The following is a 54478-nucleotide window of genomic DNA, read 5'->3' on the forward strand; positions in this document are numbered from 1 at the left end:
ATAATACAAGCAAGGGCAGAACCTCAAAAAAACAGCTCTGCCCAAGAGTAACTAATGACATATCTTATATCAGTTTTTTGAATTTACACAAAACTTGAAACGGTCTCAAGCAATGTTTAAATGGTAATGAGTAACTCATTGCATGTTCTTTTTTACACCATTCTTTTTTAGAAGTTGGAAAGGGCATTTGCTTTCCTCTTGTCTACCATAAACAGAAAATGAAAAGCCCTGTCAAGAGCCTGCCACCGTAGGTGGTGTTTACACTCTTGATCCGGGCTTTTCATCTTTCTGTATCTTCTTGTAAGAGGAGAGAAGCGGTTTATTTTCTGTGGTTTAGTTCCTTCAAATATTCGTTGTAATCGTAGCTGTCAAAATCATCTCTCGGTGACACTTCTGGAATGTTCCGCTTATTATTCTCATCCGCAAGGTCAGCTAATGTTGCATCATCATAAGGCTCAACATGTGGATAGCCTTTCAAGGGTTCGCCGTAACGCTCTTTACTATGCAAAACGTCGTAGCATTTCATCAGTCGTTCTATTTTCTGTCGCTGGACTAATTTCTTTATCTCACTGAGCTCCTCAACAGAAGTCTTAGTGTCATTCATATAGTTCTGAATATATTCAGACAGTTTTGCTTTCATGTAGAACTGCCATTCTTCTTGGCTCTGGAAATATTCATGGTCGGGTAAACTGTCGAGAGAAACATTGAAATCTTCTTCCCGTTTCACAACTTCCATAATGAATTGTTCCACATGGGAAGTTTGTTCCCATTCACCTGTCAGAAGCTCATTCGGGGTTACACCCAACACATTCATAATCTTTTCCAGCGTTTCAAAGGTGGGATAGTTTACACCACGTTCAATCTTGGAAAGACTCTGCAAGTTGATACCAATAGCGTCCGCGAGCTCCTGTTGTTTCATTTTTCTATGTTTTCGGATAATCTGTATATTCTCGCCCAAAAGCTGATAATTCATGGAATATCTTCTCCCTTCATTTGATTTATAAGCCTATCATACTTATTTATTTGTGGAAAGTCAAGAGAAAGTTCTTGACAAGTAATTCTGATAGCGTTACTATATCGTCAGATATAGTGATTAAGCACCACAGGGCCAATCACACGCTTGAGTAAGCATTGATAAGAGATATTTTCACTTCATAAGCGTTAATACACGGTCTTATGGACTGAAAATCGGAGTTCCCAGATATGCCAGAACGGACGGGGCACGTCACCCCAGACGTGACACGGACGGGCTAGTATATCTGGATGGGAACGCCGTCAGGCGTTCTGCAAAGGGCGAATATGTAACACCGCCCTGCGCATACAAGTCATAGTAGCTAAAAACGTGCATGGATAAAGGGAAAATGGCTGTTCCGACTATGCACAAAATGCAACGGAAAGAAAGGAGTAATGCAACATAGCAACACATGAACATCTGACAGTAAAGATTGATTACATCAGCATTGTATTTGACAGTGCAACAGTGGAAGAAGTGATAAGGCACATCTTGGATATGCCGGAAGATATCTTTATCACTTATCCGGCAAAGGTGGCTTTTAAGACTTACCAGACACGCTGGCAGTTAGGGGACATTTACATATCGGGCAATGCAAAGCCCACAGAGGACAACCCGCAGGGGCTTGGCTGTTACCTCGTTATAACAGGGAGAGGCTGTGACGATATTTTCAATATCCTCGACAGCCATAACCGCACATTCGGTCATATGTTTCATCAATGCGTCCGCTGGTTCGGAACAGAGTTCCATTTTACAAGGCTGGATATTGCCATTGACGACAGGAATGAAGTACCGTTTTTCACGCCAGCACAGATACGGAAGAAATTTGAAAAAGAGGAATTTGTCTCCACCAGCGATTTCTACCATTTTGACGACAGCAAGTATGATACGGACGGCTTGGCAAGGACGGCTTATCTCGGTTCTGGGAAATCTGCTATATCCTACCGCTTCTACGATAAGGACAGAGAGGTGAGCGCAAAGTACAATAAATCACTTGATGAGATTGGAAGCTGGAAACGTACAGAGATACAGCTCCGTGATGAAAAAGCACACGCCTTTGCCATGCTCTTTGAGGAAAGACCTATGGAGCTAGGAGAGCTTGCGTTCGGCCTGCTATCGGAAAATCTGCGCTTTGTCGTTCCCAACAAGAATGAGAGCAACAAGAGCCGTTGGAAAACGTGCCGTTTCTGGAAACGCTTCTTAGGGAATGTAGAACCTTTAAAGCTCCATATCCCCAAAACACAGAACTCGCTTCTGGAAACCCAGCAATGGCTGACGGACGGGGGTGTTATCTCGGCGGTCAAAGGTTTCTATTTTCTCGAAGAGCACGATGCTTTAGGTGAGCTGAAATCAGTCGGGGAAATGCTGGACAAGGCAAGGTACAGCCCTCCACTCTCCGGCAAGCTGACGGGGCATTTACAGAGGATAGGCAGGGAAGAACTGATACCCCATATCCAGTACGATACCAAAAGCGGAAAAGGGGGTGCTGTATGAGTAATACAGATATTCCCGTATGGGAGAAATACACCTTGACCATTGAAGAAGCGTCAAAATATTTCCGTATCGGGGAGAAGAAACTCCGCAAGCTGGCAGAGGAAAATCAAGGAGCCTGCTGGCTTATGATGAACGGCAACCGTATCCAGATCAAGAGAAAACAGTTTGAGAAAGTCATTGATGAACTGGACGCTATCTGACGCTGTATTATAGCGTTTTATGGATTTGGATATGGTAGAGAAGTGCCGGATATGTTATACTTCAAAATGTCATATCGGGACTCTTCCAAAAGTGGAAAGGAGCGAAGATGAGCGAGAAAAGACGTGATAATAAAGGTCGTGTCTTGCGAAATGGAGAGAGTCAACGTAAAGACGGACGTTTCATGTATAAATACACAGATAATGCAGGAAATATAAAATATGTATATAGTTGGAAACTGGTCAAGACAGATACCGTTCCCAAAGGGGCGAAAGATGATTTGTCGCTGAGGGAAAAAGAAAAACTGATACATAGAGACTTGGAAGATGATATTGTTCCCTGCGGCGGTGAAATGACAGTGCTGGATTTGGTGAAGAAATATGTATCGCAGAAAACAGGGGTGAAGCATAATACAGAAGCCAATTACAAATTTGTCATTAACATTATCAAAAAAGAGGACTTTGGGAAAAAGCGGATTGATAAGGTGAAATTATCTGACGCAAAGGGCTGGCTGATTAAATTGCAGAGTGACGGCAGAGGGTACAGCACCATACATTCTGTGCGTGGCGTTGTAAGACCAGCGTTCCAGATGGCGGTTGATGATGATTTGATAAGGAAAAATCCCTTTGAGTTCCAGCTTGCCACAGTGGTTGTCAATGACAGTGTGACAAGAGAAGCCCTTACCAGAAAGCAGGAACGGGCATTTCTGAAATTCGTAAAAGAGGATAAACACTTTTCCAGATACTATGAAGGTATCTATATCCTTTTTAAGACAGGACTTCGGATTTCTGAATTTGTAGGGCTGACGATTGCGGATATTGACTTGAAAAACGGCGTTATCAACGTCAATCATCAGTTACAGAGGAAACGGAATATGGAATACGTCATAGAGGAGACGAAAACCGAGTGCGGTACAAGGCTTGTGCCTATGACAGACGAGGTGAAAAAGTGTTTTCGCAAAATCATTGAGAACCGCAAAAAGCCAAAGACAGAACCCATGATAGACGGGAAAGTGGGTTTTCTGTATCTGGACAAAAATGATATGCCAATGGTCGCTCTGCACTGGGAAAAATATTTCCAGCATATCTGTGAGAAATATAATAAAATTTACAAAGCTGAAATGCCAAAGGTGACGCCCCATGTCTGCCGTCATACATTTTGCTCCAATATGGCAAAATCGGGTATGAACCCTAAGACATTGCAGAAGATTATGGGGCACTCGGATATCGGCGTGACGCTGAACACTTATACGCATGTAGGCTTTGAAGACATTCAAAAAGAGATGAAAAAGATATGTAGTTAGGTGAGTTGTAAAGTTGTAAAATAGGGGGAGTTTTACAACCTATTTTACAACTTTTCAGAGGAAAAACCTGCTGACATATGCCAAAATACGCAAGTTCCTCTAAAATGAGGAAATGCGGGAAACCCTGTAAAATCAAGGAAAAACCAACATATAAGGAGAAATGCGAACATGATTAAAATACTATTCATCTGCCACGGCAATATCTGCCGCTCTCCCATGGCGGAGTTCGTCCTGCGCGACATGGTACAAAAGCAGGGTCTGGGAGACCAGTTCCATATCGCCTCGGCGGCCACCAGCTCCGAGGAGACCGGAAACCCGGTCCACCCGGGGACGACCCGCAAACTGCGGGAGCTGGGCATCAGCACCGCCGGCAAGTATGCCGTGCAGATGGCGAAGAAAGACTATAAGAACTATGATCACATCATCGCCATGGAGACCCGGAACATCCGGAATATCCACCGCATCATCGGCGCGGATCCGGAGCACAAGGTGCAGCGGCTCCTGGATTTCTCGGACAGCCCCCGGGATATCGCGGATCCCTGGTACACCGGGAATTTTGAGCGCACCTACGACGATGTCAGGGAGGGCTGCGAGGCGCTTCTTACGTACATTCTGGAGAGGGACGGCGGCCGGATGGGGAAAAGATAAAAATCAGTGAAAATCAGTGAAAAGCGTTCGCCCGCCCTTCCGTGGCGGGCGAAAGTATGCTAAAATAAAATGTCAACAAAGCGAAAGAAAAGCAAGAGAAAAGGAGAGAAGACGTGCTTACGATCAATCAGTATGTAAAAGCGTCCAGCCTGGAGGAAGCCTACGAGCTGAACCAGAAAAAGAGCAACGTGATCCTGGGAGGCATGCTCTGGCTGAAGATGCAGAAGAGAAATGTGGGGACGGCCATCGACCTGTCCGGCCTCGGCCTTGATGCGATCGAGGAGACGGAGGAGGCGTACCGCATCGGCGCCATGGTGACGCTGCGCCATCTGGAGCTTCACGGGGGACTGAACGCCCTGACCCAGGGCGCGGCCCGGGAGAGCGTGCGCCGCATCGTGGGCGTGCAGTTCCGCAATATGGCGACCGTGGGCGGCAGCGTGTTCGGCCGGTACGGCTTTTCCGATGTGCTGACCTTCCTGATGGCGGCCGGCGCGCAGGTGGAGCTCTACAAGGCGGGGCGGATGCCGGTGGAGACGTTTGCGTACCTGCCCTATGACAGGGACATCCTCACCCATGTGATCGTGCCGAAGCGGTCCATGAAGGCGGCCTACCTCTCCCAGCGGAATACGAAGACCGATTTCCCGGTGGCAGCCTGCTGTGTCGTGCAGGATATGGACGCGGGAGGAGAGATCCGCTGCGTCATCGGGGCCCGGCCCATGAAGGCGGTCTGTCTGCGGGACGAGCGGGGGATCCTGGCGGAAGGCATCACCGCAGGGAGCGCGCAGGCATTTGGAGACTATGTGACAGAGACCGTGGAGACGGGGACGAACCTGCGGGGCAGCGCGCAGTACCGGAAGATCGTGGCCGGCGTGCTGGCAAAACGGGCGCTTCTTCAGATCGCGGGACTGGAAGAGAGAGCGTAGAGGAGGGGAGACAGGATGCAGATACAGATGACCGTAAATGAAAAAAAGATACAGGCAGATATCGCCCCGGATATGCTCCTCATCGACTTCCTGCGGGCCCACGGCTGCTACAGCGTGAAGCGGGGCTGCGAGACGTCCAACTGCGGGCTGTGCACCGTGTTCATGGACGACAGGCCGGTGCTGTCCTGCAGCCTTCTGGCGGCCCGGGCGGACGGACATAAGGTGACGACGCTGGAGGGGCTTCAGGAGGAAGCGGAAGGCTTCGGCGCCTTCATCGCTGACCAGGGGGCGGAGCAGTGCGGCTTCTGCAATCCGGGTTTTATGATGAACGGGATCGCTATGTTCCGGGAGAATCCGGATCCGACGGACGAGGAGATCCTGGAGTACCTGGCGGGGAACCTGTGCCGCTGCTCCGGTTATGAGGGACAACTGCGGGGGATCCGTTCTTATATCGAATACAAAAAGCAGCAGGCAGATGAGAAGGGAGGGGATGCATAATGCCGGATCAGATACCAGGAAGCACATACCGCTATGTGAACCGACCCGTGAGAAAAAAGGACGCCATGGCCCTTGTGACGGGCAAACCGGTGTATATGGACGACCTGACGCCCCATGACTGCCTTGTGGTGAAGATCCTTCACAGCCCCCACGCCCATGCGCTGATCGAGGAGATCAACACGGACATTGCCATGAAGGTGCCGGGCATCGAGGCTGTCTTTACCTATAAGGATGTGCCGGACAAGCGCTTCACCATGGCAGGGCAGACCTACCCGGAGCCCAGCCCCTATGACCGGCTGATCCTGGACCGCAGGCTCCGCTTTGTGGGGGACGCCGTGGCCATCGTGGCGGGAGAGAGCGAGAAGGCGGTGGACCGGGCGCTGCGGCTTATCAAAGTAAAGTACCAGGTGCTGGAGCCTGTGCTGGATCTCCACACGGCAAAAGACAACCCCATCCTCGTGCATCCGGAGGAGAACTGGAAGGCGCTCTGCCCGGTGGGGGCGGACAATAAGAGGAACCTGTGCGCTTCCGCAAAGGACAGCAAAGGCGATGTGGACGCGGTCATGGCGGACTGCGATGTGGTGATGGAGAACACCTACCACACGAAGGCGGACAGCCAGGCCATGATGGAGACGTTCCGCACCTACACCTATATGGACACTTACGGACGGCTTCACGTGATCAGTTCCACCCAGATCATTTTCCATGTCCGCAGGATCGTGGCCAACGCCCTGGATATTCCCAAGTCAAAGGTGCGGGTGACCAAGTACCGCATCGGCGGCGGCTTTGGCGCCAAGCAGTCCTGCGTGACCGAGGTGTTCCCGGCCTTCGTCACCTGGAAGACAGGCAGGGCGGCCAAGCTGATCTACACGAGGCAGGAGAGCCAGATCGCGGGATCGCCCCGCCATGAGATGGAAGTGCGGGTGAAAGTGGGTGCCATGAAGGACGGCACTATCCGTGCGCTGGATGTGTACACTCTGTCCAACACGGGCGCCTACGGCGAGCACGGCCCCACGACCGTGGGCCTGAGCGGCCACAAGTCCATCCCCCTGTACAACGGGAATATGGAGGCCTACCGGTTTGACTACGACGTGGTCTACACGAATGTGCAAGCGGCAGGCGCGTACCGTGGCTATGGAGCCACCCAGGGCATCTTCGCGGTGGAGTCCATGATCAGTGAGCTGGCGGACCGTCTGAGCATGGATCCGGTGGCGATCCGGGAGAAGAACATGGTGCGCCAGGGCCAGACGGCGATGGCCTACTACAATGAGAAGATGACGGCCTGCGCCCTGGACCGCTGCATGGCGCGGGCGAAGGAGCTGTTCGGCTGGGACGGAAAGCCCCTTGCCCGGGATATGGGAAATGGAAAGATCCGGGCCAAGGGCGTGGCCATGGCCATGCAGGGATCCGGCATCTCCGGCGTGGACGTGGGATCAGCCACCCTGAAGCTGAACGATGAAGGGTTCTATATCCTCTCCATCGGCGCCGCGGATATGGGGACAGGCTGCGACACGACCCTTGCCCAGGTGGCGGCGGAGTGTCTGGAGTGCGATATAGACAACATCACCGTCTACGGGGCGGATACGGACTCCTCCCCCTATGACTCGGGATCCTACGCGTCCAGCACCATGTACGTGACAGGAAAGGCAGTGGAGAAGGCGGCCGCCCAGCTGAAGGAGCACATATGCGCCATTGCGGCCGGCATGCTCGGCTGCCAGGCGGATGAAGTGGAGTTCGCAGCAGACCGGGTGCGCCGGGCGGACGGGACGGGCGAAGTGCTCCTGAAGGACATCGCTACAAAGTCCATGAGCGGCAACCGGGAGCCGGTGCAGGTGACGGTGACCCACTCTTCCCCCACCTCCCCTCCGCCTGTGATGGTGGGCATGGTGGAACTGGAAGTGGACAGGGAGACAGGAGCAGTGGAACTTCTGGACTACGTGGCCGTGGTGGACTGCGGCACGCCCATGAACCCGAACCTGACGAGGATCCAGACCGAGGGCGGCATCGCCCAGGGCATTGGCATGGCCCTCTACGAGGATATCACCTACAGCAGCAGGGGACGGATCCTGCAGGATTCCCTCATGCAGTACAAGATCCCCAGCCGCCTGGACGTGGGCAGGCTGCGGGTGGAGTTCGAGAGCAGCTACGAAGAGAGCGGCCCCTTCGGGGCAAAGTCCATCGGCGAGGTCGTCATCAACACGCCGTCGCCGGCTATCGCCCACGCCATCTTCAACGCCACCGGCGTGTGGCACAGGGAACTGCCCATCACGCCGGAGAAGATCCTTATGGGTATGAGGAAGAAATAAAAAAGCAGAATAAGAAAGACAGCCCCTGGCGCTGGAAGCCCGGAGCTGTCTTTCCGTTTTAAAGGATTTGTTGTATGAAAAAAAGGTTTGGCCTGCGGCTGCTCCTGGCAGGCAGCCTGACCAGCATGCTACCAGGGATACGATTGTTAAAAAAATATCTATCCTTGGTATGCCTATATCATACCCCAGCGGGACAAAATAGTAAATGGGAATAACATACAAAGTTTTTGCCGGAGGGGGCTCCTGTTTTGTGAAAAATATAACGAATAGAAAAATCCGGGGGCAGCAGGCGGGGCGCGGAAGGCAACGGTTGACTTGCGCCGGGGCAGAAGGTAAAATAGAACAGAAATACGGAAAGATCACAAAAAGGATAAAGCATATGAGATTACGGAGAATTGCAGCCATCTGGGCGGCAAAGATCGCGCAGACGGCCAGCGTGCGCCTCTTCCACAGGCAGGGCGTCACCTGGGCCGGCAAGATCGCGATGCAGCTCTGCCCGGATATATTGAAGGAACTGGCTTCCCAGGTGCGGGAGGAGATCTACGTGGTGTGCGGGACCAACGGCAAGACGACCACCAACAACATGCTCTGCGCGGCCCTGGAAGCGGAAGGGAAAAAGGTCGTGTGCAATCACACGGGCTCCAACATGCTCAACGGTGTGGTGGCGGCCTTTGTGCTGGCGGCGGGATGGTCCGGCCGTCTAGACGCGGACTGCGCCTGCATTGAGATCGACGAGGCGTCCACCAGGCGGGTGTTTCCCTACTTTAAGCCGGATTACATGGTGCTGACCAACCTCTTCCGGGACCAGCTGGACCGGTACGGGGAGATCGATATCACCATGGACATCCTGAAGAAAGCCATGCGAAGCGCGCCGGACATGACGGTGATCGTGAACGGGGACGACGCCCTGAGCGCCTTCCTTGCCATGGATGCGGGAAACAGATACGTGACCTACGGGATCAATGAAAAAGTGACGGATGACGAGGGCAGCCACGAGATCCGGGAGGGCCGCTTCTGTAAGAGGTGCGGCGCGCCCCTTCACTATGACTTCTACCACTACAGCCAGCTTGGCGTGTACCGGTGCACGTCGTGCGACTTCCGGCGCCCGGATATCGATTTCAACGCCTCGGACATCGAGGTGGGGGACCATCTTGCCTTCACGGTGGAGGGCAGGCGGATCACAGCCAACTACCGCGGCTTTTACAATATCTACAATATACTGGCTGCCTACGCGGCGGCCCGGGCTGCGGGGGAAGAGCTGGCCCACTTCAATGGGATGCTGGCATCCTTCAACCCGGAGAACGGCAGGATGGAGCGCTTCTGTGTGAAGGGAACGCAGATCACACTCAACCTGGCGAAGAATCCGGCCGGTTTCAACCAGAATATCTCTGCGGTCATGCAGGACCAGGAGAAGAAGGATATCATCATCGTCATCAATGACAACGCCCAGGACGGGATCGATGTGTCCTGGCTTTGGGACGTGGATTTTGACCGGTTCAGGGAGACGGATGTGAACGGCATCACGGTCAGCGGCATCCGCTGCCAGGATATGCGGCTGCGGCTCAAGTACGTGGACATCCCCTCCATGCTGGAGGCGGATGTGGAGAAAGCCATCTGCGAGCGTGTGGAGAACGGCTGCGGCAATCTGTACGTCCTTGTGAACTACACGGCCCTTTTCAGTACGCGGAACGTGCTGAAGAGGCTGGAGGAACAGGCGGGAAGACAGGAGGGAGCACACCATGGAGCGAAATGAGACAAGGCAGATCACCATCGGACACCTCTATCCGGATCTCCTCAATCTGTACGGGGACCGGGGAAACATCGCCTGCCTGATGCAGCGGTGCCTCTGGCGGGGGATCGGTGCGCAGACCGTGGAGTTTGAACTGAACGATGAGATTGATTTTACAAAGCTGGACATCGTGCTTCTGGGAGGAGGATCTGACCGGGAGCAGATGATCGTATGTCAGAAACTGAAAAGTATACAAAGCAATTTTAAAGATTACGTAGAAGACGGGGGCGTTGTGATCGCGGTCTGCGGCGGCTATCAGCTTCTCGGAACCCATTACAAGACGCAGGAGGGGACCATCGAGGGGCTCAGCCTGGTGGACCTCTACACGGAGCAGGGAGAGGGGCGCCTGATCGGGAACATCGTCCTTCAGAGCAGCCTCTTTGAGATGCCGGTGGTGGGATTTGAGAACCACGGGGGCAGGACATATATCGGAAGCGGCACGCCTTTTGGAACGGTTCTGTCCGGATACGGCAATGACGGGGAGAGCGGCTGCGAGGGCGTGGTCTACAAAAACGTCATCGGCACGTATCTGCACGGCCCGCTGCTGCCGAAGAATCCGCAGGTCAGCGACTGGCTCATCGCCAGGGCGCTGGAGAGAAAGTATGGGGACGGAAGCCTCATCCCCCTGGACGACAGCCAGGAACTGGAGGCGAACCGGTATATTTTTGAACGTTTTGTGAAATAAATACAGGCGCGGGAAATTCGCTATGAATGTTCCTGCGCCTGCTTTTCTTCGCGGAGTTTTAAAAGCTCCATGTAATCCAGGGCCGCCTCCTTGGAAGCGATGGTGAGATGTGCGTAAAGCCGCAGCATCTTTTCGTCGAGGATCCGCTCGTGCTGCGAGAGGGAGAGGGATATGGGAGCCTCTGCCCCATCGATGAGATAATCCACAGAGACGCCGAATATATCCGCCATGGCCATCAGCTTTTCATGGGAAGGCTGCCGGTTCTTTGTCTCGTAGCCCGTGATGGTCGTGCGTGAGACATTGATGCGCTTTGCCAGCTCTTTCTGCGTCATGTTGTGTTCTGCGCGCAGCGTCCGCAATCTCTGCGAAAAGGACATATGCCCTACCTCCTTTGTCGTGATACCATATTTTACCAGTTTGCGGCCTGTTTCGGGCAAATAGTGGCAATACTCAACAAAAAGTCGCAAAAACTGTCAAAACCGTATGGCGTTGACACCCGAAGTAAAACCACCTATAATCAATAAAGAAGAAAGAAGAGTCCCCTGAGGGGTGACCAGAGAGGACAGTATCTATGCTGATTGCAAAAAATGACGAAGCTGAAAGAAGTAAACTGTGGAGGATCGTGATCACAGTGAGCTCGGTTGTCATCGTGCTCATTGCGGTCTTTTTCCTGTACCGCATGTTCACGTCCAACCCGCTGGAGGGGGCGTGGACCAGCGAGGACAGCGGACTTACGCTGGATATAAGGGATGGCGGGGAGATGACGGTCACCCTGCCGGAAGTGGCGGAAGAGCAGAACGTGCAGGTGGAGCTGCAGTACAGCCTGGACCGGAAGGATAAGACAGTCGGCATCGCAGAGATCGCCGGCGTGCTGGATGAGCAGGCGGATAAGTCAGGCGGACGGTACACGGAAGAAAACCTGCGCAGCGCGCTCACCAATCTCACGACGACCTTCTCCTACAGCGTGGATCAGGGACAGCTGACGCTGACAGAGAGAGAGTACGGAGAGCAGATGGTATTTGACAGACAGTAGAAGGTCCCTCTTTTAGGCACGGCGCAAGCCGGAGGCGTAAAGGAGGGCTTTTTTTATCAGACAAAGGAGGAGCGGAAGATGACGAGAAACGAGACAAAGAAGATCCGGATCGGCGATGTATGGATCGGCGGGGGCAGCCCGGTCGCCATCCAGTCCATGACAAACACGAAGACAGAGGATGTGGAGGCTACGGTGGGGCAGATCCACAGGCTGGAGAAAGCGGGGTGCGAGATCATCCGCTGCGCGGTGCCGACCATGGAGGCGGCGCACGCCCTCGGCGAGATCAAAAAGCAGATCCATATCCCGCTGGTGGCGGATATCCATTTTGACTACCGGCTGGCCATCGCGGCCATAGAGAACGGAGCCGACAAGATCCGCATCAATCCCGGCAACATCGGTTCCAGGGAGCGGGTGCAGGCGGTCGTGGATGCGGCGCGTGAGCGGGGGATCCCGATCCGCGTGGGCGTCAACAGCGGCTCCCTCGAGAAGGATCTGGTGGAGAAATACAGCGGCGTCACAGCGGAAGGCATTGTGGAGAGCGCGCTGGACAAGGTGCATATGATCGAGGAGATGGGTTACGACAATCTGGTGGTCAGCATCAAGTCCTCGGATGTGCTCATGTGTGTGAAGGCCCACGAGCTGATCGCGAAGGAATGCCCCTATCCCCTCCATGTGGGGATCACCGAGTCAGGCACGCTCATGTCCGGGAACATCAAGTCCTCCATCGGTCTGGCCCTGATCCTTCACCAGGGGATCGGCGACACCATCCGCGTCTCCCTGACCGGCGACCCTGTGGAGGAGGTAAAGAGCGCGAAGCTGATCCTGCGCACGCTGGGCCTGCGCAGGGGCGGGATCGAGGTTGTGTCCTGTCCCACCTGCGGGCGGACGAAGATCGATCTCATCGGCCTGGCCAACCAGGTGGAGCAGATGGCGGCGGATTTTCCCCTTGACATCAAGGTGGCGGTCATGGGCTGCGTAGTCAACGGCCCCGGGGAGGCGAAGGAGGCGGACATCGGCATCGCCGGCGGCATCGGCGAGGGCCTGCTCATCAAAAAGGGCGAGATCGTAAAGAAGGTAAAGGAAGAGGAACTGCTGGAAACACTGAGACAGGAGCTGGAACACTGGAATGAGTAAGCGCTTTTTTGAAGTTTTTCCCACGCTGAAAGTGAATAAAGAGATACAGATGCTCCTGGAGGAGGTGGAGGTCACGAAGGTGGCCTCCAACTCTGCGCGGGATCATATCCGGGTGCATATTTTCAGCCGCCACCTCATCAGGAAGCACCGCATCTATGAGCTGGAGCAGGCGATCCGGGACCAGCTGTTCGGGCGGACCCGGATCCAGGTGGAGGTGCGGGAGGACTACCGGCTCTCCGCCCAGTACACGCCGGAGAACCTGATGCGGGAGTACTTTGACAGTCTGCTTCTGGAGGCGGAGCAAAGCAGCGTGGTGGAGCGCAGCATGCTCCAGTCCTGCAGCTACTCCTTTGAGGACGGGAACATCCTGTGCCTGCGGCTGAAGGATACGGTGGTGGCGCACGGGAAAAAGGACTCGGTGGTGGCGCTCCTCACCTCGGTCTTCAACGACCGGTTTCATGTGCCGGTGGAAGTGCGCGTTGTGTATGAGAGGCCGAAGGAGAGCAGCCTGAAGTACAACGACCTGAAGCTCCGGCAGGAAGTGGACGCCATCGTGGAGAAGAACCAGTCCCTGCGAAAGGAGCGGCTCCTGCGGGAGAAGGCGCTCCGCGAGGAGAAGGAAAAAGAGCGCGCTGCCGGCGGCGCGGATGCGCCGGCGTCAGAGGACAAAAAAGAAAAGCAGGCCCCTGCCCGCGGAAAGGATGCGGCCGGCGGAGGGTTCCGGAGAGGGAACGGCGGCTTCCGGAAAAGGGAGTTCTCCTCCTATAAGAAATCGGACGATCCGAACGTCCTCTACGGCCGGGACTTTGACGACGAGCCCATCGAGCTTAAAGAAGTGGTGGGCGAGATGGGCGAGATCACCATCCGGGGCAAGGTCATCAGCTTTGACACGAGGGAGATCCGGAACGAGAAGACCATTATCATGTATGCGGTGACGGATTTCACGGACACCATCACAGTGAAGATGTTTGTCCGCAATGACCAGCTCCCGGACATGCTCCAGGACATCAAGATGGGGGCCTTCCTGAAGATCAAGGGGGTCACCACCATCGACAAGTTCGACGGCGAGCTGACCATCGGTTCCGTCACGGGCATCCGCAAGATCCCGGACTTTACAGTGGCCAGGAAAGACACGGCGCTCGAGAAGCGGGTGGAGCTTCACTGTCATACAAAGATGAGCGACATGGACGGCGTCTCGGAGGTGAAGGACATCGTCAGGCGGGCCCACGACTGGGGACACAAGGCGATCGCCATCACAGATCACGGCGTGGTGCAGGCTTTCACGGACGCCAACCACTACATAGAGACGCTGGACAAGGACGATCCCTTCAAGGTCATCTACGGGGTGGAAGCCTATCTGGTGGACGACCTCTCGGATGTGGCGGTGAACGAGAAGGGGCAGGATCTCCTGGGCACGTTTATTGTCTTTGACCTGGAGACGACCGGGTTCAGCCCCATCAAGGATAAGATCATCGAGATCGGGGCCGTGAAGGTGGAGGGAGGAAAGATCACGGAGCGGTTCAGCACCTTCGTGAACCCGCGGATCCCCATCCCCTTCCGGATCACCCAGCTCACCAGCATCACGGATGCCATGGTCCTGGACGCGCCGCCCATCGAGGAGGTGCTGCCGCAGTTTCTCGACTTTGTGGGAGACGGTGTGCTGGTGGCCCACAACGCGTCCTTTGACGTGAGTTTTATCGAGCAGAACTGCCGCTACCAGGATATCCGGCCTGATTTCACGTCCGTGGACACGGTGGCCATGGCGCGGGTGCTTTTGCCTACCCTGTCCCGGTTCAAGCTGAACATCGTTGCCAAGGCGCTGAATATCTCCCTGGAAAATCATCACCGGGCGGTGGACGACGCCGGGGCGACGGCGCAGATCTTTGAGAAATTCGTGGAGATGCTGGCGGAGAGGGACATCCATACCCTGCGGGAGCTGAACCGGTTCGGCGTGAAGAACAACGGGGACGCGGTCCGCAAGATGCCCTCCTACCACGCCATCATCCTGGCCCGCAACGACATCGGCAGGACGAACCTGTACACCCTGATCTCCAAGTCCCATCTGGACTATTTTGCCCGGCATCCAAGGATCCCCAAGAGCGAGTTTTCCAAATACCGGGAGGGGCTCATCCTGGGGAGCGCCTGCGAGGCGGGCGAGTTGTACCAGGCGATCCTGGACGACAAGTCCGAGGAGCGGATCGCCCGCATCGTGGATTACTATGATTATCTGGAGATCCAGCCCCTCGGGAACAACGCCTTCATGATCGGCAGCGACCGGGTCTCCAAAGTGAATTCGCCGGAGGATTTAAAGGAGATCAACCGCCAGATCATCCGGCTGGGTGAGAAGTTCAACAAGCCCGTGGTGGCCACCTGCGATGTGCATTTTCTGGATCCGGAGGACGAGGTGTACCGGCGGATCATCATGGCCGGAAAAGGGTTTGACGACGCTGACAACCAGGCGCCCCTGTACCTGCGGACCACGGATGAGATGCTGGCGGAGTTCGAGTACCTCGGGTCGGCCAAGGCGAAGGAGATCGTCATCGACAACCCCAACCGGATCGCGGACTGGGTGGAGAAGATCTCCCCTGTGCGGCCGGACAAATGCCCGCCCGTGATCCCCAACTCGGATCAGATGCTGCGGGATATCTGCTACAACAAAGCCCACGAGATGTACGGGGAGGACCTGCCGGATGTGGTGACGGAGCGGCTGGAGAGAGAGCTGAACTCCATCATCTCCAATGGCTTCGCCGTCATGTACATCATCGCCCAGAAGCTTGTGTGGAAGTCGGTGGAGGACGGATACCTGGTGGGATCCCGCGGCTCCGTCGGATCCTCCTTTGTGGCGACGATGGCGGGCATCACGGAGGTCAACCCCCTGAGCCCCCACTACTACTGTCCGCACTGTCATTACAGCGATTTCACTTCAGATGAAGTGCGCAAATACGCAGGCGGCTGCGGCATGGACATGCCGGATAAGACCTGCCCGGTGTGCGGGGAAGCACTTGTCAAGGACGGGTTCGACATCCCCTTTGAGACCTTCCTGGGCTTTAAGGGGAACAAGGAGCCGGATATCGACCTGAACTTCTCCGGCGACTACCAGAGCAACGCCCACAAGTACACGGAGGTCATTTTCGGGGACGGACAGACTTACCGGGCCGGCACCATCGGCACGCTGGCGGACAAGACGGCCTTCGGCTTTGTAAAGAATTATTTTGAGGAGCGGGGCCAGAGAAAGAGGACCTGTGAGATCAACCGCATCGTGCAGGGCTGCACCGGCATCCGCAGGAGCACGGGCCAGCACCCGGGCGGCATCATCGTGCTGCCCCTGGGGGAGGACATCAATTCCTTCACTCCGGTACAGCACCCGGCCAACGATATGAACACGGACATCGTGACCACCCACTTCGACTACCATTCCATTGACCACAACCTGCTGAAGCTGGATATACTGGGACACGATGACCCGACGATGATCAAGACGCTGGAGGAGTACATCAGCTCCCCGGCTATGGACAATGAATACAACGAGACGGACCACCGGTTCGACGCCACGAAGATCCCCCTGGATGACCCGGACGTGATGAGCCTCTTCCAGGGCACCGAAGTGCTGGGCATCAAGCCCTCTGACATCGGCGGCTGTCCGGTGGGGTGCCTGGGGATCCCGGAGTTCGGCACGGACTTCGTCATCCAGATGGTGGTGGACACAAAGCCCCAGACGCTGTCGGACCTGATCCGCATCTCCGGCCTGTCCCACGGCACGGACGTGTGGCTCAACAACGCCCAGGACCTGATCCTGAGCGGCCAGGCCACCATCTCCACGGCCATCTGCACCCGGGACGATATCATGACCTACCTCATCAACAAGGGGCTGGACAGCGAGGAGTCCTTCACCATCATGGAGCGCGTGCGCAAAGGCGCGGTGGCAAAGGGGAAATGCAAGGAGTGGCCGGATTTCAAGAAGGACATGCTGGAGCACGGCGTGCCGGAGTGGTACATCGGCTCCTGCGAGAAGATCAAGTACATGTTCCCCAAGGCGCATGCGGCGGCCTACGTCATGATGGCCTACCGCATCGCCTACTGCAAGATCAACTATCCGCTGGCCTACTATGCGGCCTATTTCGGTATCCGTGCGGACGCCTTCTCCTATGAGCTCATGTGCCAGGGAAAGGAACAACTGAATTTCTACATCAGGGATTACGAGAAGCGGAAGGATTCCCTGAGCAAGAAAGAGCAGGATACCCTGAAGGATATGCGCATCGTGCAGGAGATGTACGCCCGGGGCTTCACCTTTGTGCCGATCGATATCTACAGGGCGAAAGCGACCCGCTTCCAGATCGTGGACGGCAAGCTGATGCCGCCCCTCTCCAGCATCGAGGGCATGGGCGACAAGGCGGCCGAGGCGGTGGAGGCGGCTTCCGGACAGGGACCCTACCTGAGCCGGGACGACTTCCGCCAGCGGACCAAGGTCAGCAAGACGGTCATCGACCTGATGAACGACCTGGGCCTTTTCGGGGACCTGCCGGAGAGCAACCAGTTGTCGCTGTTTGACGCGATGTAAGCAGAATGAATAAAAAGACACAGGGCGTTGGAGCATATCCGGGGCCCTGTGTTTTTTCTTTAAAATGATTAATTTTAAGGAGCACCAGCAAGACTTCTTACTGTCTCCGGGTCCACCTCCAGCTCTTTGGCGATTGACTCTGCAGATTTACCCTTTTCCAGTTTTTTCTGGATCAGCTCACGGAGCAGATCTTGTTTTCCGTCGAGGTAACCGTCCTTTCTGCCATCCTGGTAGCCGTCCTCGTACCCCTCCTGATGCATGGCTTTCTCGTATTTTTCCTGGTCAAATGTCTCCAGAACCATCTGGATCACCTCTGCTTTCTGATCTATCAGAATATCCCGCAGCACATTGTTTCTGATGCACATATCCACCGCCTCTGTCACTGCTTCCCTGAGGGGAAGAGGTTTCTTCAGGTTCTCCCGGACTGTGTCTACGAAGATGGCGTACTCCTTCAGCCGGTGGCACTTCTCCATCAGAGCCCTGTTGTGCCCGTAGTTGATATTCAGCATCACGGTCTCGCACTCCAGGGCGGGCCGCCTGCCTTCCGGATCTGCCTCGAAGAGATCGCTGAGCCGGAGTACTATCCTGTCAGGTTCCTCCTTTGTCCCGTTGTAGAACACGATGTGCTGGGGAAAGGGAAGACTTTTGGCTGCACTGCTGTAGATGTTGATGCCATTTCTAACTATGTGTTTTTCGTACAGCCTTGCCAGATACAAAAGCCCCCGCAGAGGCATGTTCGGGTTGTAGGTACTCTGGTGCTCGTACAGGCTTAAGGTGCCGCTGACGAGGAAGGAAATGTCGTTCTTCATGGACAGATACAGGACATTTCCCAGCGTGTTGATCTCCAGGGCACCGGGATCTGTGTAGTCCGTACCATTGACGGCGTTGTACAGGTCCAGAAGATCGGCAGGCCGTTGGAAGATAAATCGGAAAAGCCGGTCCTTGTACTGTCTGTCGGCCTGGGGATATTCTTCTGTGTTGATCAAATTTGTTTTCAAATGTTACACCTCCATTATAGACATAAAAACAGAAAGCTGCAACCTTTTATGAGCTCATATAAAAGGGAATGTAGGGCGGAACCCGCCGTTTGAATAAAAGAACGTCATTTTGCAATGACACAGAGAAAAAGAATTTTCTTCTGAACAGTTTGTATTATACATGACATAAAGCGCGGCGGCAATATGCCAAAGCGAAAATTAAAGAAATCTTAAGACGGTCTCATTGTATGGCGGAGAGCTATGCTGTCAGGATATGGCGGTGCCTGCCGGATTGATTATTGCGCTTGCCACTTTATCATGGTAAAATACCAGTTAAGGCTAAAAGAAAAGAAGGAGGCATACGATCATGGGTATGACAATGACGCAGAAGATCCTGGCAGCCCACGCGGGCCTGGATCATGTGGAGGCAGGCCAGCTCATCATGGCGGACCTGGATGTGGTCATGGCCAACGACATCACTGGACCAATGGCGATCCCGGTGTTCCGTCAGATGGCTGACAAAGTATATGACAGGGAGAAGGTGGTCCTTGTTCCGGACCATTTCACACCGAATAAAGATATCAAATCAGCAGAGAATGCCAAATCCCTGCGGGAGTTTGCAAAGGAGCAGGAGCTGACCAATTACTTTGAGGTGGGCAGAATGGGCATCGAGCATGCCATCCTGCCGGAGAAGGGCATCGTCGTGGCCGGCGAGTGCATCATCGGCGCCGATTCCCACACCTGTACATACGGCGCTCTGGGGGCGTTCTCCACAGGGATGGGGACGACGGACATCGCCACCGGCATGGCCACCGGCCAGATCTGGTTCAAAGTGCCGGGCGCCATCCGGTTCGTGCTGACGGGCAAACCTTCCCGGTATGTGAGCGGCAAGGATATCATCATCCACATCATCGGCAAGATCGGCGTGGACGGGGCCCTCTACAAATCCATGGAGTTCACGGGGGACGGCATTGCGAACCTGTCCATGGACGACCGGTTCACCATGGCCAACATGGCCATTGAGGCGGGCGCGAAGAATGGCATCTTCCCGGTGGATGAACTGGCAGAGGCCTACATGAAGGAGCATTCTGCCAAGGAGTACAAGATCTACACGGCGGACGAGGATGCGGTGTACGAGGACGTGGTGGAGATCGACCTCTCGGAAGTGCGCCCCACGGTGGCTTTCCCGCACCTTCCGGGCAACGCGAAGACCATCGATGAGATCGAGGCCATGGAGCCCATCCGGATCGACCAGGTGGTCATCGGCTCCTGCACCAACGGCAGGATGGAGGATATGCGCCGTGCGGCGGCCATCCTGAAGGGACATACCGTGCATCCGGACGTGCGGGTGATGGTGATCCCCGGCACCCAGGCGATCTACAAGCAGTGCATCGCGGAGGGGCTGGCGGATATCTTCATCGACGCGGGCTGCGCGTTCAACACACCAAGCTGCGGCCCCTGCATGGGCGGACATATGGGCGTCCTTGCGGCCGGGGAGAAATGCGTGTCCACGACGAACCGCAACTTTGTGGGCAGAATGGGACATGTGGACTCCCTCATTTACCTGGCGTCCCCGGAGACGGCGGCGGCCAGCGCCATCGCGGGCTATATCGCGAATCCAGAGAAAGCAGGTGAGAACTAATGCAGGCAAAAGGAAGAGTGTTTAAATACGGAGACAATGTGGACACGGACGTGATCATCCCGGCCAGGTACCTGAATTCCTTTGATCCGCAGGAGCTGGCCAGCCATGCCATGGCGGACATCGATCCGGAGTTCGTGGAGAAGGTGCAGCCCGGCGATCTGATCGTGGCGAACAAGAACTTCGGCTGCGGCTCCTCGAGGGAGCACGCGCCCCTGTGCCTGAAGACGGCGGGCGTCAGCTGCGTCATCGCGGAGACCTTTGCCCGGATCTTCTACCGGAACGCCATCAACATCGGGCTTCCCATCATCGAGTGCCCGGAGGCCGCGCAGAATATCGAGGCAGGTGACGAGGTGGAAGTGGACTTTGACAGCGGCAGGATCTACAACCGCACGAAGGGACTTACGTTCCAGGGACAGGCGTTCCCGGAATTCATGCAGAAGATCATCGCGGCGGGCGGTCTTGTAAACTATACGAATAAGAACAGAGGGAAATAGGGAAAAGTATGGAAAACAAAGGAAGAGCGGCGGCCCTCCTGCCCATCGGGGTGTTCCTGGTGATCTTTCTCGGGTCGGGCGTCGTGACGGGGGACTTTTATTCCATGCCCACGATCGTGGCATTTCTGATCGCCCTTTGCGTGGCTTTCCTGCAGAACAGGAAAGTCAGCTTTGACGAGAAGATCCACATCATCGCGAAGGGCGTGGGGGACGACAATATTATCACTATGAGTCTGATCTTTCTGTGCGCCGGCGGCTTCTCCGGCGCCGTGACCGCGGCGGGCGGCGTGGAGAGTACAGTCAACCTGGGACTCTCCGTGCTGCCTCCCAGCGTGGCGGTGGCGGGACTTTTCGTCATCGGCTGCTTCATCTCGGTCTCCATGGGGACTTCCATGGGAACCATCGCAGCCCTGGCGCCTATCGCGGTGGGGATCAGCGAGAAGACAGGGTTTGCCATGGCCATCTGCATCGGCGCGGTAGTGTGCGGCGCCATGTTCGGCGACAACCTGTCCATGATCTCAGATACGACCATTGCGGCTGTGAAGACCCAGGGATGTGAGATGAAGGACAAGTTCCGGGAGAACTTTCTGATCGTCCTGCCGGCGGCTGTCATCACCGTGCTCATCTTCCTGTTCGTCACAAGGGACGGCGGTGCAGTGATGCTGGATGACCTGTCCTTCAATGTCTGGCGGGTCGTTCCCTATGTGCTTGTCCTTGTGGGGGCGCTCATAGGCATCAACGTGTTCGTCGTGCTGATCGGCGGCACGGTCCTCTCCATCATCGTGGGGATCGCGACGGGCAGTCTCGCCTGGAACCAGATCTTCCTGGCCATCGGCGGCAATACGGTCATCAATGAGCAGGAGATCAGCGGTGTGATGGGCATGTATGACATCACGGTCATCTCCATCATTGTGGCGTGTATTGTCTCACTTGTAAAAGAATACGGAGGCATCCATTTCATCCTGCAGTGGATCCACAGGATGATCAAGGGCGAGAAGGGCGCGGAGCTGGGCATTGCGGGCCTGGCCCTCCTGGTGGACGCCTGCACGGCCAACAACACGGTGGCCATTGTCATGGCAGGCCCCATCGCAAAGGAGATCAGCGAGGAGTACGGCGTCTCGCCGAAGCGGTCCGCCTCCCTGCTGGACATCTTCACCTCCGTGGGACAGGGACTCATTCCCTACGGCGCGCAGCTTTTGTCGGCGGCCACGCTGACGGCGCTGACACCCTTTGATATCCTGCCATACCTGTACTACCCGGTGCTGATGGCAGTGAGCGCAGTCCTGTTCATCCTCTTCAGGAGCAGGAAGGAAAACGACAGCCCGGCAGCTTAAAAAGGACCGGGACGGAAAGGCGGACGAGATGAATTTACAGTATACAAGCACAAGGAATCCGAATAGCAGTGTCACGGCCTCCCAGGCAGTCCTCAAGGGACTTGCGGACGACGGCGGCCTCTTCGTGCCGGAGCGCATCCCGGCCCTGCCGGTCTCCCTGGAGGAGCTCAAGGACATGACCTACCAGGAGACGGCCTGTACGGTGATGAAGGAATTCCTCACCGACTACACGAAAGAGGAGCTTAAGGCCTGCATTGCCAGGGCTTATGATGAGAAGTTTGACACGGAGGAGATCGCGCCACTTGCAAAGGTGGACGGCGTCTACTATCTGGAGCTTTTCCACGGGCCTACCATCGCCTTCAAGGACATGGCCCTGTCCATCCTGCCCCACCTCATGACGACGGCGGCCCGGAAGAACGGCGCGGACCGGGAGATCGTGATCCTCACCGCCACCTCCGGGGACACAGGCAAGGCCGCCATGGCGGGCTTTGCGGATGTGGAGGGGACGCGGATCATCGTGTTCTATCCGAAGGGAGGGGTCAGCCGCGTGCAGGAGCTGCAGATGGCGACCCAGAAGGGGAAAAATGTTGACGTGGTGGCGATCCACGGCAATTTTGACAACGCCCAGAGCGGCGTGAAGGAACTGTTTGGCGACCGGGAGCTGGCCGGAAGGCTGGAGGCGGCGGGCTATCAGTTCTCTTCCGCCAACTCCATCAATATCGGACGCCTTGTGCCGCAGATCGTGTACTATGTGTACGCCTACGGGAAACTCCTGGCAAACGGGGAGATCCAGGCGGGAGAGAAGATCAACATCACGGTTCCCACCGGGAATTTCGGAAACATCCTGGCAGCGTACTACGCAAAGCAGATGGGGCTGCCGGTGGCGAAGCTGATCTGCGCCTCCAATGAGAACAGGGTGCTCTTTGACTTCTTCCGGACCGGCACATACGACCGGAACCGGCCGTTTAAGCTGACCACGTCCCCGTCCATGGACATCCTCATATCCAGCAACCTGGAGCGGCTCATCTATCAGATCTGCGGCCGGGACGCCGGTGTGGACGCGGCGCTGATGGCCGGCCTGCAGGCGGAGGGGCGCTACACGGTCACGGAGGCCATGAAGGAACAGCTCTCTGACTTTGCCGCCGGCTACGCCACGGAGGAGGAGACGGCGGACACGATCCGCAGGGTCTATGAGCGGACCGGCTATGTGATGGACACCCACACGGCAGTGGCGGCCCGCGTGTACGGGAAATACCGGGAGGAGACGGGGGACGGGACAAAGACGGTCATTGCCTCCACGGCAAGCCCCTACAAGTTTGTGAAGAGCGTGCTCGCCGCCATCGACCCGGAAGCCTATGGCCGGCAGGAGGAACTTGCGCTCCTGCCCAAGCTGGAGCGCCTCTCCTGCGTGGAGATGCCCGGGGCCGTGCAGGAGATCCTCCGCGCGCAGGTGCGCCACACGAGAGAGTGCGATGCGGACCGGATGCGGGAGACGGTGGAGGAGATCCTGGGATTAAACTAGCGGGAAGGTGACAGAGATGGAAAGTATGGGAAGTTTTTTTGGCATTGTGGCGATCGGCGCAGGTATCTACTGCGTCTACGGGTATCTGCTGATGATCCGGAGGCGGGAGATCCCCAGGGGGATCATGCTGCCCAGGGATACGGATCCGAAGAAGTGCAGGGACGTGGACGCCTACATACGTATGACGTCCCTTCCGCTCATCTGCGTGGCTGTGCTCCTCCTTTTGTACGGCGCGCTGGAGATGGTCAACCAGTATGCGTTTCCGGTGGGACCGGCGCTCTTTGCGGCGCTGCTTCTCTGCGCGGCGGCGCTCATCTGGCTCGCCGTGCGGACGAAAAAGGCGAACGACACCTACTTTTAGAAAATATTCTGACAATTTATCGTCAGAAAAATGCAGGATTTTATTTTAAATCCTGCATTTTTTCTTTTTTCAAAGTAGAAAATAAATTTGCAGATCAGGAAAAATAAAAGATTTCGATATAAATAATTCAAAATCTTGTTATTATCTTAACATATTAGTGGTTGCTTTTTCCATCCGCATCTTGTATAATAAAACCAAATCGTGGTTTCCGGGAAACCGGCGGCTGCAGACTATAGAAAGAAAGAGGTTGAGCGTAACATGGCAAATATCGATTTAACAAAGTACGGTATCACCGGAACAACTGAGATTGTTCACAATCCTTCCTTTGAGATGCTTTTTGAGGAGGAGACCAACCCGAACCTGGAAGGCTATGACAAAGGCCAGGTCAGCGAGCTCGGCGCAGTCAATGTTATGACTGGTATCTACACAGGCCGTTCTCCTAAAGACAAATATATCGTGATGGACGAGAATTCCAAGGACACTGTATGGTGGACGACAGAGGAGTACCCGAACGACAACCATCCGGCTTCCCAGGAGGCATGGGACGCAGTCAAGAAGATCGCGCAGGAGGAGCTCTCCGGCAAGAGGCTTTTCGTTGTGGATGCTTTCTGCGGCACCAACAAGGATACGCGCATGGCGATCCGCTTCATCATGGAAGTGGCATGGCAGGCTCATTTCGTTAAGAACATGTTCATCCGCCCCACAGAGGAGGAGCTGGAGACTTTCGAGCCCGACTTTGTCGTATACAACGCCTCCAAGGCAAAGGTAGAGAACTACAAGGAGCTGGGACTGCGCTCTGAGACAGCCGCCATGTTCAACATCACAAGCCGCGAGCAGGTGATCGTGAACACATGGTACGGCGGAGAGATGAAGAAAGGTATGTTCTCCATGATGAACTACTACCTGCCTCTGAAGGGAATCGCTTCCATGCACTGCTCAGCCAACACAGATATGAACGGCGAGAATACGGCTATCTTCTTCGGCCTTTCCGGCACAGGAAAGACAACCCTCTCCACAGACCCGAAGAGACTTCTCATCGGCGACGACGAGCACGGCTGGGACGACAACGGCGTGTTCAACTTCGAGGGCGGCTGCTATGCGAAGGTGATCAACCTGGACAAGGAGTCCGAGCCGGACATCTACAACGCCATCAAGAGAAACGCGCTTCTTGAGAACGTGACGCTGGACGCAGAGGGCCACATCGATTTCGCAGACAAGAGCGTGACAGAGAACACACGTGTATCCTACCCGATCGATCACATCGAGAAGATCGTACGCCCGGTATCTGCAGCGCCTGCAGCGAAGAACGTGATCTTCCTGTCAGCGGACGCCTTCGGCGTACTTCCGCCGGTATCCGTCCTGACAGCGGAGCAGACAGAGTACTACTTCCTGTCCGGCTTCACGGCTAAGCTTGCCGGCACAGAGCGCGGCATCACAGAGCCGACACCGACCTTCTCCGCATGCTTCGGACAGGCGTTCCTGGAGCTGCACCCGACGAAATACGCCGAGGAGCTGGTGAAGAGGATGAAAGCCAGCGGAGCAAAGGCATACCTTGTAAACACAGGCTGGAACGGAACCGGCAAGCGTATCTCCATCAAGGATACACGCGGCATCATCGACGCCATCCTGAACGGCTCCATCCTGACAGCGCCCACGAAGCAGATCCCCTACTTCAACTTTGAAGTTCCCACAGAGCTGCCGGGCGTAGATCCTGCGATCCTGGATCCCCGCGACACATACGCAGACGCTTCCGAGTGGGATGCAAAGGCAAAAGACCTGGCTCAGAGATTCGTCAAGAACTTCAAGAAATACGAGAGCAACGAACTGGGCAAAGAGCTTGTTGCAGCAGGTCCGCAGATCTAACGGATTTCTGGTTGAAAAGCAGGGTACAATAGAGTATAATAACTTTAGGAAACCTGGGATGCACGACAATTCCTGTAATTTTGAACCTACAAAACTTTAAACGGGACTCTTATTATCTCTGTACTATGTCAGGCCTCCGAACTTGTAGTGGAAGACAGAAAAGCAGATGCGGACACCCACCTGGCTGCGGCTAGGAGTCAAAATACAGGAACCGGCATTTCGGGGGACGTACAAAAGATGAAGGGCAGCTGCGTATATGCAGCTGTCTTTTTTCATACATTTTAGAAAAAGAATGAAAAGGGACAGGTTTGAGGAAAAGAAGAAAGAAAGCGGCGGCCGCCATTTTGATCTGGCTGCTTTTCATAGCCGGGCTTGTGCACATGCTGTACGGGACGGAGGGTGGACCGGGGGGAACCGGGACTGACAGCCCCCTGGAACTGCCGGGAACGGAGCCTGCGCAGCCCACTTCCGACAGCACCATCCGCGTGCTCATCATGACCACGGGATATGAGGGGGAGCTGCACGGGGAGGTGCGGGTCTCCTCGGACGCCGGGCTGAAGGTGAGCTGCGGCGGGGAGAGCGTGCAGTGGAGCGGGAGACAGTCCTGCCGGATCCTGCCGGACGACGCCCGGTTTCAGAAGGGCAGTATCCGTGTGGAGCCGCTGGAGGAGGGAGGCGCGATCCGCCTGGAGAGCATCACGCGGGGATGCGGGACGCCCTCCTACGCCGGCGCCCTGGAGCTTCGGGCTGTCTCAGGCGCCATCGCGGTCATCAACGAGCTGCCGGTGGAGACGTACCTGTGCGGCGTGGTGCCCAGCGAGATGCCGGCGTCCTATGAGCTGGAGGCGCTCAAAGCCCAGGCAGTGTGTGCCAGGAGCTATGCCTTCCGCCAGATGACGTCCTTCGGTTATCCCGAATATGAGGCGCATGTGAACGACAGCACGGACTACCAGGTGTACGGCAACAGCCGGATGCAGGAGAGCAGCACCCGGGCGGTGGAGGAGACAAGGGGACAGGTGGTGAGGTATAAAGGCGGGATCGCCACCACATACTATTATTCCACCTCCTGCGGCAGGACCACCAGCCTGGCGGCGTGGGGCACACAGGAAGATGAGGAGAACGGGTACCTGCGAAGTGTGGAGGTGAAAGGGGAGGACGGGGATTACGAGAAGTCCCTTCCCTGGTACCGGTGGACGGCCCGGGTGCCGGCAGAGACCCTCTCCGCCCTGGTGAGCGCCAACACAGGCGCGGCGGTGGGCACCCTGCAAAGCGTGGAAGTGACGGCCCGGGGCCCGGGGGATGTGGCCCTGCAGATCACGGCGTCCGGGGACGCCGGGAGCGTCACTGTGGACACGGAGAACAAGATCCGCACGGCTCTTGGCGGGAGCGGGTACACCATCGAAAAGAACGACGGGACCGCGGTACAGAGCACAGCCCTGCTGCCAAGCGCCTTTTTCTCCATTGAGAAGAGAGGGGATGCGTTCGTCATCCGCGGCGGCGGTTTTGGCCACGGCATCGGCATGAGCCAGAACGGGGCCAACGAGATGGCGAAGGCGGGAAAGGATTACCAGGAGATCCTGAAGCTGTTCTACCAGGATGTGGAGATCGGATAACGGCTTGCATATTTTACAGGCAGATGGTATGATTTCTCTATGAAAAACGGCGGGAGAAAGTCTATGATAAAGAAGATCATTCAGAAAGGAATAGGCGTGTCCGAGGAAGTGGGCAGGGATCACGTGGGAGCTTACGCCGCCCAGTCGGCGTATTTTTTCATGCTCTGTATGATCCCGATCCTTCTTCTGCTGCTCACGCTCGTCCAGTTCACCCCCGTTACCAAGGCGGATGTGATGACGGCGGTGATGCAGGTCTTCCCCTCCTCCGTGGACTCCCTGATCGTCTCGATCGTAAACCAGGTTTATAACCAGTCCATGGGCATCATCCCCGTGACTGCGGTGGTGGCGCTCTGGTCTGCGGGGAAGGGCGTTCTTGCCATGTCGAACGGGCTGAACTGCATTTACAGTTGCGAGGAGACCCGGAACTATGTGTTCCTGCGGATCCGCGCCACGGTCTACACTGTGCTCTTCATTGTGGTGATCCTGCTCCTTCTGGTGATGTCCGTCTTCGGCAATACGCTGAACATCTTCATCACCACCCATGTCCGGTTCCTGAAGCCGGTGTCAGACTGGATGATCCAGAGGCGCGCCGTGATCGTGCCCGTCGTGCTGATGGGATTCTCCCTTCTGATCTACAAGTTCCTCCCGAACCGGAGGGATACGCTGCGCAGGCAGATCCCCGGGGCCGTGTTTGCGGCGCTGGCGTGGATGGCCATCTCCTGGGTGTTCTCTGTGTACGTGGATGTTTTCCAGGGATTTTCAGACATGTACGGGAGCCTGACGACCATCGTACTCATCATGCTGTGGCTGTATTTCTGCATGTACAGCATTCTGCTCGGCGGGGTGCTGAACAAGCTGGTGGCCCGGCATCTGTTTGACAGATAAAGGAAAGGAAGACAAAAGAAATGGAAATGAGACGGCAGGATTTCAGCTTTGACCTTCCCCAGGAACTCATTGCCCAGGATCCCCTGAAGGACCGGGCGGGTTCCAGGCTGCTTGTCCTTGACAAGGAGACCGGCGCGGTATCCCACCATGTGTTCCGGGAGATCAAAGAGTACCTGCATCCGGGCGACTGCCTTGTGCTCAACGACACGAAGGTCATTCCGGCCCGGCTGATCGGATCCAAGATCGGTACGGATGCAAAGATAGAAATATTACTGTTAAAAAGGAAAGAAGACAATATCTGGGAGACGCTTGTAAAGCCTGGAAAGAAGGCGAAGCCGGGCGCCAGGATCAGCTTCGGCGACGGACTTCTCGTGGGGGAAGTCGTGGATGTGGTGGAGGAGGGGAACCGCCTTGTGCGCTTCACCTATGACGGCATCTTCGAGGAGATACTGGACCGGCTCGGGCAGATGCCCCTGCCTCCCTATATCACCCACCAGCTGGAGGACAAAAACCGGTACCAGACGGTGTACGCGAAACACAGCGGCTCTGCGGCCGCGCCTACGGCAGGCCTCCATTTTACGCCGGAGCTTCTGGAGGAGATCAAAGCGAAGGGGGTGGAGATCGCCAGCGTCACCCTCCACGTGGGGCTCGGCACCTTCCGGCCTGTGAAGGCGGACAACATCCTGGAGCACCACATGCATTCGGAGTTCTACCAGATCGAAGCGAGCGAGGCGGAGAAGATCAACCGCGCGAAGGCAGCAGGCGGGCAGATCATCTGCGTGGGCACCACAAGCTGCCGGACCATCGAGTCGGCGGCGGACGGGGACGGATACCTGAGAGCGGGCAGCGGCTGGACGGATATCTTTATCTATCCGGGGTACCGCTTTAAGATACTGGACTGTCTGATCACCAACTTCCATCTGCCGGAGTCCACCCTGCTCATGCTCGTATCTGCACTGGCGGGGCGGGAGCATGTGCTGGCTGCTTACGAGGAGGCTGTGCGGGAGCGGTACCGCTTCTTCTCCTTCGGGGACGCCATGCTGATCCGGTAAAGATGCGGGGAAGAGAAAGGATGGACGGCGATGAGACAGGAGCGCTTTAAGATGGAGAGGGAAGGACTGGTCCGGGAGGGCCAGGAGGTGGAGATCAGCGAGAGAAGTCCCAGCACGGGGCGCTACACCTATCTGGTGGAGCCCTCCGTGGCCATGTCCGGCATCTACCGGACAAGCGAGCGCATCAAAGCGAGAAAAGGAAAAATTGCAAAGATCGAGCACACCCAGAAAGGATTTTATCTGGTTGTGGAGGTAGAAGAATAAGACAGGAGGAAAAAAATGGACAGAAAAGCACCTGTACTGGGAAGAGAGGAGCTGGAGGAATTCCGGCAGAAGACGAAGGAATTTTACGCGGGCAATATCACAAAGAATGACTACAAGGGGTACTCCGGCAGATACGGCAGCTATGCCCAGAAGGGCGGGCACAGCAGCATGCTCCGCCTGCGCATGGCCGGCGGCCGCCTCACGAAGGACAAGCTTCAGTTTATCACAGAGAGCATCGAGAAGCACGGCGTGAAGAAGGTGCATTTTACGACATGCCAGACGATCCAGCTCCACGACCTGGACGCGGACGCTGTCTGCGACATCATGGCAGGGGCCATGGAGCACGATATCGTCACCCTTGGCGGCGGCGGGGATTTCCCCAGGAACGTGATGGCGCCGCCTCTGTCCGGCACGCAGAAGGGCGAGTATTTTGACGTGCTCCCCTACGCGAAGAAGGCGGAAGAGTTCCTCCTCACCTTCCTGGACGCCCGGAAGATGCCGAGAAAGCTGAAGGTCTGCTTTTCCACAGGCCCGGCCAATGTGACGCACGCCACCTTCCGGGATCTGGGCTTTGTGGCCCGCCCAGACGGAACGTTCGACGTGTACAGCGCCGGCGGCCTGGGGAACAACCCGAAGATCGGACTTAAGATGGCGGAGGCGGTGGATCCGTCCCGCGTCCTCTACTATATCCTTGCCATGCGGGAGGTCTTCCTGGAGCACGGCAACTACGAGCAGAGGGGGAAGGCAAGAACGCGCTACATGCGGGACAAGCTGGGCGATGAGGGATACCGGCAGGCGTATCTTGCCAAGCTGGCCCAGGCGGAGACGGGCGAAGACCTGACGATCCGCGTGGAGCCGGAGGAGATCACGAAGTCGGGCGACGGCACGGAGGCATCCGGGGAGAGGATCCTCGCCCAGAAGCAGGAGGGCCTCTACACAGTGGCTTACCATCCCCTTGGAGGATGCCCGGATCCGTCCTTCTTCCGCAGGATCTTTGATACGGTCAGAGAGATAGAGGCGGTGGAGCTTCGGATCGCGCCGGATGAGACCGTCTACATCATCAACCTGACCGGGAAAGAGGCCCGGGAAGTGCTGGATGCCACCAGCGACAGCGCCCGGACGCCGTTCGAGACATCCGTGGCCTGCATCGGTGCTTCCATCTGCCAGGCAGGCGTGCGGGATTCCCAGAGCCTGCTGCAGGCTGCGGTAAAAGCGGTGCGGGAGGCAGGCATCGCGCCGGATGCACTCCCGAGAGTGCACATCTCCGGATGTCCCTCCTCCTGCGGCACGCATCAGATCGGCCAGATCGGATTCCGGGGCGGCGTGAAGATGGTGGACAAGAAGCCGCAATCCGCCTTTGAGGTCTACTTCTTCGGCTGCGACAGGCAGGGAGACGAGTATCTGGGAGATGATGCGGGAGCCATGCTGGAGGCGGATATCCCCGCCTTCCTGGTAGAGCTGGGACAGGAAGTGGAAAAGTCCGGCCTTTCCTACGCTGCGTGGGAGAAGGACAACCGGGACAGACTGCTTGAGATTGCTGCTGCCTACACGTCGTAGTGCAGCAGTCTCTTTTGTTGTGTGGAGGAGACAGGGATGGGGCTTTACTTTCCCATGTTTGTGGATATAGAAAACAAGAAGATCCTGGTCATCGGGGCGGGGCATGTGGCGGTGCGCCGGCTGCGCACCCTCCTCGCCTTTGGCGCGGATCTTGCCGTGGTGGCAAAGGAGGTTCCAGCCCCCCAGGAGGAGGAGATGAGACGCCTTCTGGGCAGCGGGCGGGTGCACCTGACCCTGCGCCCCGTGGAGGCGGCTGATATCACGGCGCAGTACGCGTTTGTCATCTGCGCCGCGGACGACCCGGCCGCTGACCGCCTGGCGCAGAAAAGGTGCCGGGAGATTGGGATCCCCGTGAACATCGCATCGGACCGGGACAAGAGCGACTTCTATTTCCCGGCGGTAGCGCTGGCGGACGGGCTGGCTGCCGGCCTTGCCGGGGACGGCAGCGACCACGGGAAGGTGGCCCGGGCGGCCAGGGCCGTGCGGAGCTGCCTGGCCGGGCTTGAGGCGGATGAGGGGAAGCAGGCAAAAGAAGACGAAGGAGACAGGGCATGAAGATCAAGGTAGGAAGCAGAGAGAGCCGTCTGGCGGTGCGGCAGGCGCAGATCGTCATGGAAAAGATCCGGCAGTTTCATCCGGCGGCGCAGCTTGAGATCGTGACAATGAAGACGACCGGGGACCGGATCCTGCATAAAACGCTGGACAAGGTGGGAGGCAAGGGCCTTTTTATCAAGGAGCTGGATCTGGCCCTGCGGGAGTGCCGGATCGATCTGGCGGTCCACAGCCTGAAGGACATGCCTATGGAGGAACCCCGTGATTTTCCCATTCTGGCCTGTACCAGGAGGGAGGACCCGCGGGATGTGCTGGTGCTTCGGAAGGGGCTGCCGGCGATGCCGGCGGACGGCGTCATCGGCTGTTCCAGCCTGCGCCGGAAACTGCAGCTTGGAGCTCTCTTCCCGTCGGCGCGGATCGAGAACATCCGCGGGAATGTGCTGACCCGGCTGGAGAAGCTGGACGCAGGGGAGTACGACGCCCTTGTGCTGGCGGCGGCAGGTCTTTTGCGGCTGGGCCTGGAAGAGAGGATCAGCCGGTATTTCTCCGTGGAGGAGATCCTGCCCGCGGCGGGACAGGGGATCATGGCCGTGCAGGGATCGCGGCGGATGAAGCCGTTTACGGACTGCGCAAGCGACCCGGACGCCGTGCTGGCCGCGGCGGCGGAGCGCGCCTTTGTGCGGGAGCTGGACGGGGGCTGCTCCTCCCCGGTGGCGGCGCACGCCGAAAGGCAGGGACAGGCCTGGCTGCTGCGGGGGCTCTACTACGAGGAGGAGACCGGCACATACCGCATCGGGACCCGCACGTATGAGATGGAAGGAACAGATCCGGCCCTGGCGGCGCGGATGGGAAGGGAGCTTGCAGATGAGCTTAGAGGATAACGCAAAGGGAACAGGGAAGGTCTGGCTTGTTGGAGCCGGCCCCTCGGACGCGGAGCTTCTGACTGTGAAGGGCAGAAGACTCCTTGCGGAGGCGGATGTGATCGTCTACGACCGGCTGGCTGGCGTGGGCGTCCTCGCCTGGGGGCGCCCCGACGCAGTGTACATAGACGTGGGCAAGCGCGCCGGCCATCACCCCATCCCCCAGGAGGAGATCAACCGGATCCTGGTGGAGCAGGCAGTGAAAGGGCGCAGGGTCGTCAGACTGAAGGGCGGAGATCCCCTTGTCTTCGGGCGGGGCGGCGAGGAGGCGTCGGCCCTGAAGCGCGCGGGGGTGCCTTTTGAGATCGTGCCGGGCATCACCTCGGCCATCGCAGTGCCGGCCTACCTGGGGATCCCGGTGACGCACCGGGATCTGGCCTCCTCCCTCCACATTGTGACCGCCCACAAAAAGGACGGCAGCCTCCCGGATATCCGGTACCAGGCTCTTGTGGAGGGCGGCGGGACGCTTGTGTTCCTCATGGGCGTGCACACGATCCGCAGCGTGACGGCGGGCCTCCTTGCGGAGGGGATGTCTCCGGATATGCCGGCCGCCGTGCTGGAGCGGGGGACCCGGGCTGTGCAGCGCAGGATCACAGGGACGGTGGCGGAGCTTGCGCAGAAGGCGGAGGCGGCCCATGTCCAGTCTCCGGCCATCATCCTGGTGGGGCAGGCGGCTGCCTTCCAGGACATGGACTGGTACGGGGAGCGGCCGCTGGCCGGCGTGAAGATCCTGGTCACAAGACCGCGGGAGCGCACCCTGCGGCTTAGCGCCATGCTCCGGGCCGAGGGGGCGGAAGTGCTGGAGGCGCCCGCCATCCGCCTTGTCCCTGTGGCGGACAAAAAAGACCTGGATCAGGCTCTTGCAGAGCTGGCGGATTACGCCTGGCTCGTCTTTACAAGTCCTTCCGGCGTGCATATCTTTCTGGAAGAACTCAGAAAGAGAAGGATGGATGTAAGGAGGATTGCCCACATGCGGATCGCTGTGATCGGCGAGGGGACGGCGGGGGAGCTTACGCAGGCAGGTCTGTACCCGGATCTGATGCCGGACGTCTACGACGGGGCCCACCTGGGCGCGGCGCTGGCCCGCGAAGTGAAGCCGGGGGAGCGGGTGCTCCTTCCCAGGGCGCGGATCGGGAACCGGGAGCTGACAGAGAAACTGAAGGATGCCGGCGCGGACGTGACGGATCTGCCCATTTACGATACGCAGTACGAGACGCTGCCCTGGCTCGACCTGGAGCGGGAGTTTGCAGACGGGCGCACATACGCCATGTTCACAAGCGCTTCCACGGTCCGGGGCTTTGTAAAGAGCGCCGGGGATCTCAGGCTGTCCGGGGTTCGGGCGCTGTGCATCGGCTCCATGACGGCCGCTGCTGCGGCCGGGGCAGGGATGGAGACATACACGGCGGCAAAACCAACCCTGGAAGCCCTGGTGGAACTGGCGAAGGAGGCCGCCGCAAAGGAGAGAGAGGATGGCAGGAGATAGAGACAGCCTTCAGATGGAAAGGACAGGCAGCGGCCTGCGCCGCGGCTGGACGACAGGCACATGCGCCCAGGCGGCGGCAAAGGCGGCGGCCCGGATCCTTCTGGCCGGACGGAAGGCTGCCGGGCAGATGCAGGAGGTTGCGGTCCGCCTGCCAGGCGGCCGCATACTGACGCTCCCGGTGGAGTCGGTGCAGGTGCTGGCTTTTGCTGCGTCGGGGGAACCCCTGACCGTGCGGTGCGGGGTGCGAAAAGAGAGCGGGGATGACCCGGATGTCACAGACGGCGTCACTGTCTATGCGGCAGTCTCCTTTCAGCAGACAGGAGGGATTACTGTGGACGGCGGCGAGGGCGTAGGCCGGGTGACGAAGGCGGGGCTTGACCAGCCGGTGGGGAGCGCAGCCATCAACCGGGTGCCCCGGGAGATGATCTGCCGGGAACTGGCGGAGCTGCTTGATGAGGCCGGATGCGGGAGAGGCCTTGCCGTCCTGGTGGAGATCCCGGGCGGGGAGGAGCTGGCGAAGCGGACCTTCAATCCGAGGATCGGCATCGAGGGGGGGCTTTCTGTGCTGGGGACGACCGGCATCGTGGAGCCCATGAGCGAGCAGGCCCTCATCGACACGATCGGGGTGGAGATCCGGGTCAGGCTTGCGCAGGGCCACCGGATCCTCCTTGCCGCGCCGGGGAATTACGGGCTGGATTTCCTGCGGGAGCAGTGGGGGATCCTGCCGGAGGAGACCATAACGTGCAGCAACTATATCGGGGAGACTATCGACATGGCAGCCCGGTACGGAGCGGAAGGGATCCTGTTTGCCGGACACATGGGCAAACTGGTCAAGCTGGCCGGCGGGATCATGAATACCCACTCCCGCCAGGCGGACTGCCGGATGGAACTTCTGGCAGCGGCGGCCCTGCGGGCCGGGCTCTCCCGGGAGACGGCGGCAGGACTCCTGGGGTGCAACACCACGGAGGATGCCCTGGATAAGCTGACGGATACGGAGCGAAAGGCAGTGACAGGACAGCTTCTCGCAAAGATAAAGGAACACCTGGATCTCCGGTGCGGGAGCGCCCCGGGCGGGAAGCTTCGGGCGGGGGCGGTTCTTTTTTCCAGCGTCCGCGGCATGCTCGGCATGACGAAGGGCGCTGAGGCGCTGCTTGGCGAAGCCAGGCGGGAAGCCGCCAGGGATCCGGACTAAGAAAAGAGCAGGAGAGAAGAGACAATGGCAGGAATGTTGTACGGCGTCGGGGTGGGCCCCGGCGACCCGGAACTGATGACAATACAGGCAGTCCGCGTGATCCGGGACTGTGACGTGATCCTGGCCCCGGGGAAGGATCCGCGCCGGACTGTGGCGTGGGAGATCGCCGCAGGCGCGGTGCCGGAGATAGAGGAGAAGGAGGCCGTGGGCATCCATATGCCCATGACGAAGGATCCGGACGTCCTTAAGGCCGCCCACGCGGAGGCGGTGCGGACGATCACGGCAGTCCTTGAGGAGGGAAAGACGGCGGCTTTCCTGACCCTCGGGGATCCCTGCATCTACTCCACCTACCTGTATGTACACCGGCAGGTGCGCGGGGCAGGGTATGAAGCACGGATCATAAACGGCATCCCCTCCTTCCTGGCCGTGGCGGCTGCCGCGGGGGAAGGACTGGTGGAGAACGCCCAGATGCTCCATGTCATCCCGGCCTCCTACCCGGCCGGGGAGAGCCTTGCGCTGCCGGGCACAAAGGTGCTGATGAAGGCGGGCCGGGCGGCGGTGCAGGTGCGGGATGAGCTGCTGGCGCTGGGCGCCCGGGGCTGGGCTGTGGAGCGGTGCGGCATGGAGGGGGAGAGAATCTTTGGCTCCCTCGAAGAGATCCCGGATGATCTGAGCTACTACTCGATCATTGTGGCAAAGGAGGCAGGTGAGAGATAGATGGTGCATTTTGTTGGTGCAGGGCCCGGAGATCCGGACCTGATCACAGTCAGGGGGCGGGAGCTCCTTGCAAAGGCGCGGGCGGTGATCTACGCGGGCTCCCTTGTAAACCCGGCGCTTCTGTCGGTCTGCCCGGCGGACTGTGAGATCCGTAACAGCGCCTACATGACGCTGGAGGAAGTGATCCGGGTGATGGAGGCGTGCCATGCCAGGGGGGAGGATGTGGTGCGCCTGCACACCGGCGATCCCAGCCTTTACGGGGCCATCCGGGAGCAGATGGACGAGCTGGACGCCCGGGGCATCCCCTATGAAGTGGTTCCCGGCGTCAGCGCTTTTTCCGGGGCGGCTGCCGCGCTCGGTCTGGAGTACACGCTGCCGGGCATCTCCCAGAGCGTGGTCATCACCCGCATGGAGGGGCGGACGCCGGTGCCGGAGCGGGAGAAGATCGAGCGCTTTGCAGCCCATCAGTCCACCATGGTCCTCTTCCTAAGCGCAGGGCTTCTCCCGGAGCTCTCCGCCGCTCTCATGGAGGGGGGCTATCCGGCAGATACGCCGGCTGCGATCGTCTACAAGGCCACCTGGCCGGATGAGAAGCGGGTGCTCTGCACAGTGGCGGAACTGCCGGAGGCGGCCAGGCGGGAACAGATCTGCAAGACAGCCCTCATCATTGTCGGGCGTGTGCTTGCCGGGCGGGACTACGACAGGTCCTGCCTCTACGATCCGGCGTTTACCACGGAATTTCGCAAAGGAAGCCAGGAGAGATAGAAATGGGAAAAAAGACGCTGCTTGTGTGTTATACGGACAGAGGCCTGCGGAAGATGGAGGAGGCGGCCCGGATCCTTGCGGGGACAGGGCGGGAGACGGTCTGCCTTGAAAGGCCGCGGGGCGGGGCGTTCCTGGGAGAGTACTGGGGACAGGTCCGGGAGATCGTCTTCATCGGCGCCGCCGGCATCGCTGTGCGACTTTGCGCGCCCTATGTGCGGGATAAATTTCAGGATCCTGCGGTGGTGGTGCTGGATGAAGGGGGGCAGTTTGCCGTTCCCATCCTCTCCGGGCACATGGGAGGAGCCAACGACCTGGCCCGCCTGCTCTCGGAAGAGACGGGCGCAGCCGCGGTGATCACCACGGCCACGGACGTGAACGGCCGCTTTGCAGTGGACGAGTTTGCCAGGAAAGCCGGCTTTGTCGTGACAGACCGGGAGGCGGCGAAGCGTGTATCCGCCTGCATCCTTCAGGGGGAGCCGGTCGGTTTTTACAGCGCCCTTCCGGTCCGGGGGCCGGTGCCGGAAGAACTGACAGCCGTGAGGGACATAGGGTCCCTGGCCGGGTTTCCTGCGGCGGTCCTTGTGGAAGAAAGGCCTGGGCGGGCCGGACAGATCCCGGCGCATATCCTGCGGCTTTTTCCCAGGAACCTGACAGCCGGCATGGGCTGCCGCAGAGGCGTGCCCGCCCGGGAGCTGGAGGCGTTCCTTCTGGGGGAACTGGAGGAACTGGGCTGTCATCCGGCGCAGGTGCGGCGCCTTGCCAGCATCGACCGGAAGCGGGAGGAGGAAGGGCTTCTTGCCCTGGCCCGGAAGCTGGCGGTCCCCTTTGAGACATGGACAGCCGCAGAGCTGGCGGCTGTGAGCCCCGTCACGGGGGATTCCCCCTTTGTGGAGGAGACGGTGGGCGTGGGCAATGTGTGCGAGCGGGCGGCTCTTCTGTATGGAGGGCGGCTTGTGCTCGCAAAGAAGGCCCGGGACGGCATGACGCTTGCCCTGGCCGCAGAAGATTGGAGTGTGGAGTTTGGCTAAGCTGTATGTGATCGGCCTTGGGCCGGGAAGTTATGAAGATATGACCATGCGGGCCGCGAAGGCTCTTGAGGACTGTGAGGTGATCGCCGGGTACACGGTCTACGTGGACCTGATCCGGGAGCACTTTCCGGGCAAGGAGTTCCTCACGACCCCCATGCGGCGGGAGGAGGAGCGGTGCCGCCTGGCGCTTGCGCGGGCCGGCGCAGGGCAGACGGTGGCCATGATCTGCAGCGGGGATGCGGGCGTCTACGGCATGGCAGGGCTCATCCTCTCCATGGCCGGCGCATATCCGGGTGTGGAGGTGGAGGTGATCCCCGGCGTGACGGCAGCCCTCTCCGGGGCAGCGCTTCTGGGGGCGCCCCTTGTCCATGATTTTGCGGTCATCAGCCTGAGCGACCTCCTCACCCCCTGGGAGAAGATTGAAAACAGGCTGCGGTGCGCGGCGGAGGCGGACTTTGTCATCTGCCTCTACAACCCGTCCAGCCGGAAGCGGGCGGACTACCTTGCGAGGGCCTGCCGGATCATCGGGGCGTACCGCGGGCCGGATACAGTCTGCGGCTATGCGGTCAATATCGGCCGTCAGGGGGAGACATGCAGGATCTGCACCCTGCGTGAACTGGCGCAGACGCAGACGGATATGTTTACGACAGTGTTTATCGGGAACTCACAGACAAGGGAGGCAGACGGACAAATGATCACGCCAAGAGGGTATGAGCATGGCTAGCATTCTGATTTTTGCAGGTACGACAGAGGGAAGAAAGATCGCGGAGTATCTCCGGGGGCATGCCCCGGAGGTGTATGTGTGTACGGCGACGGAATACGGGAAAGAACTGGTGGAGGAGGGACAGAATATCCATGTCCTGGCCGGCCGGCTTGACGTGGCCGGTATGCAGGAACTGGCCCGGGAGTGCCAGGCGCAGATGGTCATCGACGCCACCCATCCCTTCGCAGTGGAAGTGTCCGGAAATATCCGCACCATGTGCGGGAGGGAGGAGATCCGGTACGTGCGTGTGCTCCGGGAGGGGGACGCCGGCACAGACAGGGCTGTCTGGGTGGAGAGCATCCGGGAGGCGGCGCAGTATCTGGAGGATAAAAAGGGAAACATCCTCATCACAACCGGCAGCAAGGAGCTGGACCCCTACACCCGGATCCCGGACTACAAAAACCGGTGCTTCCTCCGGGTCCTCTCCACAAAGGAGGCGGTGGAGCAGGCGGTTTCCCACGGATTTGAGGGCCAGCATCTGCTCGCCATGCAGGGACCGTTCTCCAGGGAGATGAACGAGCAGACACTCCGCCATGTGCGGGCCAGGTATCTGGTGACAAAGGATTCCGGCAGGGCCGGCGGATTCCGGGAAAAGATGGAGGCGGCCGCGGCGGCGGGCGCGGTCCCGGTGGTCATCGGGCGGCCGCGGGAGAAAGGGATCTCCCTGCAGGAGACGATGGACATGCTGGCGAAAAAGTACGGCTTCCGCCAGCCAAGGAAGATCACCCTGGCAGGCATTGGCCCCGGCGGGGCGGACTGCCAGACCCTGGAGGCCCGGGAGGCCATGGAGCAGGCGGACCTGCTCATCGGATCCGCGCGGATGCTTGCGGCGGCGGAGGGGATCCCTGCGGAGCACTACGAGGAGTACCGGGCCGGGAAGATCCGGGAATTTATAGGAGCCAACTCCCGCTTCCACCGGATCGTCATCCTCCTGTCCGGCGACACATCCTTCTACAGCGGCGCGGCGCGCCTGAAAGAGGAGCTTAGAGGGTACGACGTGACCGTGCTGCCCGGGGTCTCTTCCGTCTCCTGCCTGGCCGCCCGCCTCGGCGCCGGATTGGAGGGCACGCCCTGCCTGAGCATCCATGGACGAAGCTGCAACTATCTGGATTACCTGCGGGAATACGGGCGGCTCTTTCTTCTTGTGAGCAGCCCGCAGGATGTGGATACTGTGCTGGCGCGCCTGTGCAGGTACGGCTGGAAAAAGGCCCGGGTGTCTGTGGGAAGCCGCCTCACCTACCCGGAGGAGCGGATCATCACAGGGCGGGCGCAGAAGCTGGCTGAAAAAGAGATCCCGTGGGATCCCTTAAGCGTCCTTTACATGGAGGCTCCAGGCGGCCGGATCCCTTCCGGCGCCAGGGATGAGGACTATCTGCGGGGCAGGGTGCCCATGACCAAGGGCGAAGTGCGCGCGGTGATCCTCTCCTGCCTGGAGCCGGAGCGGGGCGACGTGATGTGGGATGTGGGGGCCGGCACCGGCTCCGTCTCCCTCCAGATGGCCCGCCGTGCCCTGGACGGCATGGTGTACGCGGTGGAGAGGAACCAGGAGGCGGTCGGCCTGATCCAGAAGAACCGGCACCGGCTCCGGGTGTCCAATGTGCTGACGGTCCGGGGCGAAGCGCCGGGGATCCTGCGCGCCCTCCCGGCGCCTGACAAGGTGTTTGTAGGCGGCAGCAGCGGGAACCTGCCGGAGATCCTTAAGAAGGCGTGGGAGAAGAATCCGCAGGCCAGGATCGTCGTCTCCGCCATTACCCTGAACACGGCGGCGGCGTGCATGGACTGCATGCGGCTCTTCCCGGAACACCCGGCGCAGATCACACAGATCCAGGCTTCCCGCGCGAGGAAGGCGGGCAGCTTCCAGCTTATGGAGGGACTGAATCCTGTGTACATTGTCACATTTGAAGGCGTGAAGCAGGCGGAAGGAGAGAGAAAATGAGGAAGACGCAGGCGCCAAGGCTGGTCATCGCGGCGCCTGCCAGCGGAAGCGGCAAGACCCTCCTTGCCTGCGGCCTGCTGGCGGCCCTGCGGCAGAAGAAGATACAGGCGGCGGCTTTCAAATGCGGGCCTGACTATATTGACCCCATGTTCCATGAGGCGGTGCTGGGGATCCCCTCCAAGAACCTGGACACTTTTCTGGCCGGGCGGGGGCGGATGCGGCAGCTCTTCCTTGCAGACGCCGTCCGGGCGGATGTGTCCGTGATCGAGGGCGTGATGGGGCTCTACGACGGGCTGGGCGGCGTCACCAAAGACGCCAGCACCTGGGATGTGGCCGCAGCCCTGGAGGCGCCGGTGATCCTGGTGGTGGACGCAGGCAAGGCCAGCGTCTCTGTGCTTGCCCTGATCCGGGGCTTTCTTGCCTATGCGCAGCAGGAGGGGGGAAGCCGCATCCGGGGCGTTGTGTTCAACCGTCTCTCCCCCGGCCGCTACCCGGCCCTCAAGGCGCTTGCCGAGGAGAAGCTGGGCGTCCGGGTCTGCGGGTTCCTGCCCAGGCTGGATGACGTCCGCATGGAGAGCCGTCATCTTGGGCTTGTCATGCCCGGGGAGATCCCGGGGCTGCGGGGACAGATGGAGCGGCTGGGGCAGCAGTGCCTGGAGACGCTGGATATCCCCCTTCTTCTCTCCATTGCAGGGGAGGCGCCGGCGCTTCAGGAGGAGCCGCTTCCGGCTTTCCCCCGGGGACGCGGCGTAAGGCCGGTGATCGCGGTGGCCCGGGACGAAGCGTTCTCCTTCTATTACAAGGACAACCTGCGGCTGCTGGAGATGCTGGGCGCGCAGCTTCATCCCTTTTCCCCGCTCCGGGACAGGCAGGTGCCGGCAGAGGCGGACGCCCTCCTTCTGGGCGGTGGTTACCCGGAGCTCTACGGCAGGGAGCTGTCGGAAAACAGGCCCATGCGGGACTCGGTGCAGGGGGCTGTGGCGGGCGGTATGCCCTGCCTGGCGGAGTGCGGCGGCTTCCTCTATCTGCAGGAGGAGCTGGAGGACCGGGATGGGTGCGCGTATGAGATGTCCGGCGCCCTGAAGGGCAGGAGCCGGTATACGGGGAAACTGTCCCGGTTCGGCTATGTGACGCTGACGGCGCCGCAGGCCGGGGAGACGGCGCTCCTCATGCCGGGAGAGTCGCTGCGGGGACACGAGTTCCACTACATGGATACAGACGGGAATGGAACAGATCTTCTGGCAGTCAGGCCTGTCACAGGGAGGAGCTGGCCGTGCGGCCATATGACAGACCGGTTCTACGGCGGATTCCCCCATCTGTATCTCTGGTCCCATGTGGAGACGGCGGCAAGATTTGTACGAAAGGCGGAGGAATATGGACGGGAAAGGCATACTCGATGAGATCCTGTGCGGGATGCCGGGGGAGGGAGAGATCCTGCCCCCGGACGAGAGGGCCATGGAGGCCTGCCGGAGACGGTGGCTCTCCATCGCAAAGCCCCTCTTTGGCCTGGGCAGCCTGGAAGATGCCATCACGCAGATGGCGGGTATTACAAGAAATGAAAATGTTTCTATAGACAAAAAAGGATTGATCGTCATGTGCGCGGACAATGGCGTTGTGGAGGAGGGGGTCTCCCAGACGGACAGCAGTGTGACAGCGGTGGTGACGGACAATTTCACAAAAGGCCTGACAAGCGCCTGCCTGATGAGCCGTGTGGCCGGCGTGGACGTCTTTCCCGTGGACGTGGGTGTGAAGACAAAGACAAAGGCATACCAGGACAAGGCGGCCTGGGGCACGAAGAACATGGTCAGGGAGCCCGCCATGACAAGAAAGGAGGCCCTCTTTTCCATCCGCTCCGGCATCCGGGCCGCACGGCGGTTAAAGGAGGCCGGCTACGGGATCCTTCTCACCGGGGAGATGGGGATCGGCAACACGACGACCAGCGCGGCGGTGGCCTGCGCCCTTCTGGGGGAAGAGCCGGACAGGCTGTGCGGCAGGGGGGCAGGCCTCTCTGACAAGGGCCTGCTTCGCAAGCGGGAGGTGATCCGCCGGGCGCTTGCAAAGCACAGGCCGGATCCGCAGGATCCGGTGGATGTGCTCGCCAAAGTAGGCGGCCTGGACATCGGCGGGCTGACAGGCGTCTTCCTCGGGGGAGCCATGGAGAGTCTCCCGGTGGTGATGGACGGCTTCATCTCCGCGGCTGCAGCCCTTTTGGCCTGCCGGATCGCGCCGGCTGCCCGGGACTACATCCTCCCCTCCCACATGTCCGGCGAGCCCGGGATGGAGAGGATCCTGCGGGAGCTTGGGAAGGAGGCGTTCCTTGGCTGCCATATGAAGCTGGGCGAGGGGACGGGAGCCGTGGCGCTCATGCCCCTCCTGGATATGACGCTGGAAGTATACCGGAAGATGCCGGACTTTGCCGGCATTCAGATCGAGGCATATGAGCCCCTGGGCGGCGAGCTGTCCGCCCCGGGGGAGACGGAAGGAGAGTAGGAGTCATGCTGTACATGGTATTTGGGGGAAGCGGAAGCGGCAAGTCCGCCTGGGCAGAAGATCTGGCCGTGCGCCTGTGCCCGGGGGAGAAGCTGTATCTGGCCACTCTGACGGATATCGACGGGGAGATGGAGGCGCGCATCCGGGATCACCGAAAGATGCGCGAAGGGAAGCATTTCCACACCGTGGAGCGGGGGTACGCCCTGGAGGAGCTGGATGTATCCGGGGAGAAGCTGGTCCTTCTGGAGTGCATGACCAACCTGCTGGCCAACGAGATGTACAGCGACGGCGCGAAGAAACCGTCGGACATCCCCGCCTATATCATGGAGGGGATCCGGCATCTCTGCAGCCAGACGGAGGACCTCATTGTCATCGGGCAGGACGCGTTCTCCGAGGTGCCGATGGACCCCGAGATGCGAAAGTATGTCAGGGAGTCGGGCCGGGTGAGCCAGATGCTGGCAGGGGAGGCGGATGTGGTCGTGGAAGTCAAGTACGGCCTGCCGCTTGTTCTCAAGGGGGCGGACATCCTGAGCCGGATCCCGGGGAGCGGGGAGGCGGCAAGGTGAGGCGGGGCGGAAGCTGGCGGGACAGCTTTCTCATCGCCTTCGGCATGTACTCCCGCATCCCGGTGCCCCGGGCGGACTGGGACCGGGCGTCCATGGACTACGTGATGTGCTTCTTTCCCTTTGTGGGAGCCGTGCTGGGAGGACTCTCCTTCCTCCTTCAGTGGGGCTGCGCCCGGCTGGGCCTCTCCCCCTTTCTTGCGGCTGCCCTTCTTGTGGCCCTGCCCCTGTGGGCGACGGGCGGCATCCACATGGACGGCTACATGGATACGCGGGACGCCCTTGGCTCCTGCCAGGACCGGGAGACGAAGCTTACGATCTTAAAGGACAGCCATGCCGGCGCCTTTGCAGTCATGGGTTGTGCCCTGTATCTTCTTCTGTCCTTCGGCGCCTGGGGCGCGCTCGCAGAGCGCGGGGCGGCCGCTCTGGCGAAGGGAAGCTTTGGATGGGGAACGCCTGCCTGGCAGGCGGCTTTCTGCGTCTGCGCCGGCTATATGGTAAGCCGGACCCTGAGCGCGCTGTCTGTCATCCTTTTCCCGAAGGCAAAGAAGACGGGCTCCTATGTGGCCCTCTTTTCCGGCCGGGCCGCGCGGCGGCAGGGCCTGGTATTCCTGGGGGCGCTCCTGGCCGCGGAGGCGGCATGCCTGGGGGCGCTTGGGGGCTGGCGCGGCCTGCTGACGCTTCTGGCTGCGGCGGCTGTCTTTGGATGGTACTACCACATGAGCAAAAAACAATTCGGAGGGATCACCGGGGATCTGGCGGGATATTTTGTACAGCAGGCGGAGCTTGCCGTCCTTCTTGCCATGGCGGTGACAGGGTAGAAGGAAGATGCAGATCTTACTGGTCCGCCACGGACAGACGGAAGGAAACAAAATACACAGATTTGTGGGAGGCCGGACGGACGAACCGGTGTCAGAAGAGGGGCTGGCGGTCCTGGCAGGGCGCCGCTACCCCGCGCCGGAGTATGTGTTTACAAGCCCCATGCGCCGGTGCCTCCAGACGGCCCGGACCATCTTTCCCGGTCAGGATCCGGAAACAGTCGAGGGGTTCCGGGAGTGCGACTTTGGCATTCTGGAGGGGAAGACGCACGAAGAACTGCTGGGGGATCCGGCCTACGACGCCTTCATCGGTGCGGCGGGGGCGGACACGTTTCCCGGCGGGGAGAGCATCCCCGGCTTTAACGCCCGCTGCCTGGAGGCGCTGCGGCGGACCGTGGAGGAAAGCCGGCGCAGGGGATACGGCTTTATCGCCTGCTGCGTCCACGGGGGCGTGATCATGGCCGTGCTCTCCCAGGTCATTGCGGGCAGCAGCTACTACGGCTGGAATGTGGACAACGGGGAGGGCTACCTCCTTGTGATAGACGAGAACAGATGGAAGGAAGGACAACTGGATGGCACAGTCACTGGCGGCATTGCTCATCGGATCTATACTTGATTTCATACTGGGAGACCCGCGGGGGCTCTGGCACCCGGTGCAGGGCATGGGCCGGGTGATCGCATGTCTTGAGAAGATCCTGCGCCGGGTCTTCCCGGCGGGGAAGAGGGGCGAGCGGGCGGCGGGCTTTGTCCTTGCAGTCAGCACCCCTCTCATCTGCGTGGGCGCGGCGGGACTCCTCCTCTATGGAGCCGGCCGCATCCACCCGGCGCTCCGCTTTCTCTTATCCTGCGTCATCTGCTGGCAGATGCTGGCGGCCAGATCCCTCAGGACGGAGAGCATGAAGGTGCAGGAAGCACTGGAAACTGACGGCCTGGAGGCAGGCCGGCGCGCTGTCTCCATGATCGTGGGCCGGGATACGAAGAACCTGAGCGAGGAGGGCGTGGTGAAGGCGGCGGTGGAGACCGTGGCGGAGAACACCTCGGACGGCGTGACCGCCCCCCTCTTCTATATGATCCTGGCAGGCCCCCTTGGCGGCGTTGCCTACAAGGCGGTCAATACCATGGATTCCATGGTGGGGTACAGAAACGACAGGTATCAGTATTTCGGCACATGCGCGGCCCGGCTGGATGATCTGGCAAACTTCATCCCGGCCCGGCTGTCCGCCCTGTTCATGATCCTGGCCGCCTTTCCCGCCGGCTTTGACGGCCGCGGCGCCTGGCGCGTGTTCCGGCGGGACCGGCGGAAGCATAAAAGCCCCAATGCGGCCCATACGGAGGCGGTCATGGCGGGCGCTCTGGGTGTGCGGCTGGCCGGGGACGCCTGGTACTTCGGGACGCTGCACAGGAAGCCGTTTATCGGGGATGCCAGCCGCCGGATCGGGCGGGAGGATATCCGGCGGGCCTGCCGCCTGGAGTATGCCACGGCCGTCCTTCAGCTTCTTGTGCTCGGGGGGCTGAAGGCGGCGGTGATCCTTGCCTTCCGGGCAGGGATCCTGTAGCGGCCGTAAGACGGGGCGCAAAATGAGAGACAAGAGTGAGAGACAAGAAGGAGAGACGCATGGAGCGACACGGCGGCAACATTTACGACAAAGATATACGGATCGATTTCTCGGTCAATGTGAGTCCTTTCGGCATGACGGAGTCCGTGCGGCAGGCGGCCATCCTGGGCGTGGAGGAGTCTGTCCGCTATCCGGATCCCGCACAGGGACGGCTGCGGGCTGCGCTGGCGGCCCATCATGGCATGCCCGCAGAGAGGATCGTTGCCGGGAACGGGGCGGCGGAGCTGATCTACGCCGTCTGCGCGGCGTTCCGGCCGGGGAAGGCCCTCGTCTGCGGCCCCACCTTCGGGGAGTACGAGGCGGCAGTCTGCGCCTTTGGCGGACAGGCGGTCCGTTTCACCGCCTGCCGGGAGGAGGGCTACCGGATGACAGAGCGGCTGCTTGCCGAGGTGGAAAGGCAGGAGGGACTGGACATGGTTTTCCTGTGCAACCCCAACAATCCCACGGGCAGGCTGGCGGATCCGGCCCTCCTGCGGGACCTTGCATATCTGTGCCGCGGCAGGGGCATCCTCCTTATCGTGGACGAGTGTTTCCTGGAGATGACAGAGCCGGGGGAGGGGGCCTCCTGCCTGGATCTGCAGGCGCAGTGTCCGGGGATCCTCATCCTCCGGGCCTTTACCAAGCTTTATGCCATGCCGGGGCTGCGGCTCGGCTACCTGCTGACGGCGGACGTGCAGACGGCGGACCGGGTGCGGGGCGTGCTGCCCCCCTGGAACGTGTCCTGGCCGGCCCAGCGGGCGGGGCTGGCCGCCCTCGGGGAGCAGGAAAAGACCCGCCGGACGGTGGAGGCCCTCCTTGCCGAGAGGAAGTGGCTCGGGGAGGAACTTGCAGGGCTCGGGCTTTCGGTGTGGCCCTCGGATACGACGTTTCTCCTCTTTGAGGGGCCAAAGGATCTGCAGGAGCGCTGCCTGGCAGATGGCATTTACATCCGGGACGGAGCCAGTTTTCCTGGGCTTTCGGCCGGCACCTGGCGGATCGGCGTGCGCAGGCGGGAGGAGAACCTGGAACTGTTAAGGACGATAGAGACAGCAAAGGAGAGACACAGATGGCAAAAGTGATCATGATACAGGGCACCATGTCCGGGGCGGGGAAAAGCCTTCTTGCGGCCGGCCTTTGCCGGATCTTCCGGGAGGACGGCCTTAGGACAGCCCCCTTTAAATCCCAGAACATGGCCCTCAATTCCTACATTACAAAGGACGGGCTGGAGATGGGCCGGGCCCAGGCGGTGCAGGCGGAGGCGGCGGGGATCGAACCCTCCGTCTCCATGAACCCCATCCTTCTGAAACCGACCACGGACACCGGCTCCCAGGTCATCGTGAACGGGAAGGCGGTGGGCAGCATGAGCGCCCGGGATTACTATGCCCGCAAGCAGGAGCTGGTGCCGGTGATCCTGGAGGCCTACCGGAACCTGGAGGAGCGGTATGATGTGATCGTGGTGGAGGGCGCCGGCAGCCCGGCGGAGATCAACCTGAAGGAGAACGACATTGTCAACATGGGGCTGGCCCGCATGCTCCATGCGCCTGTCCTTCTCGCCGGGGATATCGACCGTGGCGGCGTCTTCGCCCAGCTCTACGGGACGGCGGCCCTGCTGGAGCCGGAGGAGAGGGACCGGATCCGCGGGTTTATCATCAACAAATTCCGGGGGGACAGGACGATCCTGGATCCGGGCATTGCCATGCTCAGGGAGCGGATCCCCATCCCTGTGGTGGGGGTGGTGCCCATGCTGGATGTGGACATTGAGGAGGAGGACAGCCTCTCCAGCCGGCTGGAAGGAAAAGGGAAAGGAGCATCCGCGCCGGCGCCGGAGGGGCGGATCGACGTCGCAGTCATCCGCCTGCCCCGGCTGTCCAACTACACGGACCTGGCGCCCCTGGAGGCAGAGGGGCACGCGGCGGTCCGCTATGTGTCCGGCGTGCGGGAGCTTGGAACTCCGGATCTCATCCTTCTTCCCGGCAGCAAGAATACGATGGAGGACCTGCGGTGGCTCCGGATGTCCGGCCTGGAGGCGGCCATCCTGAAGCTGGCCGCAAAAGGAACGCTCATCTTCGGCATCTGCGGCGGCTACCAGATGCTGGGGGAGGAGATCGAAGATCCCTACGGGATGGAGGCAGGGGGATCCATGCGCGGCATGGGTCTTCTCCCGGTGCGCACCGTCTTCGGGAGGTCCAAGGTGACCACCCGGAGCGCAGGGAACCTTTCCGCCCTCACAGGGGACTGGGAACCCCTCTCCGGCGCGGCCTACGAGGGGTACGAGATCCACATGGGGGAGACCTGTATCCTGGAAGAGGGGGCGGCGCAGGCGCAGATCTTCGCCGGCGGGCCGGAGCGCGTCCTGGGCCTGTGCAGGAAGAACGTGGCAGGGACCTATATCCACGGCCTCTTTGACAAAGGCGATGTGGCGGAGCGGTTCCTTTGCCTGCTGGCCGCCCGGAAGGGGATCTTGCTGGAAGAAGGCGGCGGCCTGGATTTCCAGGCCTACAAGGAGAGCCAGTACAGCCTCCTTGCCCGCAAGATGCGGCGCGCGCTGGATATGGAGAGGATCTACCGGATCCTGGAGGAATCAGAAAGGAGCAGAGTCTGATGGATGGAAAAGAGAGACTGGAGCAGGTGCTGCCCGGGGAGATAGAAAAGAGAAGCTTTGCGATCATTTCGCAGGAGCTGGGGGAGAGGACCTTCGATCCCCTGGAGGAGCCGGTCATCAAGCGGTGCATCCACACAAGCGCGGACTTTGACTATGCGGATAATCTGGTCTTTTCCCCCGGCGTGATGGAGCGGGCGCTGGCTGCCGTCCGCGCAGGCGCGCGCATTGTCACGGACACCAATATGGGGCTGGCCGGCATCAACAAGAAAGTGCTGGCTTCCTTCGGCGGGGAGGCCTGCTGCTTCATGGCGGATCCGGATGTGGCGGACCTGGCGAAAAAGGAGGGGACGACCCGGGCTGTGGCCAGCATGAAGAAGGCCGCCGCCCTGGCTGCCACAGAGGAGCGCCCGCTCATCCTGGCTGTGGGAAACGCGCCCACGGCCCTGGTAGAGATCTGCGGGCTTCTGGAGAAAGGGCAGATCGCCCCGGCCCTGGTGATCGGCGTCCCGGTCGGCTTTGTGAACGTGGTGGCAGCCAAGGAGATGCTCATGGAGACGGATGTACCCTACATCGTGGCAAGGGGAAGAAAAGGCGGCAGCAATATTGCCGCCGCCATCTGCAACGCGATCCTGTACATGGCAGATCAGACCGGTCCGGCCTCCCGCGCGTGCCGCACGTAGAGGTCGCAGATCCCGCTGTACTCGCCCAGCCCCTTCAGGATGCAGACCGTCTCGTACCCCCGGGCCGCAAACCGGCTGGCCCAGGAGTCCCCGTCCTCTCCTGCCAGATCGTTGCTGGCGTGGTCGCCGGCCACCAGCATGAAGGGGGTCAGGTATACCCGGCGCACCCCGGAGCCCTCCAGTTGGGCCAGGACGGCCTCCGCATCCGGGTAGGCTTCCACGGTGCCCATGTACACGCGGGGGTATCCGGCCTGCTTGAATGCATAGTCGAGGGCCGCGTAGAGGGTGTTGGCATGGTGGGCGCTGCCGTGCCCCATGAAGACAAGGGCGTCCCTGTCAGACAGAGGCGGCAGCTCCTCCATCAGCGACCGGATCACGTGGAACTGATCCTGCGTGCTGGAAAGAAGAGGCGCGCCGAAAGAGAGGCGGGCGAACCGGTCCTCAAAGGCCAGCACGTCCTCCTTCATCTGATCGTTCTCAATGCCGTTCAGGATGTGAGTGGGCTGCACAAGAAGGTCGGTGACCCCGTCTGCGGCCGCCCGGGCGGCCGCCTCGCGCACAGAGGGGATGAGAAGGCCGTCCCTCTCCCTTAATCTGCGGATGATCATGCCGCTTGTGTAGGCGCGGTAGAACTGCCGGTCCGGGAATGCCCGGGCCAGCAGTTTTTCTATATGTTCAATATTTTTCTTTCGTGTATCTTCGTAGGTGGTGCCGAAGCTGACCACCAGCAGTCCTTTTTTTTCCATTTGCTGTTCTCCTTTATGCTTCGCCGCCTGCGCGGCGGATGTATGCTTCCAACTGGTCGAAGCTGCCGGGCGCCGGCAGATCCGCACCCAGTATGCCGCAGGCCCGGAGGCTTTCAAAGATCCGGATCACAGACGGAAGGGCAAGTTCTGCTTTGGCAAGAAGCTGCCGGTCTGTGAGGATTTTCCGGGCCGGACCCTGGGCCAGCGCCCGCCCGTCTTTCATCAGGATCACCTCGTCTGCCCACTCCAGGGCAAAGTCCGTATCGTGGGTGGCAAGAAGGATCGCCGCAGGCACGCGGCCCGGTTCCTGATCCGGCTTTCCGATCATGTCCCGGATGATGCGGGCATGTCCCGGATCCAGGGCGGCGAAGGGCTCGTCCAGGATGAGGAGTTCCGGGTGCATGACAAGGATGTCCGCCAGGGCCACCTGTTTTTTCTGGCCGCCGCTTAAGGCGTGGGCCGGACGGTGCCGGAAGGGGCCGATGCCGAGCCGTCCGATGACGGCCTCCACCTCCCGGGAGGCTTCCTCCTCTGAGAGCCCCAGATTCAGAGGGCCAAAGGAGATCTCCTGGTACACGCTGGCAGAGAAGAGCTGGGTGTCCGGATCCTGGAAGACGATGCCCACCTTCTCCCGCAGGGCCAGCAGGTCCCGCTTCCGGTAGGAGAGGGGGACGCCGTCGTAGAGAAGCCGCCCTCCATCCGGCTTTAAAAGGCCGTTGCAGCACAGGAAGAAGGTGGACTTCCCCGAGCCGTTGGCGCCCATCACCGCTGTGCGGCTGCCCCGGCGGACGCGCAGGCTGAGACCGTCAAGGGAGGGCGCTCCGGTCTTGTCATAGGAAAATGTCAGATTGTCTGCTTCAAGAATATAGTCACTCATTCGTTTCTCCTGTTATTAATATGTTTCTTACAATCCACTTTTCCTTGTCAGGAAAGCAAGGACAAGGAGGAGGAAAAGAAAGCCGGCGATCCCTGCGATCTCCCGCAGCCGGGGGGGATCCGCCTCCGGGAGCACCCGGATGGAGCCGTCGTAGCAGCGGGCTTCCATGGCGTCATAAAGGGCGTTTCCCTGCTTCATGGCCCGGATAAAGAGCATGGACGCCAGCAGCCCCCAGGAGCGGAGGGAAGTGCGAAGATCCCTGTTGCCAAGCCTGGCGTCCTGGGAGCGGAGCATGGCGGCGGCCTGCTCCAGCAGAAGGAAGAGGAACCGGTACACGAGCAGCATCAGCTCCGCCAGGATCCGGGGGAGCCGGCAGGCCCTCAAAACACCCAGGATGTCCGTCACGGGCGTGGTCAGGGCGAGAAAGTAGAGGCCGGATACCGAGGCCATGGCTGTGAGGATGAGGCGGCCGCTGCCAAGAAGGCCCTCCCGGCTGCCGGTCAGCCACAGGGGGCCGAGGGGCAGGGCGAAGGCGTCAAGGGGCGTCCGGGAAAGGTTGACCAGGACGGCGGCGGTCCCCAGAAGCACGAAGGCAAGCGGGATGAGGAGAAGCCGCAGGTAGAGCCCTGCCGGCACGCCGCCTTTCTTTATGCACAGAAAGGCCATGGCGAGGAAAACGGCTGCTGCCGCCGCTGCGGAGCGAGTCCCGACGCACAGGACGATGGAGAAGAGGGACAGGGCGCATTTTTCCCCGGCATTCATGTGGCGAAGCCCGGATGTGTAGCAGAGGCGGTCAATCAGAAGCATGGTCTGCCTCCCGGTCCTGTCTGGCCTTGTCGGACCCGGCGTCCTCCATGCGCCGCATCCACTTGCGCCGCTCCACAAGCCGGCCCATCAGGAAGGCGATGACGCCCACGCCGATCCCGGTCTGCACGCAGAAGAGAAGGCTCTCCACCTCGCCCGGCAGTTCCCCGCCCAGGGCCTGCTCCAGCACCGGGGTGAACCAGGGTTTATAGTCCTTCCCCTGTATCTCCTCCACGACCTGGCTGCCGGCGTCGTCCGTGCCGCCAAAGGAGGCGCCTTTTTGCAGAAAGAGGGGGAGGGCGGCGATGAGAACTGCAAGGAGAAGAAGGAGCAGGACGGTTCTTGCATTTTTATGTTTCATTATACAGACCTCCCTGCTTTTTCTTTTTTATAATATCCGATCATGGCAAGCTCCGGCTGCGCGTAGCTCTCCAGGGCAATGAGGATGACGACCGTAAGGATCCCCTCTATGACTGCCAGGGGGAGCTGGGCGGGGGCGAACACAGCCAGGAACTTGAGGGTTGAGGCCGCCACGCCGCCCTGTTCGGACGGGTACGCGAGGGAAAGCTGCAGGCTGGTGACGCAGTAGGTGCACAGGTCCCCCAGGGCCGCGCCAAGGAAGACAGACACCCGGCGCTTTACCCCGAGCTTCCGGCACAGGGCATAGACGCCCCAGGCAAGGAAGGGACCTGCCACTGCCATGGAAAAGGTGTTGGCCCCCAGGGTGGTCAGGCCGCCGTGGGCCAGCAGGAGGGCCTGGAAGAGGAGGACGATCACGCCGAGAAGGCTTACGGACGCCGGGCCGAAGAGGATGGCGCCAAGCCCTGTCCCTGTCATGTGGGAGCAGCTCCCGAAGACGGAGGGGATCTTGAGGGAGGAGATCACAAAGATGAAGGCGCCGGACATGGCCAGCAGGATCAGGGTCTTCCGGTTCTCCTCAAGTGTCCGTTTCAGGGAGAAGTACCCGGCCAGGAAAAAAGGCAGGCACAGAACGCCCCAGGCGATGCAGAAGCCGCCCGGCAGGTAGCCCTCCATGATGTGCATGGCATGGGCCTCCCGGGCGGTCCCGAGGACGAGGGCGGGAACTGCCGCCGCGGCGATGAAAAGCCGCTCCTTTTGTCTTTTGGCTGTGTGTATCATGAGAAATCCTCCTTTTTTACGCTGTAAAAAGCCCCTGTCCGGATCCGGGCAGGGGTACAAAAAAGAGTGGAAGAGGCAGACTGCCTTGTCTTCCCTTCCTGACATTCTTGCGTACCTTGTGCCATGCTCCGTGACAACCGGCGTTTCCTACAGGCAGGCAGGTCTTCTGACTTGGAGATCGCGGCGGCTCCTCCCCTTCCCGTGCCGGATACCGGCGCAGTGGCACGTGAGAAGCCGTTCCCTCCTTACAGCGGCGGGACCGTACAGGATTTGCACCTGTTTCCCTATTCTCCCCGCGTTTCGCCCGGCCGGAAAAATCCTGCGGGCCTGAAAAGCAGGGCACCTGCGTGTATTGGGTTGCTGCGTTTTTGTTTCTCTTAGGATAGCATACCGGGAAAGGAGCGTCAACCCGGCGGCTGCCGGCCAGGAGAGAGGAGAGGATGGAATCCTGCCTGAAAAAAGAAAAATTTCGCAGACTACATAGTTCTGCGAAACCTTATTTATTATAACGCAACTGATACCCTTCTTCAAGGTGTTTTTGGAAATAACAGTGTTCGATATATTCTGTCAATTCAAAGGAATTTCTTTCCATTATCCCTGTTTCAGAAATTAGTTTCAAAGGTTCTTTCGCAGAACTATGTATTCTGCGAAAAAAACAAAGGAGCGGATGCTATGTGGTGTGTTCTGAACTGCCCCTGCGGGCGTGAGCAGGAGATCAGCCGGATCTGCCGCAGTCTGACCGACGGGCGGGTCATCCGGGACGTCTTTGTGTTTACGCGCGAGCAGATGAAGCGGTACGAGGGTAGCTGGCATGTGGAGGAGAAGCCTCTTTTTCCAGGCAGCATTTTCCTGGAGACAGAGGACGTTCCGGCACTTATGCGGATGCTGGGGCAGATGTTCCAGGAGAACGGAAGCGACGGCAAAGCGGATATTCCGCTGCGCCAGCTCCATGCGGCTGAGGAGAAGTTCCTCGCGGAGCTGGGCGGCAGGCAGCATCATCTTCCCATGTCCACCGGTTATATCCGGGACGGCGTCACCCATGTGACGGAAGGGCCGCTAAAAGTGATGGAGTACGAGTACGCTTTAGAAGAATTTGAAAAGAAATGTTAGTAAACTCGCAACACGAGCAGGGATTTGCTCAGAATTTTTGAAGCAGACATGTGCGATTTGTCTGAGAAGATGATCCGTAAGCATTTGGATAACGCTGGCTTTTATATTAACGACTATCTTCTTCTCCATGAGCCGTTGACGATGGAAAAAGGTCTGAGCAGGATTCCCAGCTTCCTGGGTGAGTATTATATGTAGAAATGCGCCGGCACAGAAGGTACATTACGGGAGACGCCGGTCAGCATGAAGGCGTTTTACCGCTGTATGAAAAACCACAGAAATATCTCAGAGGGGTATTTCCAGATCCTTTGCGATGACATCAGGTAAAGCCTTGCAGATCCTGATCTGCTGAAGGAAGGATAGCCCCCCTGGTGTATTTCTATATATTACTCAATTCTTAACTGAAAATCAAAATTCTTATGGAAACTGTCAGGAACATGTGCTATTATATACATAAAGCATGATGTTTCTGGCAGTTTTTTTCTTTGCGGCAGCCGCCGCGTCTGATATCTTCAAAAGATCTAAAAGAAATCTCAATGCTTTTGTTCCCATTTC

Annotated in this window: 49 protein-coding genes, 1 other RNA gene, 1 pseudogene and 1 riboswitch; of the genes and pseudogenes, 43 read left to right on the forward strand and 8 right to left on the reverse strand. The window is 59.4% G+C overall.

Annotated features, from left to right (window positions below; genetic code table 11):
• Positions 1-319: 319 nt before the first annotated feature.
• Positions 320-973: a helix-turn-helix domain-containing protein gene (locus H6A20_RS09895; RefSeq protein ID WP_204906965.1), complete on the reverse strand. Its 654-nt coding sequence runs from the start codon at positions 971-973 to the stop codon at positions 320-322.
• A 471-nt stretch (positions 974-1444) separates the two neighbouring features.
• Here H6A20_RS09895 and H6A20_RS09900 point away from each other — a divergent pair, with 471 nt between their 5' ends.
• From H6A20_RS09900 to H6A20_RS09940, 9 genes are all read left to right on the forward strand, one after another.
• Positions 1445-2506, forward strand: coding sequence for a replication initiation factor domain-containing protein (locus H6A20_RS09900; protein ID WP_338106674.1), 1062 nt, complete (start codon positions 1445-1447; stop codon positions 2504-2506).
• A complete protein-coding gene (locus H6A20_RS09905; protein ID WP_204906966.1) occupies positions 2503-2706 on the forward strand; it encodes an excisionase in 204 nt (67 codons plus the stop codon). Before H6A20_RS09900 ends, H6A20_RS09905 begins: the two co-directional genes overlap by 4 nt.
• Before the next feature lie 107 nt (positions 2707-2813).
• Positions 2814-4007 (forward strand): site-specific integrase, encoded by a 1194-nt coding sequence (locus H6A20_RS09910; protein ID WP_204906967.1) that lies wholly within the window; start codon positions 2814-2816, stop codon positions 4005-4007.
• A gap of 168 nt (positions 4008-4175) precedes the next feature.
• The gene (locus tag H6A20_RS09915; RefSeq protein ID WP_204906968.1) at positions 4176-4655 is read left to right on the forward strand and encodes a low molecular weight protein-tyrosine-phosphatase; all 480 of its coding nucleotides are present in this window, start codon (positions 4176-4178) and stop codon (positions 4653-4655) included.
• Between the two features lie 113 nt (positions 4656-4768).
• Positions 4769-5578 carry an FAD binding domain-containing protein gene (locus tag H6A20_RS09920; RefSeq protein ID WP_204906969.1) on the forward strand — a complete coding sequence of 270 codons (810 nt, stop codon included), beginning with the start codon at positions 4769-4771 and terminating at the stop codon, positions 5576-5578.
• Between the two features lie 15 nt (positions 5579-5593).
• Entirely contained in the window at positions 5594-6076 is a 483-nt protein-coding gene (locus tag H6A20_RS09925; RefSeq protein ID WP_204906970.1) for a (2Fe-2S)-binding protein, read from the forward strand.
• Entirely contained in the window at positions 6076-8382 is a 2307-nt protein-coding gene (locus H6A20_RS09930) for a xanthine dehydrogenase family protein molybdopterin-binding subunit (RefSeq protein ID WP_204906971.1), read from the forward strand. Before H6A20_RS09925 ends, H6A20_RS09930 begins: the two co-directional genes overlap by 1 nt.
• A 379-nt stretch (positions 8383-8761) precedes the next feature.
• The gene (locus tag H6A20_RS09935) at positions 8762-10135 is read left to right on the forward strand and encodes a MurT ligase domain-containing protein (RefSeq protein WP_204906972.1); all 1374 of its coding nucleotides are present in this window, start codon (positions 8762-8764) and stop codon (positions 10133-10135) included.
• On the forward strand, positions 10122-10856 hold the full coding sequence (locus H6A20_RS09940; RefSeq protein ID WP_204906973.1) for a type 1 glutamine amidotransferase: 735 nt from the start codon (positions 10122-10124) through the stop codon (positions 10854-10856). The genes H6A20_RS09935 and H6A20_RS09940 overlap by 14 nt, the downstream gene beginning before the upstream one ends.
• Before the next feature lie 20 nt (positions 10857-10876).
• On the opposite strand, the gene H6A20_RS09945 is transcribed toward H6A20_RS09940, so the two are convergent.
• Positions 10877-11233: a helix-turn-helix domain-containing protein gene (locus H6A20_RS09945; protein WP_204906974.1), complete on the reverse strand. Its 357-nt coding sequence runs from the start codon at positions 11231-11233 to the stop codon at positions 10877-10879.
• A 194-nt stretch (positions 11234-11427) separates the two neighbouring features.
• Between H6A20_RS09945 and H6A20_RS09950 the strand changes: the two genes are divergently transcribed.
• The 3 genes and pseudogenes from H6A20_RS09950 (at position 11428) to H6A20_RS09960 (ending at position 17581) form a co-directional block, all read left to right on the forward strand.
• Complete coding sequence (locus tag H6A20_RS09950; protein WP_204906975.1) at positions 11428-11889, forward strand: hypothetical protein; 462 nt, start codon at positions 11428-11430, stop codon at positions 11887-11889.
• A 69-nt stretch (positions 11890-11958) separates the two neighbouring features.
• A pseudogene (gene ispG, locus H6A20_RS09955) lies at positions 11959-13023 on the forward strand (flavodoxin-dependent (E)-4-hydroxy-3-methylbut-2-enyl-diphosphate synthase); the annotation flags it as partial.
• The gene (locus H6A20_RS09960; RefSeq protein WP_204906977.1) at positions 13016-17581 is read left to right on the forward strand and encodes a PolC-type DNA polymerase III; all 4566 of its coding nucleotides are present in this window, start codon (positions 13016-13018) and stop codon (positions 17579-17581) included. The pseudogene ispG and the gene H6A20_RS09960, both read left to right, overlap by 8 nt.
• A gap of 74 nt (positions 17582-17655) precedes the next feature.
• Here H6A20_RS09960 and H6A20_RS09965 read toward each other — a convergent pair whose 3' ends face one another.
• Complete coding sequence (locus H6A20_RS09965; protein ID WP_243426199.1) at positions 17656-18579, reverse strand: Rpn family recombination-promoting nuclease/putative transposase; 924 nt, start codon at positions 18577-18579, stop codon at positions 17656-17658.
• Positions 18580-18925: 346 nt separating this feature from the next.
• Between H6A20_RS09965 and leuC the strand changes: the two genes are divergently transcribed.
• From leuC to H6A20_RS10115, 30 genes are all read left to right on the forward strand, one after another.
• On the forward strand, positions 18926-20200 hold the full coding sequence (gene leuC / locus H6A20_RS09970) for a 3-isopropylmalate dehydratase large subunit (protein WP_204906978.1): 1275 nt from the start codon (positions 18926-18928) through the stop codon (positions 20198-20200).
• Complete coding sequence (gene leuD, locus H6A20_RS09975; protein WP_204906979.1) at positions 20200-20694, forward strand: 3-isopropylmalate dehydratase small subunit; 495 nt, start codon at positions 20200-20202, stop codon at positions 20692-20694. The genes leuC and leuD overlap by 1 nt, the downstream gene beginning before the upstream one ends.
• Positions 20695-20702: 8 nt before the next feature.
• Complete coding sequence (locus H6A20_RS09980) at positions 20703-22028, forward strand: Na+/H+ antiporter NhaC family protein (protein WP_204906980.1); 1326 nt, start codon at positions 20703-20705, stop codon at positions 22026-22028.
• A 28-nt stretch (positions 22029-22056) separates the two neighbouring features.
• Positions 22057-23550 carry a threonine synthase gene (gene thrC / locus H6A20_RS09985; protein WP_204906981.1) on the forward strand — a complete coding sequence of 498 codons (1494 nt, stop codon included), beginning with the start codon at positions 22057-22059 and terminating at the stop codon, positions 23548-23550.
• Positions 23551-23575: 25 nt separating this feature from the next.
• On the forward strand, positions 23576-23911 hold the full coding sequence (locus H6A20_RS09990) for a hypothetical protein (protein WP_204906982.1): 336 nt from the start codon (positions 23576-23578) through the stop codon (positions 23909-23911).
• Positions 23912-24169: 258 nt separating this feature from the next.
• Positions 24170-25774 (forward strand): phosphoenolpyruvate carboxykinase (ATP), encoded by a 1605-nt coding sequence (gene pckA / locus H6A20_RS09995; RefSeq protein WP_204906983.1) that lies wholly within the window; start codon positions 24170-24172, stop codon positions 25772-25774.
• Positions 25775-25821: 47 nt separating this feature from the next.
• A non-coding RNA gene (gene ssrS, locus H6A20_RS10000) (6S RNA) lies at positions 25822-26004 on the forward strand.
• 114 nt (positions 26005-26118) lie between these two features.
• Complete coding sequence (locus H6A20_RS10005) at positions 26119-27387, forward strand: SpoIID/LytB domain-containing protein (RefSeq protein ID WP_243426200.1); 1269 nt, start codon at positions 26119-26121, stop codon at positions 27385-27387.
• Positions 27388-27450: 63 nt separating this feature from the next.
• Entirely contained in the window at positions 27451-28272 is an 822-nt protein-coding gene (locus H6A20_RS10010; RefSeq protein WP_204906984.1) for a YihY/virulence factor BrkB family protein, read from the forward strand.
• A gap of 26 nt (positions 28273-28298) precedes the next feature.
• A complete protein-coding gene (queA, locus tag H6A20_RS10015; RefSeq protein ID WP_204907011.1) occupies positions 28299-29324 on the forward strand; it encodes a tRNA preQ1(34) S-adenosylmethionine ribosyltransferase-isomerase QueA in 1026 nt (341 codons plus the stop codon).
• Positions 29325-29354: 30 nt separating this feature from the next.
• Positions 29355-29588 (forward strand): hypothetical protein, encoded by a 234-nt coding sequence (locus H6A20_RS10020; protein WP_204906985.1) that lies wholly within the window; start codon positions 29355-29357, stop codon positions 29586-29588.
• 15 nt (positions 29589-29603) lie between these two features.
• On the forward strand, positions 29604-31145 hold the full coding sequence (locus H6A20_RS10025; protein ID WP_204906986.1) for a nitrite/sulfite reductase: 1542 nt from the start codon (positions 29604-29606) through the stop codon (positions 31143-31145).
• Positions 31146-31181: 36 nt separating this feature from the next.
• Entirely contained in the window at positions 31182-31700 is a 519-nt protein-coding gene (locus H6A20_RS10030; protein WP_204906987.1) for a precorrin-2 dehydrogenase/sirohydrochlorin ferrochelatase family protein, read from the forward strand.
• The gene (gene hemC / locus H6A20_RS10035; protein ID WP_204906988.1) at positions 31697-32578 is read left to right on the forward strand and encodes a hydroxymethylbilane synthase; all 882 of its coding nucleotides are present in this window, start codon (positions 31697-31699) and stop codon (positions 32576-32578) included. The genes H6A20_RS10030 and hemC overlap by 4 nt, the downstream gene beginning before the upstream one ends.
• Positions 32562-34100 (forward strand): uroporphyrinogen-III C-methyltransferase, encoded by a 1539-nt coding sequence (gene cobA / locus H6A20_RS10040; RefSeq protein WP_204906989.1) that lies wholly within the window; start codon positions 32562-32564, stop codon positions 34098-34100. The genes hemC and cobA overlap by 17 nt, the downstream gene beginning before the upstream one ends.
• Positions 34087-35292 carry a cobalt-precorrin-5B (C(1))-methyltransferase CbiD gene (gene cbiD, locus H6A20_RS10045; RefSeq protein ID WP_243426201.1) on the forward strand — a complete coding sequence of 402 codons (1206 nt, stop codon included), beginning with the start codon at positions 34087-34089 and terminating at the stop codon, positions 35290-35292. Before cobA ends, cbiD begins: the two co-directional genes overlap by 14 nt.
• 24 nt (positions 35293-35316) lie before the next feature.
• Complete coding sequence (gene cobI / locus H6A20_RS10050; RefSeq protein WP_204906990.1) at positions 35317-36009, forward strand: precorrin-2 C(20)-methyltransferase; 693 nt, start codon at positions 35317-35319, stop codon at positions 36007-36009.
• Positions 36010-36774: a precorrin-4 C(11)-methyltransferase gene (gene cobM, locus H6A20_RS10055; RefSeq protein WP_204906991.1), complete on the forward strand. Its 765-nt coding sequence runs from the start codon at positions 36010-36012 to the stop codon at positions 36772-36774.
• 2 nt (positions 36775-36776) lie between these two features.
• Positions 36777-37802: a cobalt-precorrin 5A hydrolase gene (locus H6A20_RS10060; RefSeq protein WP_204906992.1), complete on the forward strand. Its 1026-nt coding sequence runs from the start codon at positions 36777-36779 to the stop codon at positions 37800-37802.
• Positions 37795-38526, forward strand: coding sequence for a precorrin-3B C(17)-methyltransferase (gene cobJ, locus H6A20_RS10065; RefSeq protein ID WP_204906993.1), 732 nt, complete (start codon positions 37795-37797; stop codon positions 38524-38526). Before H6A20_RS10060 ends, cobJ begins: the two co-directional genes overlap by 8 nt.
• Positions 38519-40501 carry a precorrin-6A reductase gene (gene cobK, locus H6A20_RS10070; RefSeq protein WP_204906994.1) on the forward strand — a complete coding sequence of 661 codons (1983 nt, stop codon included), beginning with the start codon at positions 38519-38521 and terminating at the stop codon, positions 40499-40501. Before cobJ ends, cobK begins: the two co-directional genes overlap by 8 nt.
• Complete coding sequence (locus H6A20_RS10075; RefSeq protein WP_204906995.1) at positions 40498-41901, forward strand: cobyrinic acid a,c-diamide synthase CobB; 1404 nt, start codon at positions 40498-40500, stop codon at positions 41899-41901. The genes cobK and H6A20_RS10075 overlap by 4 nt, the downstream gene beginning before the upstream one ends.
• A complete protein-coding gene (gene cobT / locus H6A20_RS10080) occupies positions 41876-42991 on the forward strand; it encodes a nicotinate-nucleotide--dimethylbenzimidazole phosphoribosyltransferase (RefSeq protein ID WP_243426202.1) in 1116 nt (371 codons plus the stop codon). Before H6A20_RS10075 ends, cobT begins: the two co-directional genes overlap by 26 nt.
• 5 nt (positions 42992-42996) lie before the next feature.
• Positions 42997-43557 (forward strand): bifunctional adenosylcobinamide kinase/adenosylcobinamide-phosphate guanylyltransferase, encoded by a 561-nt coding sequence (locus tag H6A20_RS10085; protein ID WP_204906996.1) that lies wholly within the window; start codon positions 42997-42999, stop codon positions 43555-43557.
• Entirely contained in the window at positions 43554-44375 is an 822-nt protein-coding gene (locus H6A20_RS10090; protein WP_338106673.1) for an adenosylcobinamide-GDP ribazoletransferase, read from the forward strand. Before H6A20_RS10085 ends, H6A20_RS10090 begins: the two co-directional genes overlap by 4 nt.
• A gap of 7 nt (positions 44376-44382) precedes the next feature.
• On the forward strand, positions 44383-44988 hold the full coding sequence (locus H6A20_RS10095) for a histidine phosphatase family protein (protein WP_204906997.1): 606 nt from the start codon (positions 44383-44385) through the stop codon (positions 44986-44988).
• Positions 44945-45928, forward strand: coding sequence for an adenosylcobinamide-phosphate synthase CbiB (cbiB, locus tag H6A20_RS10100; protein WP_204906998.1), 984 nt, complete (start codon positions 44945-44947; stop codon positions 45926-45928). Before H6A20_RS10095 ends, cbiB begins: the two co-directional genes overlap by 44 nt.
• Positions 45929-45963: 35 nt before the next feature.
• Complete coding sequence (locus H6A20_RS10105; RefSeq protein ID WP_204906999.1) at positions 45964-47046, forward strand: aminotransferase class I/II-fold pyridoxal phosphate-dependent enzyme; 1083 nt, start codon at positions 45964-45966, stop codon at positions 47044-47046.
• On the forward strand, positions 47034-48569 hold the full coding sequence (locus H6A20_RS10110) for a cobyric acid synthase (protein WP_204907000.1): 1536 nt from the start codon (positions 47034-47036) through the stop codon (positions 48567-48569). The genes H6A20_RS10105 and H6A20_RS10110 overlap by 13 nt, the downstream gene beginning before the upstream one ends.
• Positions 48569-49249: a precorrin-8X methylmutase gene (locus H6A20_RS10115; protein ID WP_204907001.1), complete on the forward strand. Its 681-nt coding sequence runs from the start codon at positions 48569-48571 to the stop codon at positions 49247-49249. The genes H6A20_RS10110 and H6A20_RS10115 overlap by 1 nt, the downstream gene beginning before the upstream one ends.
• Here H6A20_RS10115 and H6A20_RS10120 read toward each other — a convergent pair.
• The 5 genes from H6A20_RS10120 to H6A20_RS10140 are packed head-to-tail and all read right to left on the reverse strand — an operon-like array spanning position 49213 to position 52816.
• A complete protein-coding gene (locus H6A20_RS10120) occupies positions 49213-49995 on the reverse strand; it encodes a sirohydrochlorin cobaltochelatase (RefSeq protein WP_204907002.1) in 783 nt (260 codons plus the stop codon). The genes H6A20_RS10115 and H6A20_RS10120 overlap by 37 nt on opposite strands.
• A 13-nt stretch (positions 49996-50008) precedes the next feature.
• On the reverse strand, positions 50009-50872 hold the full coding sequence (locus H6A20_RS10125) for an energy-coupling factor ABC transporter ATP-binding protein (RefSeq protein WP_204907003.1): 864 nt from the start codon (positions 50870-50872) through the stop codon (positions 50009-50011).
• Between the two features lie 27 nt (positions 50873-50899).
• Positions 50900-51679 (reverse strand): cobalt ECF transporter T component CbiQ, encoded by a 780-nt coding sequence (gene cbiQ / locus H6A20_RS10130; RefSeq protein ID WP_204907004.1) that lies wholly within the window; start codon positions 51677-51679, stop codon positions 50900-50902.
• Positions 51666-52037: an energy-coupling factor ABC transporter substrate-binding protein gene (locus H6A20_RS10135; protein WP_204907005.1), complete on the reverse strand. Its 372-nt coding sequence runs from the start codon at positions 52035-52037 to the stop codon at positions 51666-51668. The genes cbiQ and H6A20_RS10135 overlap by 14 nt, the downstream gene beginning before the upstream one ends.
• Positions 52037-52816 (reverse strand): energy-coupling factor ABC transporter permease, encoded by a 780-nt coding sequence (locus H6A20_RS10140; RefSeq protein ID WP_204907006.1) that lies wholly within the window; start codon positions 52814-52816, stop codon positions 52037-52039. The genes H6A20_RS10135 and H6A20_RS10140 overlap by 1 nt, the downstream gene beginning before the upstream one ends.
• A 154-nt stretch (positions 52817-52970) precedes the next feature.
• Positions 52971-53162: riboswitch (cobalamin riboswitch) on the reverse strand.
• A gap of 326 nt (positions 53163-53488) precedes the next feature.
• On the opposite strand from H6A20_RS10140, the gene H6A20_RS10145 reads away from it, so the two are divergent.
• Positions 53489-53926 (forward strand): hypothetical protein, encoded by a 438-nt coding sequence (locus tag H6A20_RS10145; RefSeq protein ID WP_204907007.1) that lies wholly within the window; start codon positions 53489-53491, stop codon positions 53924-53926.
• Positions 53927-54478: the final 552 nt, after the last annotated feature.

The sequence above is a fragment of the Mordavella massiliensis genome, assembly GCF_016901695.1.
Classification (GTDB): domain Bacteria; phylum Bacillota; class Clostridia; order Lachnospirales; family Lachnospiraceae; genus Claveliimonas; species Claveliimonas massiliensis_A.

Excerpts from the sequence above, each read along its gene's own strand:
- H6A20_RS10095 (WP_204906997.1), top strand. The coding sequence starts at position 44,383 with ATGCAGATCTTACTGGTCCGCCACGGACAGACGGAAGGAAACAAAATA.
- H6A20_RS10110 (WP_204907000.1), top strand. The coding sequence starts at position 47,034 with ATGGCAAAAGTGATCATGATACAGGGCACCATGTCCGGGGCGGGGAAA.
- queA (WP_204907011.1), top strand. The coding sequence starts at position 28,299 with ATGAGACGGCAGGATTTCAGCTTTGACCTTCCCCAGGAACTCATTGCC.
- H6A20_RS09950 (WP_204906975.1), top strand. The coding sequence starts at position 11,428 with ATGCTGATTGCAAAAAATGACGAAGCTGAAAGAAGTAAACTGTGGAGG.
- cobK (WP_204906994.1), top strand. The coding sequence starts at position 38,519 with ATGGCTAGCATTCTGATTTTTGCAGGTACGACAGAGGGAAGAAAGATC.
- cbiB (WP_204906998.1), top strand. The coding sequence starts at position 44,945 with ATGGCACAGTCACTGGCGGCATTGCTCATCGGATCTATACTTGATTTC.
- H6A20_RS09935 (WP_204906972.1), top strand. The coding sequence starts at position 8,762 with ATGAGATTACGGAGAATTGCAGCCATCTGGGCGGCAAAGATCGCGCAG.
- H6A20_RS09895 (WP_204906965.1), bottom strand. The coding sequence starts at position 973 with ATGAATTATCAGCTTTTGGGCGAGAATATACAGATTATCCGAAAACAT.
- H6A20_RS09930 (WP_204906971.1), top strand. The coding sequence starts at position 6,076 with ATGCCGGATCAGATACCAGGAAGCACATACCGCTATGTGAACCGACCC.
- H6A20_RS10125 (WP_204907003.1), bottom strand. The coding sequence starts at position 50,872 with ATGAGTGACTATATTCTTGAAGCAGACAATCTGACATTTTCCTATGAC.
- H6A20_RS10010 (WP_204906984.1), top strand. The coding sequence starts at position 27,451 with ATGATAAAGAAGATCATTCAGAAAGGAATAGGCGTGTCCGAGGAAGTG.
- H6A20_RS10140 (WP_204907006.1), bottom strand. The coding sequence starts at position 52,816 with ATGATACACACAGCCAAAAGACAAAAGGAGCGGCTTTTCATCGCCGCG.
- H6A20_RS09925 (WP_204906970.1), top strand. The coding sequence starts at position 5,594 with ATGCAGATACAGATGACCGTAAATGAAAAAAAGATACAGGCAGATATC.
- H6A20_RS09915 (WP_204906968.1), top strand. The coding sequence starts at position 4,176 with ATGATTAAAATACTATTCATCTGCCACGGCAATATCTGCCGCTCTCCC.
- H6A20_RS09980 (WP_204906980.1), top strand. The coding sequence starts at position 20,703 with ATGGAAAACAAAGGAAGAGCGGCGGCCCTCCTGCCCATCGGGGTGTTC.
- H6A20_RS10020 (WP_204906985.1), top strand. The coding sequence starts at position 29,355 with ATGAGACAGGAGCGCTTTAAGATGGAGAGGGAAGGACTGGTCCGGGAG.
- H6A20_RS10145 (WP_204907007.1), top strand. The coding sequence starts at position 53,489 with ATGTGGTGTGTTCTGAACTGCCCCTGCGGGCGTGAGCAGGAGATCAGC.
- H6A20_RS09960 (WP_204906977.1), top strand. The coding sequence starts at position 13,016 with ATGAGTAAGCGCTTTTTTGAAGTTTTTCCCACGCTGAAAGTGAATAAA.
- H6A20_RS10120 (WP_204907002.1), bottom strand. The coding sequence starts at position 49,995 with ATGGAAAAAAAAGGACTGCTGGTGGTCAGCTTCGGCACCACCTACGAA.
- thrC (WP_204906981.1), top strand. The coding sequence starts at position 22,057 with ATGAATTTACAGTATACAAGCACAAGGAATCCGAATAGCAGTGTCACG.
- H6A20_RS09945 (WP_204906974.1), bottom strand. The coding sequence starts at position 11,233 with ATGTCCTTTTCGCAGAGATTGCGGACGCTGCGCGCAGAACACAACATG.
- H6A20_RS10075 (WP_204906995.1), top strand. The coding sequence starts at position 40,498 with ATGAGGAAGACGCAGGCGCCAAGGCTGGTCATCGCGGCGCCTGCCAGC.
- H6A20_RS09940 (WP_204906973.1), top strand. The coding sequence starts at position 10,122 with ATGGAGCGAAATGAGACAAGGCAGATCACCATCGGACACCTCTATCCG.
- leuC (WP_204906978.1), top strand. The coding sequence starts at position 18,926 with ATGGGTATGACAATGACGCAGAAGATCCTGGCAGCCCACGCGGGCCTG.
- leuD (WP_204906979.1), top strand. The coding sequence starts at position 20,200 with ATGCAGGCAAAAGGAAGAGTGTTTAAATACGGAGACAATGTGGACACG.
- H6A20_RS10135 (WP_204907005.1), bottom strand. The coding sequence starts at position 52,037 with ATGAAACATAAAAATGCAAGAACCGTCCTGCTCCTTCTTCTCCTTGCA.
- cbiQ (WP_204907004.1), bottom strand. The coding sequence starts at position 51,679 with ATGCTTCTGATTGACCGCCTCTGCTACACATCCGGGCTTCGCCACATG.
- H6A20_RS10025 (WP_204906986.1), top strand. The coding sequence starts at position 29,604 with ATGGACAGAAAAGCACCTGTACTGGGAAGAGAGGAGCTGGAGGAATTC.
- cobI (WP_204906990.1), top strand. The coding sequence starts at position 35,317 with ATGGCAGGAATGTTGTACGGCGTCGGGGTGGGCCCCGGCGACCCGGAA.
- cobM (WP_204906991.1), top strand. The coding sequence starts at position 36,010 with ATGGTGCATTTTGTTGGTGCAGGGCCCGGAGATCCGGACCTGATCACA.
- H6A20_RS10115 (WP_204907001.1), top strand. The coding sequence starts at position 48,569 with ATGGATGGAAAAGAGAGACTGGAGCAGGTGCTGCCCGGGGAGATAGAA.
- H6A20_RS09910 (WP_204906967.1), top strand. The coding sequence starts at position 2,814 with ATGAGCGAGAAAAGACGTGATAATAAAGGTCGTGTCTTGCGAAATGGA.
- pckA (WP_204906983.1), top strand. The coding sequence starts at position 24,170 with ATGGCAAATATCGATTTAACAAAGTACGGTATCACCGGAACAACTGAG.
- H6A20_RS10030 (WP_204906987.1), top strand. The coding sequence starts at position 31,182 with ATGGGGCTTTACTTTCCCATGTTTGTGGATATAGAAAACAAGAAGATC.
- hemC (WP_204906988.1), top strand. The coding sequence starts at position 31,697 with ATGAAGATCAAGGTAGGAAGCAGAGAGAGCCGTCTGGCGGTGCGGCAG.
- H6A20_RS10060 (WP_204906992.1), top strand. The coding sequence starts at position 36,777 with ATGGGAAAAAAGACGCTGCTTGTGTGTTATACGGACAGAGGCCTGCGG.
- cbiD (WP_243426201.1), top strand. The coding sequence starts at position 34,087 with ATGGCAGGAGATAGAGACAGCCTTCAGATGGAAAGGACAGGCAGCGGC.
- H6A20_RS10085 (WP_204906996.1), top strand. The coding sequence starts at position 42,997 with ATGCTGTACATGGTATTTGGGGGAAGCGGAAGCGGCAAGTCCGCCTGG.
- cobA (WP_204906989.1), top strand. The coding sequence starts at position 32,562 with ATGAGCTTAGAGGATAACGCAAAGGGAACAGGGAAGGTCTGGCTTGTT.
- cobT (WP_243426202.1), top strand. The coding sequence starts at position 41,876 with ATGGACGGGAAAGGCATACTCGATGAGATCCTGTGCGGGATGCCGGGG.
- H6A20_RS09990 (WP_204906982.1), top strand. The coding sequence starts at position 23,576 with ATGGGAAGTTTTTTTGGCATTGTGGCGATCGGCGCAGGTATCTACTGC.
- H6A20_RS09905 (WP_204906966.1), top strand. The coding sequence starts at position 2,503 with ATGAGTAATACAGATATTCCCGTATGGGAGAAATACACCTTGACCATT.